Origin of the sequence: Leclercia sp. M50, from assembly GCF_037150775.1 — a bacterium.
In the GTDB taxonomy this organism is placed as follows: domain Bacteria; phylum Pseudomonadota; class Gammaproteobacteria; order Enterobacterales; family Enterobacteriaceae; genus Enterobacter.
Genome location: NZ_JBBCPK010000010.1, coordinates 1 through 56,850, shown reverse-complemented (window position 1 = coordinate 56,850; position 56,850 = coordinate 1). Strand labels below are relative to the sequence as shown.

Annotated in this window: 55 protein-coding genes and 3 pseudogenes (1 of these 58 only partly in view); 37 read left to right on the top strand and 21 right to left on the bottom strand. The window is 58.1% G+C overall.

Annotated features, from left to right (window positions below; translation table 11 throughout):
- A protein-coding gene (fadR, locus tag WFM46_RS04265; protein ID WP_103822336.1) for a fatty acid metabolism transcriptional regulator FadR crosses the window boundary here: on the top strand, positions 1 to 616 show its 3' portion. 104 nt of this gene lie to the left of the window's left edge; only the last 616 of its 720 coding nucleotides appear in the window; its start codon lies off the left edge, out of view; it ends in the stop codon at positions 614 to 616.
- Between the two features lie 126 nt (positions 617 to 742).
- Here fadR and WFM46_RS04260 read toward each other — a convergent pair whose 3' ends face one another.
- Complete coding sequence (locus WFM46_RS04260; protein ID WP_336997118.1) at positions 743 to 2,275, bottom strand: SpoVR family protein; 1,533 nt, start codon at positions 2,273 to 2,275, stop codon at positions 743 to 745.
- A gap of 323 nt (positions 2,276 to 2,598) precedes the next feature.
- Between WFM46_RS04260 and WFM46_RS04255 the strand changes: the two genes are divergently transcribed.
- Both WFM46_RS04255 and dadX read left to right on the top strand, forming a co-directional pair.
- Positions 2,599 to 3,897, top strand: a complete 1,299-nt coding sequence (locus tag WFM46_RS04255) for a D-amino acid dehydrogenase (RefSeq protein WP_156654699.1) — start codon at positions 2,599 to 2,601, stop codon at positions 3,895 to 3,897.
- A gap of 12 nt (positions 3,898 to 3,909) precedes the next feature.
- Positions 3,910 to 4,980 (top strand): annotated as a pseudogene (dadX, locus tag WFM46_RS04250) (catabolic alanine racemase DadX).
- Positions 4,981 to 5,061: 81 nt separating this feature from the next.
- Here the strand turns inward: dadX and WFM46_RS04245 are convergent.
- A complete protein-coding gene (locus WFM46_RS04245; protein ID WP_336997117.1) occupies positions 5,062 to 6,795 on the bottom strand; it encodes a potassium/proton antiporter in 1,734 nt (577 codons plus the stop codon).
- Between the two features lie 98 nt (positions 6,796 to 6,893).
- Positions 6,894 to 7,808, bottom strand: a complete 915-nt coding sequence (ldcA, locus tag WFM46_RS04240; RefSeq protein ID WP_103179999.1) for a muramoyltetrapeptide carboxypeptidase — start codon at positions 7,806 to 7,808, stop codon at positions 6,894 to 6,896.
- Between the two features lie 113 nt (positions 7,809 to 7,921).
- Between ldcA and emtA the strand changes: the two genes are divergently transcribed.
- Complete coding sequence (gene emtA, locus WFM46_RS04235; RefSeq protein WP_103179998.1) at positions 7,922 to 8,533, top strand: membrane-bound lytic murein transglycosylase EmtA; 612 nt, start codon at positions 7,922 to 7,924, stop codon at positions 8,531 to 8,533.
- Positions 8,534 to 8,569: 36 nt separating this feature from the next.
- On the opposite strand, the gene ycgR is transcribed toward emtA, so the two are convergent.
- On the bottom strand, positions 8,570 to 9,301 hold the full coding sequence (gene ycgR, locus WFM46_RS04230; RefSeq protein WP_336997116.1) for a flagellar brake protein YcgR: 732 nt from the start codon (positions 9,299 to 9,301) through the stop codon (positions 8,570 to 8,572).
- 207 nt (positions 9,302 to 9,508) lie between these two features.
- Between ycgR and WFM46_RS04225 the strand changes: the two genes are divergently transcribed.
- A complete protein-coding gene (locus tag WFM46_RS04225; RefSeq protein WP_103179996.1) occupies positions 9,509 to 9,763 on the top strand; it encodes a GlsB/YeaQ/YmgE family stress response membrane protein in 255 nt (84 codons plus the stop codon).
- A 94-nt stretch (positions 9,764 to 9,857) separates the two neighbouring features.
- Here WFM46_RS04225 and WFM46_RS04220 read toward each other — a convergent pair whose 3' ends face one another.
- Complete coding sequence (locus WFM46_RS04220; protein WP_214422117.1) at positions 9,858 to 11,702, bottom strand: alpha,alpha-trehalase; 1,845 nt, start codon at positions 11,700 to 11,702, stop codon at positions 9,858 to 9,860.
- Positions 11,703 to 12,034: 332 nt separating this feature from the next.
- On the opposite strand from WFM46_RS04220, the gene WFM46_RS04215 reads away from it, so the two are divergent.
- The 5 genes from WFM46_RS04215 (at position 12,035) to WFM46_RS04195 (ending at position 17,392) form a co-directional block, all read left to right on the top strand.
- Positions 12,035 to 13,393, top strand: a complete 1,359-nt coding sequence (locus WFM46_RS04215; RefSeq protein ID WP_336997115.1) for a glycoside-pentoside-hexuronide (GPH):cation symporter — start codon at positions 12,035 to 12,037, stop codon at positions 13,391 to 13,393.
- A gap of 41 nt (positions 13,394 to 13,434) precedes the next feature.
- Entirely contained in the window at positions 13,435 to 14,778 is a 1,344-nt protein-coding gene (locus WFM46_RS04210; RefSeq protein ID WP_336997114.1) for a carbohydrate porin, read from the top strand.
- An 89-nt stretch (positions 14,779 to 14,867) separates the two neighbouring features.
- Complete coding sequence (locus WFM46_RS04205) at positions 14,868 to 15,665, top strand: OBAP family protein (RefSeq protein WP_103179993.1); 798 nt, start codon at positions 14,868 to 14,870, stop codon at positions 15,663 to 15,665.
- A 12-nt stretch (positions 15,666 to 15,677) separates the two neighbouring features.
- Positions 15,678 to 16,514, top strand: coding sequence for an MBL fold metallo-hydrolase (locus WFM46_RS04200; protein WP_156654694.1), 837 nt, complete (start codon positions 15,678 to 15,680; stop codon positions 16,512 to 16,514).
- Positions 16,515 to 16,642: 128 nt separating this feature from the next.
- The gene (locus WFM46_RS04195; protein ID WP_336997113.1) at positions 16,643 to 17,392 is read left to right on the top strand and encodes a phage antirepressor KilAC domain-containing protein; all 750 of its coding nucleotides are present in this window, start codon (positions 16,643 to 16,645) and stop codon (positions 17,390 to 17,392) included.
- A 22-nt stretch (positions 17,393 to 17,414) separates the two neighbouring features.
- Here WFM46_RS04195 and WFM46_RS04190 read toward each other — a convergent pair.
- The 3 genes and pseudogenes from WFM46_RS04190 to hpaX form a co-directional block, all read right to left on the bottom strand.
- Positions 17,415 to 17,597 (bottom strand): annotated as a pseudogene (locus WFM46_RS04190) (helix-turn-helix domain-containing protein); the annotation flags it as partial.
- A gap of 192 nt (positions 17,598 to 17,789) precedes the next feature.
- Entirely contained in the window at positions 17,790 to 18,593 is an 804-nt protein-coding gene (locus WFM46_RS04185; protein ID WP_336997112.1) for a Zygote formation protein zyg1, read from the bottom strand.
- A 329-nt stretch (positions 18,594 to 18,922) separates the two neighbouring features.
- Positions 18,923 to 20,290 (bottom strand): 4-hydroxyphenylacetate permease, encoded by a 1,368-nt coding sequence (hpaX, locus tag WFM46_RS04180; protein ID WP_371816556.1) that lies wholly within the window; start codon positions 20,288 to 20,290, stop codon positions 18,923 to 18,925.
- A 388-nt stretch (positions 20,291 to 20,678) separates the two neighbouring features.
- Between hpaX and WFM46_RS04175 the strand changes: the two genes are divergently transcribed.
- The 17 genes from WFM46_RS04175 (at position 20,679) to catA (ending at position 34,594) form a co-directional block, all read left to right on the top strand.
- Entirely contained in the window at positions 20,679 to 21,143 is a 465-nt protein-coding gene (locus WFM46_RS04175; protein ID WP_336997111.1) for a MarR family winged helix-turn-helix transcriptional regulator, read from the top strand.
- 335 nt (positions 21,144 to 21,478) lie between these two features.
- The gene (locus WFM46_RS04170) at positions 21,479 to 22,603 is read left to right on the top strand and encodes an amidase (RefSeq protein WP_336997110.1); all 1,125 of its coding nucleotides are present in this window, start codon (positions 21,479 to 21,481) and stop codon (positions 22,601 to 22,603) included.
- A 102-nt stretch (positions 22,604 to 22,705) separates the two neighbouring features.
- Positions 22,706 to 23,833 (top strand): acyl-CoA dehydrogenase family protein, encoded by a 1,128-nt coding sequence (locus WFM46_RS04165; protein ID WP_336997109.1) that lies wholly within the window; start codon positions 22,706 to 22,708, stop codon positions 23,831 to 23,833.
- A gap of 21 nt (positions 23,834 to 23,854) precedes the next feature.
- Complete coding sequence (locus tag WFM46_RS04160; RefSeq protein ID WP_336997108.1) at positions 23,855 to 24,211, top strand: IacB protein; 357 nt, start codon at positions 23,855 to 23,857, stop codon at positions 24,209 to 24,211.
- A gap of 11 nt (positions 24,212 to 24,222) precedes the next feature.
- Positions 24,223 to 24,735, top strand: a complete 513-nt coding sequence (locus tag WFM46_RS04155; RefSeq protein ID WP_156654688.1) for a nuclear transport factor 2 family protein — start codon at positions 24,223 to 24,225, stop codon at positions 24,733 to 24,735.
- 28 nt (positions 24,736 to 24,763) lie between these two features.
- Positions 24,764 to 26,077 (top strand): aromatic ring-hydroxylating oxygenase subunit alpha, encoded by a 1,314-nt coding sequence (locus WFM46_RS04150; RefSeq protein ID WP_336997107.1) that lies wholly within the window; start codon positions 24,764 to 24,766, stop codon positions 26,075 to 26,077.
- On the top strand, positions 26,077 to 26,556 hold the full coding sequence (locus WFM46_RS04145) for an aromatic-ring-hydroxylating dioxygenase subunit beta (RefSeq protein WP_103181099.1): 480 nt from the start codon (positions 26,077 to 26,079) through the stop codon (positions 26,554 to 26,556). Before WFM46_RS04150 ends, WFM46_RS04145 begins: the two co-directional genes overlap by 1 nt.
- 10 nt (positions 26,557 to 26,566) lie before the next feature.
- Positions 26,567 to 27,307, top strand: coding sequence for an SDR family NAD(P)-dependent oxidoreductase (locus tag WFM46_RS04140; protein WP_336997106.1), 741 nt, complete (start codon positions 26,567 to 26,569; stop codon positions 27,305 to 27,307).
- A gap of 9 nt (positions 27,308 to 27,316) precedes the next feature.
- On the top strand, positions 27,317 to 28,249 hold the full coding sequence (locus WFM46_RS04135; RefSeq protein WP_336997105.1) for a PDR/VanB family oxidoreductase: 933 nt from the start codon (positions 27,317 to 27,319) through the stop codon (positions 28,247 to 28,249).
- 10 nt (positions 28,250 to 28,259) lie between these two features.
- Positions 28,260 to 28,754 carry a flavin reductase gene (locus tag WFM46_RS04130; protein WP_103179979.1) on the top strand — a complete coding sequence of 165 codons (495 nt, stop codon included), beginning with the start codon at positions 28,260 to 28,262 and terminating at the stop codon, positions 28,752 to 28,754.
- An 86-nt stretch (positions 28,755 to 28,840) separates the two neighbouring features.
- Positions 28,841 to 30,100 carry an MFS transporter gene (locus tag WFM46_RS04125; RefSeq protein WP_336997124.1) on the top strand — a complete coding sequence of 420 codons (1,260 nt, stop codon included), beginning with the start codon at positions 28,841 to 28,843 and terminating at the stop codon, positions 30,098 to 30,100.
- The gene (locus tag WFM46_RS04120; RefSeq protein WP_336997104.1) at positions 30,097 to 30,783 is read left to right on the top strand and encodes a 3-oxoacid CoA-transferase subunit A; all 687 of its coding nucleotides are present in this window, start codon (positions 30,097 to 30,099) and stop codon (positions 30,781 to 30,783) included. Before WFM46_RS04125 ends, WFM46_RS04120 begins: the two co-directional genes overlap by 4 nt.
- A 9-nt stretch (positions 30,784 to 30,792) precedes the next feature.
- The gene (locus tag WFM46_RS04115; protein ID WP_336997103.1) at positions 30,793 to 31,455 is read left to right on the top strand and encodes a 3-oxoacid CoA-transferase subunit B; all 663 of its coding nucleotides are present in this window, start codon (positions 30,793 to 30,795) and stop codon (positions 31,453 to 31,455) included.
- Complete coding sequence (gene pcaD / locus WFM46_RS04110) at positions 31,456 to 32,223, top strand: 3-oxoadipate enol-lactonase (protein WP_336997102.1); 768 nt, start codon at positions 31,456 to 31,458, stop codon at positions 32,221 to 32,223. It abuts the gene before it with no gap.
- Positions 32,220 to 33,335 (top strand): muconate cycloisomerase family protein, encoded by a 1,116-nt coding sequence (locus WFM46_RS04105; RefSeq protein ID WP_103179974.1) that lies wholly within the window; start codon positions 32,220 to 32,222, stop codon positions 33,333 to 33,335. The genes pcaD and WFM46_RS04105 overlap by 4 nt, the downstream gene beginning before the upstream one ends.
- A gap of 12 nt (positions 33,336 to 33,347) precedes the next feature.
- Complete coding sequence (gene catC, locus WFM46_RS04100) at positions 33,348 to 33,635, top strand: muconolactone Delta-isomerase (protein ID WP_103179973.1); 288 nt, start codon at positions 33,348 to 33,350, stop codon at positions 33,633 to 33,635.
- Between the two features lie 32 nt (positions 33,636 to 33,667).
- On the top strand, positions 33,668 to 34,594 hold the full coding sequence (catA, locus tag WFM46_RS04095; protein WP_336997101.1) for a catechol 1,2-dioxygenase: 927 nt from the start codon (positions 33,668 to 33,670) through the stop codon (positions 34,592 to 34,594).
- 101 nt (positions 34,595 to 34,695) lie between these two features.
- Here catA and WFM46_RS04090 read toward each other — a convergent pair whose 3' ends face one another.
- Complete coding sequence (locus tag WFM46_RS04090; protein WP_336997100.1) at positions 34,696 to 35,589, bottom strand: LysR family transcriptional regulator; 894 nt, start codon at positions 35,587 to 35,589, stop codon at positions 34,696 to 34,698.
- Between the two features lie 91 nt (positions 35,590 to 35,680).
- Here WFM46_RS04090 and WFM46_RS04085 point away from each other — a divergent pair, with 91 nt between their 5' ends.
- The 4 genes from WFM46_RS04085 to WFM46_RS04070 all read left to right on the top strand — a co-directional run bounded on the left by WFM46_RS04085 (position 35,681) and on the right by WFM46_RS04070 (position 39,328).
- Positions 35,681 to 36,664 (top strand): aldo/keto reductase, encoded by a 984-nt coding sequence (locus tag WFM46_RS04085; protein WP_336997099.1) that lies wholly within the window; start codon positions 35,681 to 35,683, stop codon positions 36,662 to 36,664.
- Positions 36,665 to 36,725: 61 nt separating this feature from the next.
- Positions 36,726 to 37,925 (top strand): MFS transporter, encoded by a 1,200-nt coding sequence (locus WFM46_RS04080; RefSeq protein WP_336997098.1) that lies wholly within the window; start codon positions 36,726 to 36,728, stop codon positions 37,923 to 37,925.
- 343 nt (positions 37,926 to 38,268) lie between these two features.
- The gene (locus tag WFM46_RS04075; protein ID WP_336997097.1) at positions 38,269 to 39,003 is read left to right on the top strand and encodes an AzlC family ABC transporter permease; all 735 of its coding nucleotides are present in this window, start codon (positions 38,269 to 38,271) and stop codon (positions 39,001 to 39,003) included.
- Position 39,004: 1 nt separating this feature from the next.
- On the top strand, positions 39,005 to 39,328 hold the full coding sequence (locus WFM46_RS04070; protein WP_103179964.1) for an AzlD domain-containing protein: 324 nt from the start codon (positions 39,005 to 39,007) through the stop codon (positions 39,326 to 39,328).
- A gap of 61 nt (positions 39,329 to 39,389) precedes the next feature.
- Here the strand turns inward: WFM46_RS04070 and WFM46_RS04065 are convergent, their stop codons facing one another.
- A complete protein-coding gene (locus WFM46_RS04065) occupies positions 39,390 to 39,608 on the bottom strand; it encodes a hypothetical protein (protein WP_139156348.1) in 219 nt (72 codons plus the stop codon).
- Entirely contained in the window at positions 39,592 to 40,161 is a 570-nt protein-coding gene (locus tag WFM46_RS04060) for a hypothetical protein (protein WP_156654677.1), read from the bottom strand. Before WFM46_RS04060 ends, WFM46_RS04065 begins: the two co-directional genes overlap by 17 nt.
- Positions 40,162 to 40,406: 245 nt before the next feature.
- On the opposite strand from WFM46_RS04060, the gene WFM46_RS04055 reads away from it, so the two are divergent.
- Complete coding sequence (locus WFM46_RS04055) at positions 40,407 to 40,808, top strand: YybH family protein (RefSeq protein ID WP_336997096.1); 402 nt, start codon at positions 40,407 to 40,409, stop codon at positions 40,806 to 40,808.
- Between the two features lie 6 nt (positions 40,809 to 40,814).
- Here WFM46_RS04055 and WFM46_RS04050 read toward each other — a convergent pair whose 3' ends face one another.
- From WFM46_RS04050 to WFM46_RS04040, 3 genes are all read right to left on the bottom strand, one after another.
- Positions 40,815 to 41,510, bottom strand: a complete 696-nt coding sequence (locus WFM46_RS04050) for an RES domain-containing protein (RefSeq protein WP_180210479.1) — start codon at positions 41,508 to 41,510, stop codon at positions 40,815 to 40,817.
- Entirely contained in the window at positions 41,507 to 41,914 is a 408-nt protein-coding gene (locus tag WFM46_RS04045) for an MbcA/ParS/Xre antitoxin family protein (RefSeq protein ID WP_336997095.1), read from the bottom strand. The genes WFM46_RS04050 and WFM46_RS04045 overlap by 4 nt, the downstream gene beginning before the upstream one ends.
- 125 nt (positions 41,915 to 42,039) lie before the next feature.
- Positions 42,040 to 44,313, bottom strand: coding sequence for an FdhF/YdeP family oxidoreductase (locus tag WFM46_RS04040; protein ID WP_336997094.1), 2,274 nt, complete (start codon positions 44,311 to 44,313; stop codon positions 42,040 to 42,042).
- A 296-nt stretch (positions 44,314 to 44,609) separates the two neighbouring features.
- Between WFM46_RS04040 and WFM46_RS04035 the strand changes: the two genes are divergently transcribed.
- Positions 44,610 to 45,995 carry a purine-cytosine permease family protein gene (locus tag WFM46_RS04035; RefSeq protein WP_336997123.1) on the top strand — a complete coding sequence of 462 codons (1,386 nt, stop codon included), beginning with the start codon at positions 44,610 to 44,612 and terminating at the stop codon, positions 45,993 to 45,995.
- A 45-nt stretch (positions 45,996 to 46,040) separates the two neighbouring features.
- Here WFM46_RS04035 and WFM46_RS04030 read toward each other — a convergent pair whose 3' ends face one another.
- Positions 46,041 to 46,436, bottom strand: coding sequence for a rhodanese-like domain-containing protein (locus WFM46_RS04030; protein ID WP_336997093.1), 396 nt, complete (start codon positions 46,434 to 46,436; stop codon positions 46,041 to 46,043).
- Between the two features lie 108 nt (positions 46,437 to 46,544).
- Between WFM46_RS04030 and ftrA the strand changes: the two genes are divergently transcribed.
- Positions 46,545 to 47,510, top strand: coding sequence for a transcriptional regulator FtrA (gene ftrA / locus WFM46_RS04025; RefSeq protein ID WP_336997092.1), 966 nt, complete (start codon positions 46,545 to 46,547; stop codon positions 47,508 to 47,510).
- A gap of 114 nt (positions 47,511 to 47,624) precedes the next feature.
- Here ftrA and ychF read toward each other — a convergent pair whose 3' ends face one another.
- Entirely contained in the window at positions 47,625 to 48,719 is a 1,095-nt protein-coding gene (gene ychF, locus WFM46_RS04020) for a redox-regulated ATPase YchF (protein WP_336997091.1), read from the bottom strand.
- 126 nt (positions 48,720 to 48,845) lie between these two features.
- Positions 48,846 to 49,430, bottom strand: a complete 585-nt coding sequence (pth, locus tag WFM46_RS04015; RefSeq protein WP_103179957.1) for an aminoacyl-tRNA hydrolase — start codon at positions 49,428 to 49,430, stop codon at positions 48,846 to 48,848.
- A gap of 274 nt (positions 49,431 to 49,704) precedes the next feature.
- On the opposite strand from pth, the gene ychH reads away from it, so the two are divergent.
- Complete coding sequence (gene ychH / locus WFM46_RS04010) at positions 49,705 to 49,980, top strand: stress-induced protein YchH (RefSeq protein ID WP_103179956.1); 276 nt, start codon at positions 49,705 to 49,707, stop codon at positions 49,978 to 49,980.
- A 117-nt stretch (positions 49,981 to 50,097) separates the two neighbouring features.
- Positions 50,098 to 51,141 (top strand): MerR family transcriptional regulator, encoded by a 1,044-nt coding sequence (locus WFM46_RS04005; RefSeq protein WP_336997090.1) that lies wholly within the window; start codon positions 50,098 to 50,100, stop codon positions 51,139 to 51,141.
- On the opposite strand, the gene dauA is transcribed toward WFM46_RS04005, so the two are convergent.
- From dauA to lolB, 4 genes are all read right to left on the bottom strand, one after another.
- Entirely contained in the window at positions 51,127 to 52,803 is a 1,677-nt protein-coding gene (gene dauA / locus WFM46_RS04000; RefSeq protein ID WP_168192026.1) for a C4-dicarboxylic acid transporter DauA, read from the bottom strand. The genes WFM46_RS04005 and dauA overlap by 15 nt on opposite strands.
- A 120-nt stretch (positions 52,804 to 52,923) precedes the next feature.
- Positions 52,924 to 53,871 (bottom strand): ribose-phosphate diphosphokinase, encoded by a 948-nt coding sequence (gene prs, locus WFM46_RS03995; protein WP_003856663.1) that lies wholly within the window; start codon positions 53,869 to 53,871, stop codon positions 52,924 to 52,926.
- 123 nt (positions 53,872 to 53,994) lie between these two features.
- Entirely contained in the window at positions 53,995 to 54,864 is an 870-nt protein-coding gene (ispE, locus tag WFM46_RS03990) for a 4-(cytidine 5'-diphospho)-2-C-methyl-D-erythritol kinase (RefSeq protein ID WP_103822291.1), read from the bottom strand.
- On the bottom strand, positions 54,861 to 55,472 hold the full coding sequence (gene lolB, locus WFM46_RS03985; protein WP_103179953.1) for a lipoprotein insertase outer membrane protein LolB: 612 nt from the start codon (positions 55,470 to 55,472) through the stop codon (positions 54,861 to 54,863). The genes ispE and lolB overlap by 4 nt, the downstream gene beginning before the upstream one ends.
- A 268-nt stretch (positions 55,473 to 55,740) precedes the next feature.
- Here lolB and hemA point away from each other — a divergent pair.
- Positions 55,741 to 56,850: pseudogene (gene hemA, locus WFM46_RS03980) on the top strand (glutamyl-tRNA reductase); the annotation flags it as partial.

Genomic DNA, 56,850 nt, shown 5'->3' with positions numbered 1-56,850 from the left:
CGAACTCTCTGAACTGATTGGCGTCACACGTACCACCTTACGTGAAGTGTTGCAGCGACTGGCACGCGACGGCTGGCTGACGATCCAACACGGCAAACCGACCAAAGTGAATAACTTCTGGGAAACGTCGGGTCTGAATATCCTTGAAACGCTTGCGCGCCTCGATCACGAGAGCGTGCCGCAGCTGATCGACAATCTGCTCTCCGTGCGCACCAACATCGCCACCATCTTTATCCGCACGGCGTTTCGCCAGCATCCGGATAAGGCGCAGGAGGTGCTCGCCCGCGCTACGGCGGTGGAAGATCACGCCGACGCCTTTGCGCTGCTGGATTACAACGTCTTCCGCGGGCTGGCGTTTGCCTCCGGCAACCCAATTTACGGCCTGATCCTCAACGGCATGAAAGGGCTCTATACCCGCATCGGTCGTCACTACTTCGCCAATCCGGAAGCCCGCAGCCTCGCGCTGGGCTTCTATCACAAGCTGAGCGAACTCTGCGCTGAAGGTCAGCACGATCAGGTGTATGACACCGTGCGTCGCTACGGTCGCGACAGCGGCGAGATCTGGCACCGGATGCAGAAGACCCTGCCGGGCGATCTCTCCATCCACGGCCGATAAAATAAAAAACCTCTCATCTGAGAGGTTTTTTTGCCGGGTGGCGGCTGCGCCTTACCCGGCCTACAAAATCCGCAATATATGTTTGCCGGATAAGCGAACGCCACCCGGCAAACAGGCGATACCGGCCTAAAGGATATTACCCTTAGGTGGGCAGCGCTCCAGCAACTCCACGCTGCCATCTTCGTTCTGCTGTTCAAGCAGAATGTCAAAGCCCCACAGACGATGTACGTGCTTCAGCACCTCTTTGCGTCCTTTATCCAGCGGCGCGCGGTTATGCGGGATATAGCGCAGCGTCAGGGAGCGATCCCCGCGCAGATCCACATTCCAGACCTGAATATTCGGCTCCAGATTGCTTAAGTTGTACTGGGCCGAGAGACGGGAGCGGATCTCACGGTATCCCTCTTCATTGTGGATAGCCGAAATTTCCAGAAAGTTGTTGTGATCGTCATCCAGCACCGTAAACAGGCGGAAATCACGCATCACCTTCGGCGACAGGAACTGGCTGATAAAGCTCTCATCTTTAAAGTCGCGCATCGCAAAATGGAGCGTCTCCAGCCAGTCGGAACCGGCGATATCCGGGAACCAGTATTTATCCTCGTCCGTCGGGTTCTGGCAGATACGCTTGATATCCTGGAACATGGCAAAGCCCAGCGCATAGGGGTTAATACCGCTGTACCACGGGCTGTTGTAAGGCGGCTGGAACACCACGTTGGTGTGGCTGTGCAGGAACTCCAGCATAAAGCGTTCGGTCACTTTGCCTTCGTCATAGAGGTGATTGAGGATAGTGTAGTGCCAGAAGGTGGCCCAGCCCTCGTTCATCACCTGGGTCTGCTTTTGCGGGTAGAAGTACTGGCTCACCTTGCGCACGATGCGCAGGATCTCACGCTGCCACGGCTCCAGCAGCGGGGCGTTCTTCTCCATAAAGTAGAGCAGGTTCTCCTGCGGCTCAGAGGGATAACGGCGTGCTTCGGGAACCGCTTTCTCCTCTTCCCGTTTCGGCAGGGTACGCCACAGGGTATTCACCTGGCTTTGCAGATACTCTTCACGGCTTTTCTGCCGGGCTTTCTCCTCCTGCAAGGAGATCTTCTGCGGACGTTTGTAGCGATCCACGCCGTAGTTCATCAGCGCATGGCAGGAGTCCAGCAGCTTCTCGACCTCTTCCACCCCGTAGCGCTCTTCACATTCGGTAATGTAGTTTCGGGCGAAGATCAGGTAATCGACAATCGAGCTGGCGTCGGTCCAGCTGCGGAACAGGTAGTTATTTTTGAAAAACGAGTTGTGCCCGTAGCAGGCGTGCGCCATCACCAGCGCCTGCATGGTGATGGTGTTCTCTTCCATCAGGTAGGCGATACAGGGGTTAGAGTTAATGACGATCTCATAGGCCAGCCCCTGCTGACCGTGCTTGTAGAGCCGTTCGGTCTCAATGAATTTTTTACCAAACGACCAGTGGGTATAGTTAATGGGCATCCCGACGCTGGAGTAAGCGTCCATCATCTGCTCGGAGGTGATCACTTCGATTTGATGGGGATAGGCGTCCAGACGGTAGAGTTTTGCCACCCGGTCAATTTCCGCCAGATAGGTGTCCAGCAGCTCGAATGTCCAGTCGGGTCCATCGCTCAGACGAGTGGTGTCCTTATTCATGGAATCAATAGTAGCCATTAGCGCGCCCTCGTTGTTGGTAGCTCTCTCTGTCTGGAGAACCTCTTTTCAAGCATAGAACACGCCATTCAAAAGCGTGCTGGTGCGCTATTTTTTTCTTTGCGATTTCCCGTCGCGGGCATGACGAAAAGGGGGTGGGTAACAGCATAATCTGCTGGTTAAAAATGCCGCGCAGCATGAGATGCCAAATACGTCACAGCCCCGTCATAGGGGGAAGGTGTGAGGTAAGTCACCATAAAAAATGCCTATGTTGAATAATATTTTCATCTGGGTTATCAATATGTAACCAGAAGATTGTTCTTTTGCTTATAAATGGAGTGGCTATGCGTGTTGTCATACTGGGAAGTGGCGTCGTTGGTGTGACCAGCGCCTGGTATTTGAGTCAGGCCGGGCATGATGTAACCGTCATCGATCGGGAACCGGGTCCGGCACTGGAGACCAGCGCGGCGAACGCCGGACAAATCTCTCCGGGCTACGCGGCGCCGTGGGCGGCACCGGGCGTACCGCTGAAGGCAATTAAGTGGATGTTCCAGCGCCATGCGCCGCTGGCGATCAGTCTCGACGGCACTCAGTTCCAGCTGAAGTGGATGTGGCAGATGCTGCGCAACTGCGACACTTCGCACTACATGGAAAACAAAGGACGGATGGTGCGTCTGGCAGAGTACAGCCGCGACTGCCTGAAAGCGCTGCGTGCCGCCACCGGTATCCAGTATGAAGGCCGTCAGGGAGGCACCCTGCAACTGTTCCGCACCGCCCAGCAGTACGAAAATGCCACCCGTGATATCGCTGTACTCAAGGATGCGGGCGTCCCGTATCAGCTGCTGGAAGCGAGCCAGCTGGCGCAGGTGGAACCGGCCCTGGCGGAGGTCGCGCATAAGCTGACCGGCGGTCTGCGTCTGCCTAATGACGAGACCGGCGACTGCCAGCTCTTTACCCAGAATCTGGCGCAGATGGCCGAGCAGGCCGGCGTCAAATTCCGCTACAACACCGGTGTCGATAAACTTCTCTACGAAGGGGATAACATCTATGGCGTGCTGTGTGGCGACGAGGTGGTGAAGGCCGACGCTTACGTGATGGCTTTTGGCTCTTACTCTACCGCCATGCTGAAAGGGATTGTGGACATTCCGGTCTACCCGCTGAAAGGTTATTCGCTCACCATTCCGGTCAAAGAGGAGAGCGGTGCCCCGGTTTCAACTATCCTTGATGAAACCTACAAAATCGCGATCACCCGTTTTGACAACCGGATCCGCGTGGGAGGAATGGCGGAAATCGTCGGCTTTAACACTGAGCTGCTGAAACCGCGTCGGGAAACGCTGGAGATGGTCGTTGGCGATCTCTTCCCGCGCGGCGGCTTTATCGAACAGGCGACCTTCTGGACCGGGCTGCGTCCAATGACCCCGGACGGTACCCCGGTGGTCGGGCGGACACCGTTTAAAAACCTGTGGCTAAACACCGGACACGGTACGCTGGGCTGGACAATGGCCTGCGGTTCAGGGCAGCTACTCAGTGATTTGATCTCCGGGCGCACACCCGCTATTCCGTTTGATGATTTAAGCGTTGCGCGCTACCGTCCGGGATTCACGCCGTCACGTCCACAACATTTACACGGCGCGCATAACTAACAAGGAGTCGTCATGTCCCGTCCTGTTCTGGCTCAGATGGATCTGCAGGCCCTGAAGGATAATCTGCAAATTGTCCGTCGCGCTGCGCCCGCTTCACGCGTCTGGACCGTGGTCAAAGCCAATGCTTACGGCCACGGTCTGGACCGCATCTGGAGCGCGTTAAGCGCCACGGATGGTTTTGCGCTGCTCAACCTTGAAGAGGCGATCCTGCTGCGCGAGCGCGGCTGGAAAGGGCCGATTCTGATGCTCGAAGGTTTCTTCCACAGCGATGAACTGCCGCTGTTCGATAAGTACCGCCTGACTACCAGCGTGCACAGCAACTGGCAGGTCAAGGCGCTACAGAATGCGAAGCTGCATGCCCCGCTCGATATCTACCTGAAAATGAACAGCGGTATGAACCGGCTCGGTTTCCAGCCGGAGCGTGTGCACAGCGTCTGGCAACAGCTGCGGGCGCTGAAGAACGTCGGCGAAATGACCCTGATGGCCCATTTTGCCGATGCGGAAAAGACGGAGGGCATTGTCGAACCGATGAAGCGCATCGAGCAGGCAGCAGAAGGTCTGGCCTGTCCGCGTTCGCTTTCCAACTCGGCGGCAACGCTCTGGCATCCGGAGGCGCATTTTGACTGGGTGCGTCCGGGGATCATCCTCTACGGCGCCTCGCCGTCGGGTCAGTGGCAGGATATCGCCAACAGCGGCCTGAAGCCGGTGATGACCCTGCGCAGTGAGATCATTGGCGTCCAGACCCTGAAAGCGGGGGATACCGTGGGTTACGGCAGCCGCTATCGTGCGTCGGGCGAACAGCGGATCGGCATCGTCGCCGGAGGATATGCCGACGGCTAACCGCGCGTTGCCCCTTCCGGTACCCCGGTATGGGTGGACGGCGTGCGCACCGGCACGGTCGGCACGGTGTCGATGGATATGCTGGCGATTGACCTGACGCCTAGCCCGCATGCGGGGATCGGTACGCCGGTTGAGCTGTGGGGCAACGAGGTGAAGGTGGACGACGTCGCTGCCGCCGCGGGCACCGTCGGGTATGAGCTGTTAACGGCGTTAGCGCCACGAGTACCGATCGTCGTTGTGTAACATCGCCCGGCGGCGCGACGCTTGCCGGGCCTACAAAACCCGTAGGCCGGGCAAGGCGTAGCCGCCACCCGGCAAACCGGCCTACTCTTCGGCATCCTCCGCCACGCGCACGCCCACCCTCAGCACCGCGTTATCCTCTTTCTCCGCCACCGTCCAGATCATCCCGGCAAACTCCACCTGGTCACCCACGACCGGCGCGGCACCGAGCTGCTTCTGCACAATCTCGCCCAGGGTCTGCTGGTTATCGCGATACTCCAGCCCGACATCCAGACCGTAAATCATCGCCACGTCGGCAAATTTGGCGTTGGCTTCCAGAATAAAGTCGCCGAAGAAGCGCTGATCCAGCGCCACCGGCGGCGACTGGCTGAAGAGCTTGCCAAGGGCAGGGAGGTCATGCTCGCGACCAATCACACAGAGAATATCTCCCTCGCGCAGCCGGGTGCTGCCGGTCGGGTGCAGCAGGGCATTATCGCGGAAGAGGGCGGCAATGCGCGTCTCGGCGGGCATATGGAGGTCGCGCAGCGAGGCGCCCACGCACCACTTATCGGCGCTGAGCTGGTACACAAACTGCTCCCAGGGGTTTTCAGGGTGAAGATCCAGCCCCACGCGGGAGACCGGCCAGCCTACCGGTGGGATCACCACCTTCGCTTTTTTCGCCGCCCACGACAGCGACGTGCCCTGGAACAGCAGCGACACCAGCACTACGAAGAACGCCACGTTGAAGAAGAGACGGGAATTATCGAGCCCAGCCATCATCGGGAACACTGCGAGGATGATCGGCACCGCACCGCGCAGTCCCACCCAGCTGATAAACACCCGCTCGCGCAGGTTAAAGCCTCTGAAAGGCAGCAGTCCGGCGAAGACCGACAGCGGACGGGCAAAGAAGATCATCCACAGTGACAGCATCAGCGCCGGAACGGCAATCGGCAGCAGATCCGACGGCGTCACCAGCAGCCCCAGCACCAGGAACATGCCAATCTGTGCCAGCCAGGCCAGGCCATCGAAGTTTTGCAGAATGCCAAAGCGGTTGCGGATTGGACGGTTGCCGAGCAGGAAACCGCAGAGATAGACCGCCAGAATGCCGCTGCCGTCCAGGGCCGTGGTAAGGGCGAAAATTAAAATCCCGCCGCTCAGCGCCAGCAGCGGATAGAGCCCGCCCGGGAGCGAGATGCGGTTGATCATCTGTTGCAGCAGATAGCCGCCGCCAAGGCCAAAGAGGATACCCAGACCAAACTGTTGAATGATGTGCCAGGCGAACATCCAGCTCAGGCCGGTTTCATGCTGCTGGATCATCTCAATCAGGGTGATGGTGAGAAACACCGCCATCGGATCGTTACTGCCGGATTCAATCTCCAGCGTCGAGCCGACACGTTCGTTCAGCCCTTTGCCACCCAGCAGGGAGAAGACCGCCGCGGCATCGGTAGAGCCGACAATCGCGCCAATCAGTAACCCTTCCATCAGGTCAAGGTGGAACAGCCACGCCGCCATCATCCCGGTGAGGCCGGAGGTGATTAGCACCCCGACCGTTGCCAGCGACAGGGCCGGGCCCAGCGCCACGCGAAACGAACTGGCCTGGGTGCGCATCCCGCCATCCAGCAGGATCACCGCCAGGGCGAGGTTACTGATCATGTACGCAAACGGGTAGTTGTCGAAGGGGATGCCCCCGATGCCATCAACCCCCGCCAGCATGCCGATGGCGAGGAAAATAACCAGAATGGGGATGCCGAGACGCGAAGAAAACGAACTCAATAAAATACTGCAGGTTACAAGAACTGAACCCAGGATAAAAAGACTGATTATTGCTGCGGCATCCAATGTGTGCGTACTCCCTGCCTGACGCGATGACTAGTAGTAAAACCCTATCATATTAACGCCCCTTACAGGGCGTTAATCCGCCGCTTAAGGGGCTTTTTTTATGCCCGGAGCACCGGATGCCCGCTCAGGGTTAAACGACTATTGCCGGGGGTGTGAACCAGCGTTGCCTGCGCACCGAGCGGCAGGGTAACGGTTCGTTGCTCGTGGCCGAAGTCGAGTCCGCTGATAACCGGCACCGATATCCGGGAACGCAGGTAATCGACCATGGTTGCCAGATCGTATCCGGCATCGTAATCGTTAGGGGTCGCGCCGCTGAAGCTGCCGAGCACAATCGCCTGCTGACGGTTGAGAATACCCGCGTGATGCAGCTGGAGCAGCATCCGTTCGACGCGGAACGGATGCTCATTAATATCCTCCAGCACCAGGATGCCGTTCTCAATGGCGGGCAGCCAGCGGGTGCCGATAAGTGACACGACCATCGCCAGATTGCCGCCCCACAGCTGGCCTTCGCAGACGCACGACGGGCCATCGCCCGGCCACTCAACGGAGTAGGTACTGTTGCTGAGCGCCCGCCAGAAATGGTCTACCGTAAAGGCGTTCAGCTCCGGGGCGCCAAAATTGCCCGCCAGCATCGGGCCGCTGAAGGTGATGACGTTGTGCAGCGCCAGCAGGCCGAGCTGGATCACGGTGAAATCACTGTGGCCGCAGATCAGCAAGGGATCCTGCTGCTGGCGTTTCGCCAGGCCCTCCCAGTCAATCTGTTCCAGCAGGCGGCTGGCGCCGTATCCACCGCGCACCGGCAGCACTATCTGGTCGGCGCCCGGCAGACGGGCGAGGGCGTTGATATCATTCAGCCGCTCCGCCTCGGTACCAGCAAATCGCTGCTGGCGGCGGGGTATAATCGTCTGATTTTGTACCTGATGACCCTCGTCCAGTAATCGCGCCACGCCCCGCTGCGCCGCCTCCTGATTAATGCAGTACCCTGATGGTGCAATGAGATGAAACTGAGACATGGCATTTCCTTGCTGACTTATAAAGCTGAATGTATATATCATGCCGCCTGAGCGCGTCCTTCATCAAGCGGAGGATAGGGTAACAGCGATGAATGACCATAAGGACAGATGACGTGAAATTAAGATGGTTTGCTTTTTTGATTGTGCTACTTGCAGGCTGTAGTTCAAAGCAGGATTACCAGAAGCCGGAATGGAACCCGGAAGTCCCGGTTAAACGGGCGATGCAGTGGATGCCGATCAGTGAAAAAGCCGGTGAGGCGTGGGGAGTCAGCCCACGGCTGATCACCGCCATCATTGCGGTGGAGTCGGGTGGGAACCCGAACCTGGTGAGTAAATCAAACGCGGTGGGGCTGATGCAACTGAAAGCCTCCACCGCCGGGCGTGAGGTCTACCGGCACATGGGCTGGAGCGGGCAACCCTCCACCAGCGAGCTGAAGAACCCGGAACGCAATATCTCTATGGGTACCGCCTACCTGAGCATTCTGGAGCACGGGATCCTGAACGGTATTGAGGACCCGGAAGTGATGCAGTATGCGCTGGTTGTCTCCTACGTGAACGGCGCGGGCGCGCTGCTGCGCACCTTCTCGTCGGATCGCAAAAAGGCGATCGCCGAAATCAATGACATGGATAAAGACGAGTTCTTTGATCATGTCGTCAATAACCATCCTGCCCCGCAGGCCCCACGCTATATCTGGAAAGTGCAGAAAGCGATGGACGCTATGTAATTGGTTGCCGGGCAGCCACGCGCTGCCCGGTGGCGATTAACGCACTTTGTTGGCACGTTCCCGCGCTTCACGCTCCAGCGAGTAGATGATTTTCTGCAGTTCTCGCTCAGGACCCGGCCCGACGTTAAGAAACCGGAAACTCAGACGCGGCGTGGTGATGGTCTCGTTTTTGCTGTCCACCACTTTACGTTCGCTGACGGTAATCAGCTGCGCATCGAAAAAGAAGCGGCCCCAGCCCCCCATATCCAGCTCGATCTGCGAAAAACGCATTCCCTCGACCAGGCCTTCGGGTTTCGCGGTATCCATCAGCGCGCCCATGCCGCCCAGCGACAGATCGTGCAGGCGGAAACGAATGATGCTCTTATCAGGCATTCGGGCTTTGCAGAAGTAGGCCGGATGTAGCGGGGCATTGATGCGGAAGTACTCCCGGCGCTGAATGCACCATACGGAGGTCGGCAGCGGCGAGATAAAAGCAGGCAGCGCCTGGTAGTCACCCTGTTCCACCTTCGGCAGGTCGAACTCGACTTTGGCCCCCTGGGTATCGGCGGCCACGGTGATATTCTCCGCACGTAACACCGAGCGGTTTTCAAACTCCTGACTGCCCAAATCCATGATCAGTCGTTCCGGGGTAGCATCCAGGATTTTGCTGATGAACTGGTTGTTCCCCCAGCTGATACGTACGGGAACGTCATTTTTTTGCAGATCGCGTAATACACCCAATACAGCCAGCGGATTAGTTTTCAGGAACTGCTCACTGTAATTACTCACGCCCCGGGGCTCCTCGTTAGATGACAGTCTGTGGATGCGTTATCGGCAGCGGGCCGCGGAACTTAATACAAACCGGCAATTATTTTTTTCGCCTGAGCCGCAATTAAGTCGGTGTAGTAAAACTGGTTTTCCGGTGATTGCCTATACTTACTATTACCTGCGCTGGGGGTGTCCTGCGCAAGCTTAACTCTGCAAGAGGGCAACACTATGGGTATCATCGCCTGGATTGTATTTGGTCTGATTGCTGGCGTTATCGCAAAGTTCATCATGCCGGGACGTGATGGCGGCGGCTTTATCGTGACCTGTATCCTTGGGATCATCGGTGCGGTTGTCGGCGGCTGGCTGGCGACGATGTTTGGCATCGGTGGCAGTGTATCCGGATTTAACCTGCAAAGTTTTCTGGTGGCTGTGGTGGGTGCCATTCTGGTACTGCTTATCTACAGGATGGTACGACGCGCCTGAAACCGATAAAACGGCTCTTGTTAAGAGCCGTTTTTTTATGGGCAGAGCCTGGACGGCATGCCGGGTGGCGGATACGCCTTACCCGGCCTGGAGGTTACTGCTGTCCGACACTTTTCTGCGTTTCTGTTTCATCGTTGGCCGCTGGCTGGTCGGTGGTAGCCGGTGGCGTTGTGGTGGTCGTTGACGGGTTAGTTGTCGACGGGGTGCTTGTCGCCGCTGGCTGGTCGCCGGTGGTGGATGTGCCATTCGCCGCAGGTTGTGCGCCGGTAGTCGATGGGGTGGTAGTTACCGAACCCTCATTGGCCGCGGGTCGCGTGGCGGGCACTTTGTCGCACGGGTTCGCCTGCGGACAGACCAGATCCAACATTTTCAGCGTCACGCCGTTAGTCCAGCCGAAGCCATCCTGCAACGGATATTCACCGCCGCCGCCGCCAGTGCCGGTGGTGGAGACATCATATTTCTCTACCAGCTTCTGCTCGCGATCGTAGGTGTGCTGCACGTTGGTGAGGAAGCGCCACGTCACATCCATCGCCACTTTATCCTGCCCGTAATTCTGCAATCCTTCGGTGGCGACCCACTGCAACGGCGCCCAGCCGTTAGGGGCATCCCACTGTTGGCCGCTGTTAACGGTGGTGGTCGAAATGCCCCCCGCTTTCAGCAACTGGGCTTCGGCAGCAGAGGCGGTTTTGTCCGCGCGTTCCTGCGAGGCGGCCTTGACGTAGAGCGGGAAGAGCGCCGCGGCGGTCAGCTGATTACGGACCTGTTTGGTTTTCAAATCGTAATCGGCGTACCAGCCCTCTTTTTCATTCCACAGATAGCGCTCCATCGCTTTCTGACGATCGGAGGCCAGGCCCTCGTAACGGCTGGCTGCGGCGCTGTCACCGCCCTCCTGGCTGGCCTTCGCCAGCAGTTTCTCCATCTTGAACATCAGGGCGTTCAGATCCACCGGCACGATACTGGTGGTGCGGATCGTTCCCAGCTGCTGCGGATCGTCCATCCAGCGCGAGCTGAAGTCCCAGCCGGAGGCGGCGGCGGAGCGCAGATCCCGGTAGATCTCGGTTGCCGGACGGCTGGGGTATTTTTTCGCGGTGTTGATATCATCCAGCCACGATTCCGGGCGCGGCGTATCACGATCGTCCCAGTAACGGTTAAGCACGGCGCCATCGTCGAGCTTAACCACCCGCTGGCTGGCCTGGCCCGGCTGAAGGGCATCTACCCCCTCCATCCAGTAGGCGTACTCTTTTTCCATCTGTGGACGGTATTTTTTCAGCGCCTCTTTATCGTGCGTCGCCAGCAGCTCCACCATCAGGGCAAAGAAGGGCGGCTGGGAGCGGCTCAGATAGTAGCTGCGGTTACCGTTAGGGATATGACCCCAGCTGTCCAGTTCGTACGCGAAGTTGTCCACCATACTGGCGACCTTGTCCCAGTGGCCGCTCTCGGCCAGTCCCAGCATGGTGAAGTAGCTGTCCCAGTAGTAGATCTCACGAAAACGTCCGCCCGGCACCACGTAAGGCTTCGGCAGCGGCAGCAGGGAATCCCACTTTCCGGCGCTGGAGGTAGTGCGCGTCAGCACCGGCCACAGACCATCAATGTGCGCCCGCAGGCTCTGCCCGGCAGGCGGCACATATTTTTCCTTCTCGGTCGGCAGGGTGAAGTTCACCTCTACAAAGTGGCGCAGGTCAAAGCCGGACTGTTTACGCTGCATGTGATAGTCGGCAAGGATCGTCTGGGGATCGTTTTTCGGTACTGCATCGGCGAAGGTCTTTTGATCCGGGAAGAGTTTGGCGGTTTGCACATCGTTAAACAGCGGGCCAAACAGAATATCGGGGGCTTGTTTCCGGGCGCCGGACGGTTCTTCCGCATAGCTAAAGGCAGTTATCCCAAGCAGGATGCCGCCAATCGCCAGCCGCAATGCTGTTTGCTGCTGAGGTCTCATCATGGTTGTTCTCCTGGGTTCTCTGGGCAGCGCGACCGCTACCATCAATCACCTGAAAACCTTAGACGAATATTTGTCACTTCGCGTGTCGGAGGTAACACTTTGCACAAAACCAGACTATTTACCGTTGCGTATTTAGCCCCCTGAATCACCGTCATAAATATAGTAGTGGCGCGATTTATTTATCGCATAAATAACCACTAATCACGCAGATCACATAAAGGGAAAATCATAACTTCTTAGCGAGAAATCATAATAGATTGCTCTGGAAGGGATATGGAAATTATGTCGGCAGCTACAACGAAAGGACTGAAAAATACAGGGAGAGACCTGAAATGTCGGCAACGGAAAAATTAACGGTAAAAGAAAAAATAGGCTACAGCCTCGGCGATGCGGCCAGCCATATCGTCTTTGACTCCTCAGTGGCGATCCTCGCCTATTTCTATACGGATATCTACGGGCTGCCGCCCGCAGTGATGGGGACAATGTTTTTACTGGTCAGGCTGCTGGATGCCATCACCGACCCGATAATGGGGGCGATTGCAGATGCTACCTCCTCACGCTGGGGACGCTTTCGTCCGTGGCTGCTGGCGATCTGCGGCCCGTTCGCGGTCAGCTGCGTACTGGTCTATACCATCCCGTCCTTTTCTGACAGCGGTAAAGTGGTCTATGCCGTGGCGGCCTATATCTTTATGACCCTGATGTATACCGCCATCAATATTCCTTACTGCTCGTTGGGCGCGGCACTTACTTCCGATCCGCGGGAAAACCTCTCTTTGCAATCCTGGCGTTTTGCCATCACCCCCTTGGGCGGCGCCCTGGGCACCGCCTGCATTCTGCCGCTGGCGGATTATCTCTATCCTCAGGATCGCGCGAGCGGCATTCAGATGGCGATGGCCATTTTCGGGGTGATTGGCTGCCTGATGTTTATCATCTGTTTCGCCACCACCAAAGAGCGCGTCCAGCCCATCAAAGAAGAAAATCTGAATGTCGTCCGTGACGTCAAAATTCTGTTTCGCAATGAGCAGTGGCGCATTCTGTCCATTTACAACTTCATGATGCTGGTGGCGGTGGTGATCCGCGGCGGCGCGGTGGTCTATTACGTCAATACCGTGCTGCGTCAGGGCTCCACTATTATCTCGCTGTTTATGCTGGGTGGGATGATCGCCTCAATGCTGGGCTCGGCGCTGGCGCAGCCGCTGGGTTCCCGGTTCTGCAAAATCAAACTCTCATTCTGGATAAACCTGCTCAACGCCGGCCTGGGCATCGTCTGCTTCTGGTTGCCGGTGCAATACTGGCTAATTCCGCTGGTGGCCCATTTTCTTATCCAGACGGTGCAGGGCGGAAACGGCGCGCTGCAGTGGTCCATGATCACCGACGCCAATAATTACGGCGAGTGGAAAACCCAGCGGCGAATTACCGGCATGAATGTCGCGGCCAATATTTTTGTCATTAAATTAGGCGTGGCTGTCGGCGGCGCTATTCTGGGCTGGGTTCTGGCCGGGTTTGAATATAAAGCCAGCGCAGCGGTGCAATCCCCTCAGGCGGTGCAGGGGGTTGTCTGGTTATTTACCCTTATCCCCTCGCTCTTTTATCTGTTGACCGCGCTGGCAATTAAATTCTACCGCCTCGATGAACAGGTAATGAATACCGTGGTGACGGATTTAAATAACGGAAAATTTGCAAGGCCCTAATGTACCAGTGGAATCAACAATAAACTCACAGGATGGAATCTATGCGTATTCATTATATTGCGCTGCTGATCAGCGCCTCTATTCCGGCGACCACGCTGGCGGCCACCCAAACGGACAGCATGGAGGCGAAAATCGCCCGGCTGGAAGCCAGTCTGGCAAAAGCCGAAGCCCAGATTGCGCGCTTAGCGCAGGCGCAACAGACTCCGGCGGTGAATGTTGTCTCAGCTGAACCCCCGACGTCGCCAGCGCCGACGTTAACCCTGTCAGGCTATGGCGATCTGCGCTTCTATGGCGATGTGGAGTTCAATATGGACGCCGCCAGCCGCAGCGGCAGCCTGACATCCATGCGCACCAGTGCCAATAAGGACTGGGCCCCGTCAAACAACGAGCGCTGGGATATCAATGGCCGTCTCCTGCTGGGGTTTGACGGCTATCGGCGAATGGACAACGGCCAGTTTGCCGGTTTCTCGGCGCAGCCGCTGGCGGATCTTACCGGCAAGATGAATCTGGATGACGCGGTCTTCTTCTTCGGCCAGGAGAACGACTGGAAAATCAAAGTCGGGCGCTTCGAAGCCTACGACATGTTTCCCCTCAACCAGGACACCTTTATCGAATACTCCGGCAACACGGCGAACGATCTCTACAGTGACGGTTATGGCTACATCTACATGATGAAAGAGGGGCGCGGGCGCAGCGACAGCGGCGGTAACTTCCTGCTGAGTAAAAACCTCGGTAATTGGTATTTTGAGGTCAACACCCTGCTGGAAAACGGCAGCTCGCTGTTTGTCGATAAGCAGTACCATGGCATGGACCTGGATAACGATAAAAACGTGGCCTACGTGCGCCCGGTTATCGCCTGGTCAGAGGGGCGCTTCACCACGGCGCTGGCTATGGAGAGCAACCTGGTGAACAACGCTTACGGTTATCGGGATGCAGAAGGTCACTGGATCGATCAGTCCGATCGCACCGGCTATGGCCTGACGATGAACTGGAACGGGCAAAAAACCGACCCGGATAACGGCGTGGTGGTCAACCTCAACACCGCGTACATGGATGCCAGCGACGAAACTGATTTCACCGCCGGGGTGAATGGTCTGTGGAAGAACATTGAGCTGGGCTACATCTACGCCCATAACGAGATCGACAGATTCAGCGCTGCCGGGCTGAATGACGACTGCGATGGCGACTGCTGGATCACCCATCCGGGCGATTACGATATCCATACGCTTCACGCGTCGTATCTGTTCCCTGACGTAATGAAAATGAAAAACTTCAATGTTTATCTCGGAGCCTATGCCTCGTGGATCGATGCTCACCCGAAAGAGGGTAACGGCGACACCGACGCCCGCTACGGTGGCCGCCTCCGTTTTAAATATTATTTCTGATCGTCTCCCAGCCAGACCTCCGGCACGGTCTGGCTGGCTTGCCACATCTGCACTACCTTCATAACGAGTTCAAATGAAAGGGAGTGCCAATGAAATCATTACCTCAGATCCTTCCAGCCATTCTGCTGCTTGTCGGCTGCGGAGCGAATAATACCCCGCCGCAGGTGCCTGTTCCCGGTAAAACCACCTCCACTACCCTCAGTACCCTGGAGACGGGGGCCCAGGTGATCCAGTCCCGACCGCCGGTGGAGGCTATCAGTGCCTATCTTGACGGTTTTCATTTTTACAACGGGGATAAAAACGGGCAGATGGAGGCGCATCACTACGTGACGGTACTCAATGAAGAGGTCATGCAGGCGGTCATCTATGACGGCAATACAAAGGATGCCCGGCTGATGGGGGTCGAGTACATCATCAGCGAACGCCTCTTTAACAGCCTGCCGCCGGAGGAGAAAAAGCTCTGGCACAGCCACCAGTATGAAGTGAAATCGGGCAGCCTGGTGGCACCCGGCCTGCCTGCGGTCGCTGACAAGGCGCTGATGAATAAAATCGTCAACACCTACGGCAAAACCTGGCATACCTGGCACACCGACAGGGATAAGACCCTGCCGCTCGGCATACCTGCGCTGATGATGGGCTTTACCGGCGAGGGACAGCTCGATCCCCGGCTGCTGGCGGATCGCGATCGTCGTCTGGGGATCGATACGCAGCAGATCAAAGCCCAGCGTGCCGACATCGTGGCCCATCCGGTAGCGGAAGGGGCAAATGCCTGGCAGCGCGGCGAGGTCATTCAGCTTAAACGCGTGCAGGGCAGCGGCGAACACGGGCATGGGGACACTACCCATTTCGGCACGTCCGAGCAGAGTCAGCAGAAACACCTACCCTGATGAGGAGGCGATATGAAGATTCATCATCTTAACTGTGGTTGTATGTGCCCGCTGGGCGGCGCGTTGTTCGACGGTTTCAGCAAGGGGCTACATGCGCACCTGGTCTGCCACTGCCTGCTTATCGAAACCGACCATGACGGACTGGTGCTGGTGGATACCGGTTTTGGGCAAGGGGATGTACGCGATCCCTCCCGGCTGTCGGGCTTTTTCCGGGCGCTAAACAATATCCAGCGTCGGGAGTCCCTTACGGCGCGCGCTCGCGTCGAGGCGCTGGGCTTTAGCGTGGCGGATGTCCGCCATATTGTGCTTACGCACCTCGATTTCGACCACGCAGGTGGGCTGAGCGATTTCCCTCACGCGCGCATCCATTTAATGCAGCAGGAGATCGACACGGCGCAACGGCGCCATAGCTGGCTGCAACGGGAGCGCTATCGTCCCGGGCAGTGGAGCGGTATCTCTGGCTGGGAGGGATACCAGGTGCAGGGCGAACGCTGGTTTGGCTTCGATGCGGTGACGGCGTTACGCGGTTTGCCGCCGGAAATTTTGCTGGTGCCGCTGGCCGGGCACACGCCGGGGCATGCAGGGATCGCCATCAGCCAGCCGTCCGGGTGGTTGCTGCACGGTGGCGACGCCTGGTTCTATCGGGATGAGATGCGCCAGCCGCAGCGCCATTGCACGCCGGGGCTGCGGTTTTACCAGTGGATGATGGCGATGGACAACGGTACCCGGCGGCACAACCAGCAGCGGCTGCGGGAGCTCTCCTGCGCGCATGCCCACGACATCACTTTTTTCTGTAGCCATGACGCACGGGAACTGGAGAGCCTGGTGACACAGGCAAAACAGCTCTAATTACCGCAACTTAGGCGTGGCCTGCTCTGGCAGAAGATCGTTTAAAAATCATACTGGATATTTGAACAGGTATTTGTATACTATTAGAGCAAATTACCCGAGTAATGTATGAGTGAGGGGTGAAACCTATGGTAATTCCTGTTGAAACTTTCCAGTCCAGTGGCCAGCTTGCCACCATCAGCAGTCGCGAAATCGCGAAGCTGACCGGTATTGCTCATACCGAGGTGAAGCGCATGGTAAAAAGCCTGGAAACGGCGCAGCGTCTTTCGCAGCCGGTAACGGCCAGCCTGTATGAGCGCGAAGGTGAAATGCGGCAGGAGTTTTTGCTGAACAAACGGGACTCCCTGCTGACGGTTTCGCGTATCTCCCCGGGCTTTACTGCCGCCATGCTCGATCGCTGGCAGGAGCAGGAGAGAAACGTCAATATTCCGGACTTCACCAACCCGGCAGCGGCGGCGCGCGCCTGGGCCGAGCAGTATGAAAAACGCCAGCGTGCTGAGGAGCAGCTAGCCCTCTGGGCACCAAAGGCGGCGTTCTTTGATCAGTTTGTTCAGGTCAAAGAGTCGCTGGGCTTCCGTCAGCTCTGTAAGATCCTCAAAGCGAAAGAGCCCCAGTTCCGGGAGTTCCTGCTTGAGCGGAATATCATGCAGCGCGTCGGCGGTAACCTGGTTCCGCCGCAGCACCACATCGATGCGGGCTATTTTACCCTGCACAGCGGCGTGGGCGAAAACGACCGCACCTGGTCTCAGGCACGCTTTACCGCCCGCGGCGTGAAATGGGTGGCTGACCTGTGGGCTAAACACCTGTCAACGCTGGCAATTGAAATGCCTCGCACGGAGCGCACCGAAGGCGCCCCTGTCCAGCAGAGCTGGCTTTAATCTCTCCTGTAAAGCGAACCGGTCAGATCTCCTCTGGGGTCTGACTGGCTTCACGCAATGCCCCCGGCGACTTACCGACAACCCGCTTAAACGCCCGGCTGAATGCCGCCAGCGAACTGTTGCCGAGACGTAACGCCACGGTTTCAATCGCCTGTTTCTCCTGCCCGATATAGTGGATCGCCAGCCGCATCCGCAGTTCGGATATTTTGCCAGCGTGCGGGTTAAGCCGGTAGCCGCGGACGCATAACGAAGCCGTAAACTGGCTAACCAGAGAGGCTTAGGGTTAGCCAGATTAATATTACTGGCACACTTCAGCTTCATTATCGTCACGCCGATGTTGTGCAAGCGTACAATAATATAAAAAATGGCTGGCTTAATTTTGTATAAGGGAGGGGTATTATTTTTCCTTAACCATTTTTTTAAAACGTTCAATAAGATTTTTATATCTGGCGGGTTGCGCTGTAAAAATAGTGGCATATTCCGCGATCGTATCAGGTGAAACAAACAGGAAGGTATGGGCTTCCTGTAATTGCTCAAACGTGGCGTTAACCGACTTATCGCACGGAGGCTGGAACAGGGCACAGTGAGATTTTTTCGAGGCGTAAAACAGACGAACCGTTACGCTCGGGGCCCCGTAAAGCTCTTCACAGATAAAAAGAAGGTGGCCTCGTTTCGCGTTTTCATCGCGTTCAGTTGCCTGAAATTCTCCCTTTACCGCACGCAACACCCCGTTGGCGATCGCCATCGCGCTGCCACTACTCAGGCCGGGGATGAGCTGCTGTATAATTTGTGTATCAACGTTAACCCCACTGTTTTTGATTGTTAGTATGTTCCTGTTTTTCTGCACTTCAACAAAAAAAGCAGACTTACCCATCAGGGAGCACCATGCCTCATAGTCAAAAAGTGATCTACCCGATTGATTCATCGCGCTGGACATGGCTGCAAACAACACCGCCACGCTGGCAAATAATTTTTTGGTGCGTATGGTTAATTCAGCAGAGGTTAAGACAAAGAGAATATTTCCACTCTGATTTATTCGCAGCAGGGCATGTTTTTCAGTATCGATGGCACAGTCCAGTACCATCAGACCCCGATGCTTTTCTTCCAGCTCCGGTGATACAAAGAGATAGTTATCCAGGGGCGCTTTTCCTGCGTCTACATATGTATCCAGATTGGTATCGATAATTGGTTCAATATTCATAAAATAACTCTCTTATACTTATTAAGTGTAGAAATAAAATACGCGCGAATGATTTAAATTTATGATGGGCGTTATATTTTTTGAGTAAAATCCTATGCTGTTAAATATGCGCTGAATAAAATAAGGAAAATGTGATGAATGTCGTCATTCCTGGGTTTATATAATTAAAAGTGATCAATTTTATATTCTTAATATCTTTTATCTATATTAATAGAACGATGTATCACGCAAAATGATCTTTTCCGCGCGGGCTGGGACGAGGCAAGGCCGGAGACAGAGAGGAAAAAGCCCGGAACAGGGCTGCTGTTCCGGGCTTTTTAGAGGAAGGGCTATCGCTGCGGTTCCGCCTGTTTCATCGGAATCAATGCAATCACTACCGCACCCAGCACCAGGAAACCGGCCACCATAAAAATACCGGCGTTAAAGTTCCCGGTGAGATCTTTCATCATCCCCATCAGCAGTGGGCCCAGCGCGGCGCCGGTCATCCCGGTGGCGTTGATCACTGCAATACCTAAGGCGCGGGCACGCAGAGAGATGGAACGATCCGGGGTGGTCCAGAAGATCACCATGGCGGCAAAGGCCCCGGCCGAGGCCATCACGATGCCAGTGAACTGCAGCATCGGATCGGTGCTGGTGGCGGTGAGGATCCAGCCTGCGGCGGCAAAGAGGTACGGCAGCAGGGTGTGGACTTTACGCTCGTTGCGCTTGTCGGAACGTTTACTCCACCAGACCATTGCCACAATGGTACAGACCTGTGGAATGGCGCTCAGGATACCGATAGTCACGTTACTGCTCTCCTCGCTGATGCTGCGCAGGATCAGCGGCGTCCAGACGCTCAGGGCGCTCAGGGTGTTGGTCAGGCAGAAGTAGGCGAGGGTGTAAAGCATGATAGTGGGCGTGAACAGCTCGCGCATCAGGCTACGCTGCTGCGGCGCCAGGGCGGCCTGCTCCCGCAGCTGCTTACTCTCGGCGTTCAGGCGATCCGCTTCCAGCATCTCCTTCAGGCAGGCTTTATCATCCTGGGTCAGCCAGCGCGCTTTATCCGGGCTGTCGTCCAGCCAGAACCAGACCACAAAGCCCAGAATGACCGACGGGAAGCCTTCGAGCAGGAACAGCCACTGCCAGCCCTTCAGGTTCATCACCCCATCGAGGTTGAGAATATAGCCGGAAGCCAGCGAACCCAGCGCCATGGTCACCGGCATGGCAATCATAAACAGGGCGTTAGCGCGGGCGCGGTAGTGCGCCGGGAACCAGAACGTTAAATAGAGTAACAGCCCCGGCAGGAAGCCCGCTTCGGCAATCCCCACCAGCATACGCAGCACGTACAGGCTGTTAGGGCCGGTAGCGAACATCGTGGCGGTGGAGGCGATCCCCCACACCACCATCAGAATCGCAATCCAGCGGCGCGCGCCCACTCTGCTCAGCATCACGTTGCTGGGGATCCCGCAGATGACATACATCACGTAAAACAGCGTGGTTGCCAGTCCAAACATGGTGCTGGTGAGGCCCAGATCTTTGCCCATCGTCAGACCGGCAAAGCCGATGTTGATGCGATCCAGATACGAAAAGACGAACAGAATGAACAAAAAAGTGATCAATCGCCGGAATAACTTTTTGATCACCCGCTGTTGACGCGGATCGAGCGTGTCGTCAGCAGATGCAGGCGGAGCCAGCACGCTAGCGCGTGTTTGCTCCATCGATGGGCTCTCATTCATGAAATGCTCCACATAACGGTTAGAGGTAGTGTTAGCCCCGTTTGACGCGGGGTGTTTTTATAATTAATTGATAAGCAGGTAAATTTTAAAATAAAAGCCGATAGCCAGCGGGCAAGAGGATTACCCGGTGCACGCGATGCAAACACGTGCGCTAACGTATAGGAAACCGCAGGCATGGACGTCAATATTCTGTTTAAAAAATGATACGTAATTGTTAATCTCGTAGCGTTTTCGAATCATAATGCGATATCGACGGCTTTTGCGGCGCAACGCGTTGTTAACAGCAGGGGGCAGGGTGCGATCGGGCTATAGCGGGGGATAAATAGCGGGTATAATTGCGGTCAATGCATTACTTCTGGAACGTCATTTCATGAGTCATACGAACACATCGTCAGACAGCGGCCCCACTTTTCACCGCGAAGAGTTCCCGTTCTACTGGATAGTTAACGTCTACGCGCGTTATACGCAAGTGATGGAAATCACACTGAAAAAGGTGCAGCTTGATGTGTCCCGCTTTCGGGTGCTGATGATTACCGAGCAGTACGGTAAGGCCAGCATTTCGCAGATCGCCGAATTCGCGATGGCCAAAATGCCCACCGTCACCAAAATCGTTGGTCGCCTGCGCGACGATGGCCTGGTGACCACCGCCAGCAGCGTGCAGGATGCCAGAGTGACCGAAGTGATGCTCACCGATGCCGGACGCGAAAAAGTGGCCGAGGCACACCGCCTTACCCGCAAGGTTTTCGAGAAGGGTTTTAAGGGCATGACCGTGGCCCAGCGGGAAAAAATGAACCTCTCACTGTCGAAGGTACTCGACAACCTCAACGCGCTCTGAATAGTTCCCGCAGAGAATTGCGGATTTGTGACAGCCTTAAAAATTTAAGGTAAGTCACTGTAAAGTATAATATTATAAAAGAGCCGCTCTGATGACCAGAGCGGCTCTTTTTTCATTTCCGCGCCGCGTTTATTGTTATTTATCATCATCCTAAGCCTCTCTCCATGGATTGTTAGAAAAATGTTTCAGTGTTATTTTTTCGTAAAATTAACGTGAAATATTACTTGAATATTCATCTAAATCTTCCATGATTGACCAGAACAAACGTGGGTCGAACCGCAGCGAAGAGTGCGTCACCCAAATATGATTCGTTTTTTCTGGTTAAGGTGCAAATTATGCAACCTGTTACTGAGAGCAATGGTTTTGTCACCCGATGTACCCTCGGCGAGGGCGATCTCCGCTTCGCGGTAAAAGACACCCTCGACATCGCAGGCTTTCCCACCCGTGCAGGCTGCCCGGCACTGGCCGCAAACCCGGCGGCGGAACAGCATGCCGACGTGGTCGCAACCCTTCTCGGGCAGAAGTGCATCCTGACCGGAAAAACCACCCTGCACGAGCTGGCGTTTGGCGTCACCGGGATCAACCCCTGGGCCGGCACGCCGGTTAACCCGCTGTTTCCTGACCTGATCCCCGGCGGCTCCTCCAGCGGCTCTGCCGCAGTGGTGGCTGCTGGTGAGGTGGATTTTGCGCTCGGCACCGATACCGGTGGCTCGGTGCGCATGCCTGCCGCCTGCTGCGGCATCCTCGGCTTAAAACCGACTTACGGCGCCGTGAGCCGGGCAGGGGTTATGCCCGCGCAAAGCTCACTGGACTGCGTGGGGATCTTCGCCCGAGAGCCGGGCGTCCTGCGTGACGTACTGACCCGACTGGGGCTGCCGGTTGACGCGCCGCTGCACAGGATGCCCGCCATCGGCTTTATCCCGTCGGCGCTCATCAGCATCGATTCCCTGCTGTTGAACTTCCTCGCCCAGGCCGACCTGCAACCGCGTCAGGCTGAATTACCGCTGCTGGGGGATGCCCATCGCGCCGGGTTGACCCTCATCAGCCATGAAAACTGGCAGGCTTTTAAAACGCTACTGCGTGACGACAGGGTCTCTGCCGACGTCGGCACCCGCATCCGTGCCGGGGCCGGGATCGATGCCCGTGCCCTTGAGGCCGCAGAGGCTATCCGCCGCACATTTACCGCCCAGGTGGATGACCAACTGGCGAAAACCCCGTTGCTGGCCCTGGCAACCCTGCCGGAACTGCCGCCCACGCTGGAAGAGGCAAAAGATCCGCTCAGCGTAGTGAACCTCACCCGGCTGGTGCGCCCGTTCAACCTCAGCGGCCACCCGGCGCTGACCCTGCCTGCGGGCACGCTTGATGGCCGTCCGGTGGCGCTACAGCTCGTTGCCGGCAATGGGCAGGAGGGGCTGCTGGTGCAGGCGGCTGAATGGCTCTCTGAGCGACGACGCCGCTAACAATCCCGCTTTACCGACAGTTTCAACACTAACTCAGTGAGTACCACTCATTGCGGCAGCACTCGTCTCTCTGCGGGCCGCACACTCTTTTGGGAGGAAGCTATGTCTGCCGTTCATGTTCGTGAGGAACTCGTTCCACTGCTGAATGAAGTCGCCACCCGCAGCGCCGATTTTGAGCAACAGCGTCATATCTCGGACGACATCATCGCCCGCTTTAAGCAGGTGGGCGTCTACCGCGCGTTAGTCCCCAAAATCTACGGCGGCGAGGAGTGTACCCCGGCACAGTTCTGTGAGCTGATCGAGCAGATTGCCACCGCTGATGGCTCCGCAGGCTGGGTCGCCAGCTTCGGCATGAGCCCCTTCTATCTTGGGGCGCTGCCGCCGGACACCCTGAAAGAACTCTACCGTGACGGCCCGGACGTGGTCTTCGCCGGCGGTATTTTCCCGCCGCAGAAAGCGGCGCTGGCGGATGGCGGCTACCGCGTCTCGGGTCGCTGGGGCTTTGCCAGCGGCAGCATGGGGGCCTCGGTCTTTGGCGTCGGCATTATGCCGGAAAGCGGCGAACCGCTGCCGCGCATGGCGGTGCTGCCCCGCGACAGCGTGCAGATCGATCCGGTCTGGAACACCGTCGGCCTGGCCGGAACCGGCAGCCACGATCTGTTGGTTAACGATGCGTTTGTGCCGCAGGAGTGGACCTTTGTGCGCGGCGGCGCCCTTAACCTGGAGGGGGCGCTCTATCGCTACCCGGTGCTCTCCCTGGCCACCCAGGTGCTCTCGGTGGTGGCGCTCGGCGTCGCCCGCGCGGCACTCCATGAAATCTATGCCATTGCCCATCGTCAGCAGTCGGTGACCGGCGCGCCGCGCCTCGCGGAACGGCCGCAGGCGCAGATGCAGATAGCCCGCTGCGAAGCGGAACTGCGCTCCGCCCGGTCCTGGTTTTATGAGGCCATCGACGAGGTGTGGCAGTGCATCCTTGCCGGGGATGATCCTGCCTGCGCGCAGATCAACGCCCTGCGGCTGTCATCCACCCACGCCACCCGCGTGGCCGCTGAGGTCACCCGCCAGGCGCTGGCACTGAACGGCATGGGCGGCATCACTATGAAAAGCCCGCTGCAACGCTACGTCCGCGACACCATGGTGATCACCCAGCACGCCTTTATGGGCGACCTCTCTTATCTCAACGCCGGTATGGTCTATTTCGGTGGCCAGCCTCTGCCGGGTTATTTGTAATTTTCACCAAAGGAGCAACAGATGAGCCAGACAACAACCTTACGCGTGCTGTTTTGCATCGGCGTGAACCAGAACTTCTTTGATGCCACCCCGGCAGAAGCCAAACAGGTGTGGGGTGCGTTCGGCGTGATGATGAAAGGTATCGACGAAACCCAGGGCATCCGCGTCATCGGCAACATGGATGATGACCGCCTGATGGTCGGGCCATCCACCACCTCGCCCTGGACCACCTACGTGCTGGCCGATGCCGACAGCCTCGACAGCGTGGTGGCCGCCTGCAACCTGTTCCGCACCACTCCGGTGGGCGACGGCGAGAGCAAGCTGTGGAAGTACTGCAAGATCGAAGCCCGCGTCGGGCGTGAGCTGATCATTCAGTAACGGAGCACACCATGAGCCCACAGGATGCGCTGCGTTTACAGCAGCTTGAGGATCAGCAGGCCGCCCGGGTCTGTATCAGCACCTACATGCGGCTGTGCGATCGCCTCGACAGCATGGAGACGGTACAGGCCATCGGCGCCCTGTTCAGCGCAGACGCCTGCTGGGAAGGGCTGGGTGAACCCTACGCCACCCGGCTGGGCAGACATCAGGGGCGCGAGGCGATTGTAGCGATGATGGCGGGCTACGTCCGCACGCCCGCGCACTTCGCCCTTAATGGCCACTTTTTATGCTCCGAGGCGCTCTGGCACGAGGCCGACGGCGAGCTGCATGGCCGCTGGCAGATGCTGCAAACCTCCGCCTTTACCGCCGGTGGCGCGCACCTGAATGCTGCCGAGCTGCAGATTATTTTCCGTCGCGAAGCCGGGGAGATGACCATGCACCATTTTACCACCCGCAACCTGTTCAGCAGGCCGGTAAGCCACTGGCATGCGGCGGATGCGCTACCTGTACCGGACAAAAACTAAAACGCCGACCACGCGCAGGAGAAAGATTATGCAGTGCGACCAGATCATCAATGTCAAAAATATCGATACCACGACGCCGACGGCCCCGAGCCGGGAAGCGATTGCGGCTCTGGTGAAGGCGGATCGTGTCCATACCTCGCTCTACACCTCTGACGAGCTGTTCCAGCTGGAGCTGGAGCGCATTTTCACCAAAACCTGGGTCTGGGTGGCGCACGTCAGCGAGATCCCGGAGTCCGGCAGCTTCAAAACCACCGAGATCGGCACCCAGCCGGTGATCGTGGTGCGCGACCGCAAAGGCGCCATCCACACCCTGCTGAACCGCTGCCGCCATCGCGCGGCCACCGTCTGCGAACACCGCAGCGGCAAAACCAACAGCTTCGTCTGCCCGTACCACGGCTGGGGCTATGCCCTCGACGGCAGCCTGCGCGGCGTGCCGCACCCGGAAAGCTATGCCGACAGGCTTGAGAAGAACGAGCTGGGGCTGGTGTCGCTGCGTACCGAGCAGTATGCGGGCATGGTTTTCGCCACCTTTAACGAGCAGATCGAACCGCTGGAGGATTTCCTCGGCGCGGCGAAGAAGTGGATGGATCTCTTTATGAAGCAGGGGGCGGGCTACCCGATCAAAACCGGGCCTGCGCACCGCTTCCGCTTCCCGGGCAACTGGAAAATTCAGCTGGAGAACACCACCGACGGCTATCACTTCCCGGTGGTGCACCGTTCTTTCCTGAGCTCCGTCGATAAGCAGACCGAAGAGATGCTCAACTTCGTGGACGGCAGCGGCTATGTCGAAGATCTCGGCAACGGCCACAGCGTCATGGTGATGATCCCGGAACTGGTGGATCTGGAGGCCAACCTCGATGCGCCCATCCCGGAGCGCTTTATCGGGCTGGCGGACGAACTGCGAAAAGATCACGACGAAGCGCAGGTCAGACGCATCGTGCGGGCGGTGGGCGGCTCCGGCTTCAACCTCAACCTGTTCCCGAACATCGCCTGTTCAATGGCCTTCTTCCGCGTCCTGCAACCCATCTCAGTGATGGAAACCGAAATTCATCACGCGGTGATCACCATGGACGGCGGGCCGGAGATCGCGAACCAGGCGCGGCTGCGTCTGCATGAGCACTTCCAGGGGCCGATGGGCTTTGGCACCCCGGACGACTCCGAGGCCTGGGAGCGCGTGCAGCGCGGAGCCACCGCGGGGGATGACCTGTGGATCATGCTCAACCGCGGCCTGGCGGGGGAGTACCGCACCGATGACGGCCTGCGCAGCGACGTCAGCGCCGAAACCGGGATGCGCGCGGCCTACCAGCAGTGGAAAAAATTGATGACGGAGAGCGAAAAATGATGACGCCAGATTCTGTGCTGTTTGCGGCGATGTCCGTAATCAACCTCGAAGGCGATCTGCTGGACCAGGGCGAGTTCAACGCCTGGCTGGATCTCTGGCAGCGCGACGGCCTGTACGTGGTGCCCATCGACCCGAACGAAACCGATTTTAAAAACACCCTTAACTACGCCTGCGACGATCACCACATGCGCGAGAAGCGGGTGAAGCGCCTCTACAGCGGAGAGTCCATCTCCACCACGCCGCGCGCCAGAACCCTGCGCACCCTGTCGCGCTTCCGCCTGCTGGAGTCCCGCGAGGATCTGATCGTGGTGCGCGGGGCGCAGTCCCTGTGGGAGCACCGCAAAGGCCACAGCCGCCACTACGCCGCGGACATCACCTGGCACCTGGCACCGCAGGAGGGCAGGTTGCTGATTACCCGGAAGGTGATCCGCCTGGTCAACAGCGACGATGTGCTGCACAGCATCGGCTACATCCTCTGAGGAACTCCCCATGACGCAAACCGTATTAGTGACCGGCGCGGCCGCCGGTCTGGGCAACGTGATTGCCGCTCACCTGCTGGCGCAGGGGTATCAGGTGGTGCTGACCGACGTTGATGTGGCCCGCGCCCGGGAAGCCGCGGATCGTCTCGATGACGGCCAGGGCAAGGTGCTGGCGCTGGGGCTGGATATCTGCCAGCCGCAGGATTTTGCGCAGGCGCTCGACGCGACCATTAAACGCTTCGGCAGCCTGGAGGTGCTGGTCAACAACGCTGCCCTGACCCTCGCCACCCCGGTGATGGAGATTACGGTGGAGGAGTTCGACCGGGTGATCGCCACCAACCTGCGCGGCACCTTTGTCGGCTGCCAGACCCTGGGGCGTTACTTCGCCAGTCGCGGCTACGGCCGCATCATCAACCTCGCCTCGTTAGCCGGGCAGAACGGCGGCACCGCCTCCGGCGCCCACTACGCCGCCTCGAAGGGCGGCATTCTGACCCTGACCAAAATCTTTGCCCGGGAGCTCGGCAAATCCGGCGTGACGGTGAACGCCATCGCCCCGGGTCCGCTGGATCTGCCGATGGTTCACGCCCTGGTGCCGGAAGAGAAGATGGCCGGTCTGCTGGGGATGATCCCGGTCGGCCAGTTAGGGGAAGCCGGGTTTGTTGCCCAGGCGGTGGCTTTGCTGGCATCAGAGCAGGCGTCGTTTGTCACCGGGGCGACCTGGGACATCAACGGCGGTCTGTTTATGCGTTAAGGAGCCAACATGCTGACATTACAGGTTATCAGGCGGGAGTTGCAGGGCGAGGTGCTCCTGCTGACGCTGGCGCATGCTGACGGGAACGATCTTCCGGCCTTCAGCGCGGGGGCGCATATCGATCTCCATCTGGCAGACGGCCTGGTGCGTCCGTACTCCCTCTGCGGCGACCCGCAGGATCGCCGTCACTACCAGCTCGGCATTCTGAAAGACAAAAAGTCTCAGGGCGGCTCCCTTGCCGCGCATGCGCTCAACGTTGGGGATTACATCCAGGTCAGCGATCCGCGCAACCTCTTTGCGCTGGAGGAGACCGCCAGCCATAGCCTGCTGATTGGCGGCGGGATCGGTATCACCCCGATGCTGGCGATGGCCGCCGAACTGCACGCCAGCGGCCGCTCCTTCAGCCTGCACTACTGCGCCCGCACCCGGGCCGGGGCGGCGTTTATTGCCCAGTTGGAGCAGGCGGCCTGGGCCGACCGCGTGCATCTGCACTTCAGCGACACGCAACGCCTGAATCTGAAGGCGGTGCTGAGCGACGTCCCGGCCAATACCCACGTCTACACCTGCGGTCCGACCCGGCTGATGGATGCGGTCACCGACGAGGCGGCCCGCCTCGGTTATCGCCCGGAGCAGGTGCATCAGGAGTGCTTCAGCGCCGAAGTCGTCACCGGTGGTGCGGCCTTTGAGGTGGTCGCGGCCGCAAGCGGCATTACCGTCCAGGTGCTGGAGAACCAGACCATCGTCGAGGCGCTGGCCCAGGCCGGGCTGAAGGTCTGCGTCTCCTGCAAACAGGGGATCTGCGGCAGCTGCCTGACCGACGTGCTGGAGGGAGAGCCGGACCATCGCGACAGCTACCTGACCGACGAAGAGAAAGCTGACGGCGATCAGATGTTGTTGTGCTGCTCCCGGGCCAAAAGCGCCCGTTTAGTCATCGATCTGTGAGGAAACCCTTATGACACTGCAAACCGAATTTCGTAACGCGATGGCACAGCTGGGGAGTGCGGTCTCGGTGATCACCACCGACGGCCCGGCGGGTAAATTTGGTTTTACCGCTTCCGCCGTCTGCAGCGTCACGGACTCGCCGCCGACGCTGCTGGTCTGTATGAACCGCAACTCCTATGCCAACGCGCACTTCAAGCAGAACGGAGCGCTGTGCGTCAACGTCCTCTCCAGCGACCACCAGGATCTCTGCGGGGTCTTCGCCAACGCCAGCCTGCGATCCGAGCAGCGTTTTGCGTATGACTCCTGGCAGGTGATGGCCAGCGGCGCGCCGGTGCTCAGCTCGTCGGTCGCCAGCTTCGACTGCCTGATCGACACCTGTCATGAAGTGGGCAGCCACTCCGTTTTCTACTGCCAGGTGCAGGCGATACGCATCAGCGAAGCGCCGCGCGGGCTGGTCTACTTTAACCGTCGCTACCATGCCATCGGGCATGATGTGGAAGCGTAAAACCAACCATAAGGGTAACGCTGATGAGCAATGTCGTGACTGAAAACCGCAACGCTGCGGCTGCCGTTCCACACGATGCCGGACAGATGCGCAAGCTGGTGTTCGCCTCGGTACTGGGTAATGCCCTGGAATGGTATGACTTCTTCCTCTACGGCACCGCCGCGGCGCTGGTGTTTGGCCCGCTCTTCTTCCCGGTGGGCGGCGACCCGATGCAGGGCACGCTGCTGGCCTTCTCCGGCTTTGCGGTGGGCTTTCTCGCCCGTCCGCTGGGCGGGATTGTCTTCGGTCATCTTGGGGATCGCTACAGTCGCAAGATGACGCTGATCATGACCCTGACCCTGATGGGGGCCACCACCTTTGTCATCGGCCTGCTGCCGACCTACGCGCAGATCGGCATCTGGGCGCCGCTCTCCCTGATCACGCTGCGCTTTTTACAAGGCGTTGCATCGGGCGGCGAGTGGGGCGGTGGGGTGCTGATGCTGAGCGAGAACGCGCCCGCGTCCCGTCGCGGCTACTTTACCGCCTGGAGCCAGATGGGGGTCTCCGGCGGGTTTGTCCTCTCCGCCTTCGCCTTTTACCTGGTGCAGAAGCTGCCGGAAGCGGAGCTGATGAGCTGGGGCTGGCGCGTGCCCTTCCTGCTGAGCATCGTCATCTTCCTGGTCGGGGTCTATATCCGCAAAAACATCCGCGAGAGCAAGGCCTTTACTCAGGCCAGACCGGAAGAAAAACACGAGAAGATCCCGCTGATGGTGCTGGTGCGCGAGCATCCTAAGGCGCTGATGCAGGCCATCGCCCTGCGCCTGCCGGAGAACGGCGCCTCCTATATCTTCTTCACCTTCTCGGTGGTCTACGCCAAACACATCGGCATCGGTACCGGGGAGATCATCAGCGCCGTAACCCTGGCGATGCTGGTGGAGTTCTTCTCGATCCTGTTCTGGGGGGCGCTCTCGGATCGCATCGGCCTGAAGCCGGTCTACTACATCGGCGTCATCGGCCTGCTGGTAATGGCGTTCCCGTTCTTCTGGCTGCTCTCCACCGGCGACTACGGCTGGATCATGCTGGCGATGCTGCTCGGCCTGCCGTTCTGCCACGGGGCGATGATCGGCACCCAGCCCTGCATCATGAGCGACCTGTTCCCGGTGCGTGTGCGCTACTCCGGCCTGGCGCTGGGGCATGAGGTGGGCTCGATCTTCTCCGGCGGCCTGGGGCCGATGCTGGCGGTGGCGCTGCTGATGCATTTTGACGCCTCCTGGCCTGTCTCCCTGCTGCTGATGGCCTATGCCCTGCTGGCGTGGATCGCCCTGCGTAGCCTGCCGTCCACGAATAATAACGAGGTAACGAAATGATTGATAAACGGATTGCCGCCACCGACGGTGCCGTGGCGGACATTTTCGACGGCGCGGTGGTGATGGTGGGTGGATTTGGCGCCGCCGGACAGCCCGCCGAACTGCTGGATGCCCTGATCCGCCGCAGGCCGCGGGATCTGACCCTGATCAGCAACAATGCCGGGAACGGCGACTACGGTCTGGCGGCGCTGCTGAAGGCTGGCTGCGTGAAGAAGGTGATCTGCTCCTTCCCACGCCAGACAGACTCCTGGGTCTTTGACGACCTCTACCGCCGCGGCGAGGTCGAGCTGGAGCTGGTCCCGCAGGGCAACCTCGCAGCGCGCATTCAGGCGGGCGGCAGCGGGCTGGGGGCGATCTTCACCCCCACCGGGTTTGGCACCGAACTGGCGGCGGGCAAAGAGACCCGCCATATCGATGGCAAAGATTATGTCCTTGAGTACCCGTTAAAAGCCGATTTCGCCCTGATCAAAGCCCTGAAGGCCGACCGCTGGGGCAACCTGGTCTACGACAAAACCGGGCGCAACTTCGGGCCGATCATGGCCGCCGCCGCCCGCTGCACTATTGCCCAGGTGAGCGAGATTGTCGCCCTCGGCGAGCTCGACCCGGAGGCGGTGGTGACGCCGGGGATTTTTGTCCAGCGTTTGGTGACGATCGCGCCGCAATGCCTGCGGCAGAGTGCATAAGGAGAGCCCGTGAATAAACTGACCCATCAACAGCTGGCCGAACGCATTGCCCGCGACATCCCGGAAGGGGCCTACGTCAACCTCGGCATCGGCCTGCCGACGCGGATTGCCAACTATCTGCCTGCGGACCGCGAGATCTTCCTGCACAGCGAAAACGGCATTCTCGGTATGGGGCCTGCGCCGGAACCGGGCTGTGAAGATCCAGAGCTGATTAACGCCGGGAAACAGCCGGTGACGCTGCTTGCGGGCGGCTGCTATTTCCATCATGGCGACTCCTTCACCATGATGCGCGGCGGCCACCTGGATATCTGCGTGCTGGGGGCCTATCAGGTCTCCGAACGCGGGGATCTGGCGAACTGGAGCACCGGCGAGCCCTCTTCGATTCCCGCCGTCGGCGGGGCGATGGACCTGGCGATTGGCGCGAAGCGCGTCTATGTGATGACCGAACATCTGACCCGTCAGGGCGACTGCAAGATTGTCAAAACCTGCACCTATCCGCTGACCGGCATGGCCTGTATCGACCGGATCTACACCGACATGGCGGTGATGGATATCACCGATCGGGGCATTGTGATACGGGAACTGTTTGGCGACGTGACGGCGGAATACCTCCAGTCCGTCACCCCGGTGGCGCTCACCTTTGCCCTGAACAGCGAAACCGAGGAGGCGTGAATGGAGCTTGAATATCGCCTCGACGGCCCGGAAGCGGCCCCGCTGCTGGTGCTCTCCAACTCCCTCGGCACCACCTGGCAGATGTGGCAGGGGCAGATGGCCGATTTTACCCGCCATTTTCGCGTGCTGCGCTACAACACCCGCGGGCATGGTCGCTCTCCGGTTTCGGCTGGGGGCATCACTCTCGACTCGCTGGGGCAGGACGTGATTGCCCTGCTGGATCGACTCGATGTTGAGCTGGCCTGTTTTTGCGGTATCTCGCTGGGCGGCATGACCGGGATGTGGCTCAACCGCCACGCCCCGTCGCGTTTTGATCGCATCGTGGTGGCGAACACCGCGGCAAAAATCGGCGAAGCGAAAGGTTGGCAGCAGCGCGCCGCAGCGGTGCGCCAGCAGGGGATGGCCCCGGTCGCCGGTACCGCGGCGGAACGCTGGTTCACCCCGGCATATCGCCAAAGCAATCCCGGCATGGTGAAGCTGCTGGTTGACGGTCTGGCCGACACCCCAGCCGAAGGTTACGCCGCCTGCTGCGAAGCGCTGGCAACGGCGGATCTCCGTGATGAGGTGGCGGCCATGCTGCGCCCAATGCTGGCTATCGCAGGGGATGATGATCCGGTCACCACGGTGCAGGACGCCCAGTGGATCGCGGCCCAGGCGAAGCAGACAGAATATGTGGCGTTACCCGCCTCGCACCTGTCGAACGTCGCCTGCCCGGACGCATTTAATCAGCAGGTGCTGACCTTTTTAACCCGCAGGAGCATGACATGACCCTCACTATAGAATCCCTGGCCTGCTGGCTGGTGGACATTCCCACCATCCGCCCGCACAAGCTGTCGATGGCCACCATGGGTTGCCAGACGCTCACCATCGTCCGGATGCAATGCGCGAACGGCGTTACCGGCTGGGGCGAAGCCACCACCATCGGCGGCATGAGCTACGGCCCGGAAAGCCCGGAGGCGATCAAATCCGCCATTGAAACCTATCTCGCCCCGCTGCTGTGCGGCCAGTCGTTCAGCGGCGTGGCGCAGCTCGCCGACAGGATGAACGCCCACGTAAAGGGTAACACTTTTGCCAAATCCGCCCTCGAAACCGCCTTCCTCGATGCCCAGGGCAAAGCGCTGGGGCTGCCGGTGAGTTCACTCCTGGGCGGGGCGCTCACCACGCGTCTGCCGGTGCTCTGGACCCTGGCGAGTGGCGACACCCAGAAAGATATCGAAGAGGGTAAACGCCTGCTGGCAGAGGGGCGACACAACACCTTCAAGCTGAAAATCGGCGCCCGCGGGCTGGAGGTGGATGTCCGCCACGCCCTGGCGATCAAGGCCGCGCTGGGCGACGAGGTGAGCGTGCGGGTGGACGTCAACCAGGCCTGGGATCTGACCACCGCTATTAAAGGGATGACGCAGCTACAGGCGGGCGGGATCGACCTGGTGGAGCAGCCGATCCCGCTGTGGGATCGGCAAGGGCTTATCACCCTCAGCCAGCGTTTTGCGGTGCCGATCCTCGCCGACGAAGCGGTGGCCACCAGCCATGATGGCTACGCCCTCGCGAGCGGCGGCTTTACCGGGGCGTATGCCCTGAAGATCGCCAAAGCGGGCGGCCCGGCGCAGGCCCTGAAGCTGGCGCACGTGGCGCAGGCGGCGGGCGTGGCGCTGTACGGCGGCACCATGCTGGAAGGGACACTCGGCACCGTCGCCTCGCTGCACGCCTGGTCCACGGTGAGGATGCAGTGGGGCACCGAGATGTTCGGCCCGCTGCTGCTGAAGGATGACATCGTGGTCCGTCCGCTGGATTTCAGCCAGGGAGAGGTGACGTTACCGCAGGGGCCGGGGTTAGGCATTGAGATCGACGAAGACAAGCTGCGTCATTACGCCCGTCAATAAAAGGAAAACGCGATGCTTTTTAAAGTGGAAATGACCGTCAACATCCCGTCGTCGCTGCCGGCGGCAGAGGTGGAAGCGATCAAGGCGAAAGAGAAAGCCTACTCCCAGCGCTTACAGCGTGAAGGCAAGTGGCCGCACATCTGGCGCGTGGTCGGGCAGTACGCCAACGTCAGCATTTTTGACGTGGCGGACAACCAGGAGCTGCACGACATCCTGACCGCGCTGCCGCTCTACCCGTGGATGGAGATCAGCGTGCAACCTCTGTGTACGCATCCCTCATCCATTCATCACTCGCAATAACAACAAACGTACCCTACAAAGAGGAATATGCAATGTCTGTGAATCCCGTACATCAAACCGAACTGGATACCTTACTCGCGATCAGCAGCGGCTTAAATTCCACCGGCGGTAACGAACGTTTAAAGAACATCATGCACCAGCTGCTGAGCGACCTGTGCAAGACCATCAAGCAGTTCGACGTGACGGATGAAGAGTTCTGGATTGCGGTGAACTACCTTAACGCGCTGGGCGGACGCCAGGAGGCGGCGCTGCTGGCGGCGGGACTGGGTCTGGAGCACTATCTCGATATGCGCGCCGACGAGAAGGAAGCCGCATTCGGTAATGACGTGGGCACTCCGCGCACCATCGAGGGGCCGCTGTACGTCGCCAACGCCCCGCTGAGCGAAGGCTTTGCCCGTATGGACGACGGGAAAGAGCAGGGCGAAACCCTATGGTTGCAGGGCCAGGTGACCGATCTGAACGGTAAGCCGGTGGCGGGCGCGATCGTGGATATCTGGCACGCCAACACCCTTGGCGGCTACTCGTTCTTCGACCCGTCCCAGAGCGAATACAACCTGCGCCGCCGCGTGCGCACCGGGGAAGATGGCCGCTACGCCGTGCGCAGCATCGTGCCGTGCGGCTACGGCTGCCCACCGGATGGGCCGACACAGAAGCTACTGACTGCGCTTGGCCGCCACGGCAACCGCCCGGCCCACGTACACTTCTTTGTATCCGCGCCGGGGTACAAGCATCTGACCACCCAGATCAACCTCAACGGGGATGAATATCTGTGGGATGACTTTGCCTTCGCGACCCGCGCGGAGCTGATTGCGGACCCGGTGAAGGTGACGGACGCGGCTGTGGCGCAGGCGCGGGATCTCGCAGGGGAGCATACGGAGGTGAACTTTAACTTTACGCTGGTGGAAGCGGCGGAGAGTGGGGAAGAGCAGCGAGGGAAGCGGGCGCGGGTGATGGAGTAGGTCCGAAAGGTTAGAGGGCCGGGCCGCACTAAGCGGGCCCGGTTTCTGTATATGTTCAGGGGAGAGACTTGCGCGCCTCCTGAGATATACAGTGCACAAGGTCAGGGCATCGCGAGACGATCGTTCATCTCTTCAAATAACGCGATCAACTGATCTGCAACGACTCTGACTCGCCGGGAGTGTGCCAGGTCTGAGTGCATAACTAACCATAATGTCTGATCCACACCGATATCTGAATTAACGCAGTGCAGCGCGTTTTTCCTCGCCATAAAATGCGGCAAAATCCCAAGCCCCAGACCCGCTGAAACGGCTGATAATTGTGCCGCCAGCGTATTCGCCTCTACCCGGCAGGGCCTGCCCCGCAGCATCCGTGTTACCCACCGCGCAGCGGGCAGGTGCTGATGAGATTCCGACCAGCCAATATACTGCCCATGACTGAGCAGTAACTCAGTGGCCTTACCCTGCCATTGTTTTAAATATGTCCGGTCGGCGTAAAGCCCAAATCCCACGGTGCCAAGCCGCTTCAGCGTCAGATTTCCGCTGTCGGGTTTAACCATACGTATCGCTAAATCGGCATCCCTGCGGTGCAAATTGACCGACGACACGCCGCTGAGTACTTCAACCCGCAGATCGGGATAGCTATCCAGCAGCCCTGTCAGCGAAGGAAGAATAAAATGCGTGGCCAGGTTGTCGGATGTCGCCAGCCGAACAAGCCCGGCGACGTTAACCTGTAATTTTGCAGACTCTCCGAAGGCGAGCCCTGCACTTTCAAGCGCCTCCGCCCGCTCCAGAAGCGCTTCCCCGTCATCCGTTAACCGATAGCCGCTCTGATGTCTGCTGAATAGCGGTACTGCCAGCGCGCTTTCAAGCCGATCCAGTCTTCTTGAGAGCGTGGCGATACCCATATTCATGGCCTCCGCTGCGCCACTCAGCGTCCCCGCGCGGGCAATGGCCAGAAATACCCGCGTATCGTCCCAGTTAAAATCTGCTTTCATATTTTCCGATTATGGAAAACGGCTCTCCGTTTTCAGCTCTGTTTTATCACTTATCGCAGGATGATACTGCAATCCTCACAAGGAGATAAACATGCAAAAACGTAATCTGACTTCCTCCCTCACGGTCTCTGCGCTCGGTCTGGGTTGTATGGGTATGAGCGAATTCTATGGGCCACGTGACGACGAAGCATCCCTGGCAGTGCTGGATAAGGCGCTGGACCTGGGGATAAATTTCCTCGACACGTCTGATACCTACGGCCCCTGGCACAACGAGGAATTACTGGGGAAATTCATTAAAACACGTCGGCCCGCCCTGAAGCTGGCAACAAAATTTGGCATTGTGCGACAGCCTGGCGAATACAACAGAGAGCTCTGCAACAGACCTGACTACGCGCGCAAAAGCTGCGAAGCGTCGCTTAAACGCCTTGGCGTGGAGCATATTGATCTCTACTACGTGCACCGTATTGACAGCAAAACCGCCATTGAAGAGACGATGGCCAGTCTGGCGGAGCTGGTTCAGGAGGGGAAAATTGGCCACATCGGGTTATGTGAGGTTAGTGCAGAGACGCTCCGGCGCGCTCACGCGGTTCATCCTGTCGCGGCGGTTCAGACAGAGTATTCCCTCTGGAGTCGTGAGGCCGAGGCCAGTGTTATTCCACTGTGTAAAACGCTTGGGATAGGGTTTGTGGCCTATTCGCCCCTTGGGCGGGGCTTTCTGACGGGCAGATTTCAACATGAGCCGGTACCTCAGAATGGCGATTTTCGCAGTACGCTTCCTCGCTTCCAGGCAGAGAACCTGGCAAAAAATCACTCACTGGTGGAGGTAATAACCGCCCTTGCCCTCAGTAAAGGCTGCACCCCCTCACAGATTGCGCTGGCCTGGTTACTTGCTCAGGGAGACAACATTGTGCCCATCCCGGGCACCTGCAATCTCCAGCACCTTAGCGAAAACGCCGCGGCGCTTGATCTCCAGCTCAGCGGTGACGAGCTGGACGCGTTGCGGATCGCGCTATCCACTCTCCCGGTTGTCGGAGAACGCTATACGCCAGAAGGGATGAAGGGGGTAGGAGCCTGATTTTGCTCCTACCCGTACCGCTTCAGATATTTCCCCGCTTTCTTTGAAGAGTATTTATGAGATGAACGATACTGTATTACAGGTAAATCCGGTGCCAGCGCGCACCTGGTTAGCAGTAGCTGCGCTCGGGATAAGCGCGTTTTCGATTGTCACCAGCGAACTTGCACCCGTAGGTATGCTCAGCGCGCTGGCGGAGGATTTTAATCAGCCTGAATCCGGGGCGGGGCTTGCGGTGACAGCTTATGGCTGGGTAGCCGCACTGGCCGCCCTGTTATCCGGCGCGATGCCGTCGCGCATATCGCGTAAGGCTCTGCTCGTTGGACTGATGCTTTTTCTGGCGCTCTCTTGCCTGGCCGTGACCCAGGTTCACACGATGAGTCTCTTTATGACGGCACGTATGGCGGGGGCGCTGGCACACGGTGTTTTCTGGGCGTTGATCGGCACAGTGGCTGTACAGCTTGTTCCGCAAGAGAGGCTTGGTGTGGCTACCTCCGTGATATTTGGCGGCGTTTCGGCGGCCAGCGTGATGGGCGTTCCATTGGCCAGTTTTGTTGCAAACATGACCGGTTGGCGCCATGCATTTACGATGATTTCCCTGCTGTCATTGGCTGCCGCCTCTCTCTTATTCTGGACGCTCCCGCCTATAAAGGCGCCCCAACCACTGAGGCTGAATGTGTATCGTGGGCTGGTTAAAAATCCGGTGCTTCTCACTCTCTATGGCGCGACTGCCTCTGTAATTTCGGCGCACTTTGCGGCATTCACCTATCTTGAGCCTCTGCTGACCCAAACCCGGGATGTACCAACGTCTTCTGTTTCTGGGCTGTTACTGATTTCAGGCCTCTCCGGACTGCTGGGGAATATCATTGCCGGTAAACTGATCGATAGACACATTAAGCTGCTGATTTTGATCGCTTTGCTCCTCAGCGCAGGTGCGTTGGGGATGCTTGGTATGAAGATTGTTGCCGCACCTCCGCTCTGGCTCACAGGCATGCTCCTGGCCATCTGGGGCGCCGCTATGGCAATTGTGTTTGTCGGGTTGCAGACCCGGCTGCTCCGTTGCGCGAAAGATGCCGCCCAGCCTGCATCAGCCATCTATGTTGCCATTTTCAATGCGGCCATCGGTACGGGGGCACTTGCCGGTGGGCAGGTATCGGCAAGGGTTGGTCTTCAGGAGATGGTGTTACTGGCTGCGGTTGTTATCCTGGGCAGCGTAGCGCTGGTTGTAATGTTAAAAAGCTCAGAAGGAGAACCTTCATTCTGAAGCAGCGTTATCGGGTTTTAACCCAAGGAGAGACGCGTCAGAGGACGCGTCGATAATCTGAAGTAAAGGTGCGCATAGAATAGAATTCACCTGCACAATCTCCTTTATGGTCAGGGCCTGGGCAAAGTGGCAGTGTAAAAAATCTATTGCCTGACGGATATCGGCCCGCAAAAAGAGTTGATGCGAGCCTTTCACGGTGCGCTCGCCGTAATGCCGTTTTGTCGTGCCACCTTCGCGTCTCCCACAACCTGAAGAAATTTCACGGCTAAGCAGTATTTTACTATAGCGTTTGCTGTTGATTCTTAAGATAGTTATTGAGCTAAGTAATATAAGGGAAGAAACGATGTTGACGAAGATAAATACCGGGCACCCCGCGTCCGCCACGGACGAATTTCGGGCCGGTATTACTGCCTGTCTCCCTACCATTGCAGGCTACTGGAGCATTGGCTTTGCGGCGGGGGCGATAGGCACGCTCTCCGGGTTTACCACCGGGCAAATCGCGCTGTTGGCGAGCGCCCTCTACGCCGGTTCGGCGCAGTTCCTGTTTTACTCACTCTGGGCCGCAGGGGCGGAAATGGCCTCCGTGGTGCTGAGCGTGCTGCTGGTCAACCTGCGCTACCTGCTGATGAGCTCCTCCATGAGCGTTTTTTTTCGTGACTACACCACATTGCAGAAAGTGGTCAGCGGGCTGTTGCTGACCGACGAAACCTTTGGCGTGGCGGTGCAGCGCGCCAGCCCGCAGGGCAAAATCAGCTACCCCTGGATGCTGGGGCTGAATATTACCGCCTGGCTGAACTGGATCATCGCCTGTGTGGCCGGAGCATGGCTGGCAACCACGCTGCCCGCCTCGCTGATGGAGGGGCTGGGCTTCAGCCTGGTGTCGATGTTTATCGGCCTGATCCTGATGATGTGGTTTGCCAGCCGCAGGAAGATCCTCGAAACCATCAATATTGTTATCGCGGTGGCGATCACGCTGCTGACTGCCGGGAGTAGCTCGCTCAGTCTGGTGGTCATTCTGGCCGCATCCCTGGCCGCCACGCTGGCGACGCTGCTGTTACGCGCCCGGAAAGGAAAATAAGATGGAAAGAAATATTCTGCTGGCGATCCTCGCCTCGGCGCTGGTCACTGCCCTGATGCGTACCGTGCCGGTTTTGTTGTTATCCCGTTTTCGGCTGCCGGAGGTGTTGCTGCAGTGGCTGAGCTTTATCCCCACCGCCATCATGGCCGCCCTGGTTGCCGCCGAACTGATGAGTAAACCTGCAATGACCGATTCGGGGATCAGCATCTCGCTGCTGGCGGCAGCGTTTGCCACTCTGGTGGGCATTCTTACCCGCGGACTCTTTGCCACGGTAATTGCGGGAGTGGTGGCGTTTTGCGCGGCGGGGTATTTTTTAGGCACTTAATCTGCAAAAAATAAGGCCCGATTGTTGGGCCTGTTGCTGGAAGCTACGCTCAGATGTCGGGTTATTCTCGCCCAGATGATGCATTTAGTTTTTTGCGAAGCAGGGTGGCAGAAGATCGTTTTTTAACTGCAGCCAGTTCGGCTTTAAGATCGTGAATATATGCCTCTGCACTGATGCCGTGAGTGTGCAACTCCGCAGATGCTAATGCCTGAAATACTCTCTTTTCCCTGTCACCAGGGGCAAGAAGCGCGGAATGTTCGTGCTTATTGCAATACGACATAGCAGGCTCTCCCTTCTGTAACTCTCTTGTAGGCATGGACATCTCCCTGTATCAGTGGTCGCGGCGTTCTTTTTGGCAACCCTGTGTGCGGATTGTAGCGCGGTACATTTTTTAACCCAAGCAGAACGTCATAGATCTCTTCCAGAGAGGTGCGGCGCCCCTTATCCACCACGCCTCCAGAAGCCGCCTGAAAAACAAATCCCCCGATGTGAAGTTTCTCTGCGTGAGCGATTAAGGCCAGGGAAACTGATTGCAAAACAACAGCGCTGCCTAATCCTTTGAATTTAATATGACGAAAATCAGCCAGGCCCCCCATACCGTCGAAAGTATCAAAACAGACTTCTGCCATTCCATTGATCGGGAATGGAATGGCTGGCGGCATTTCATATCCGATCCGAGTAAATGTCGCTTCATCTAACAGACTGCCCACAATCACGGTATATACCTCGTGACCAGCAACAAAGACGTAGCTGTGATGAACCCGATGATCGTAGACGAATCTTTTTCTCCTCATACCATAATCGTCAAGAAAAACCTCTTCTTCTATACGCACTTATTGCTCCCTGCATACAACGCCTGATAGTTCCCTGGCACAATGGCAAATGTGCCGCAATGCGGTCACTTTATGACCGTGATTGAAGTATGAAAACCCACAATCGGGTATTACATGGATTTACTTTTGGCTTTGCGAGACCTCTTCCAGAAAGGCCAGCCGGGCACTTTCGCTTGCCCGGCCTACACTTTGCGCCGACGGGTGATACAGTGAATAGAGGCAATCACTGAACAGGGAGTATGCACATGTACGAACACCCGCTTCGCAATATCATTAAGGCGTGTGACAGGGCGATCTTAGCCAAAGATTTTGATTCGCTGATGGAGCACTACGCCGACGACGCCGCGCTGGTGGTTAAGCCCGGTATGATCGTTAAAGGTAAAGACAATATCCGCAGCGCCTTTATTTCCATTTCTGATTATTTCCAGGATCAGCTCGTTGTGAAGCAGGGCGATATCCAGATCATTGAAGGCGGAGGAGATGCGCTGGTGATCATGGAATCCCAGCTTTTTTACCCGGATGAACAGGGCGCTACAACAGAGATCACCCGGCGTGCAACCTATGTATTCCGTCTGGAAAATGACCGCTGGCTGTGCACCATCGACAATTCCTACGGAACGTCAGTGTTAGATGCTGAATCCACCTGATGGTTTTTATTTACTGACCGGCGTGACCAGGCCAACGCTGACGATGCCTTTATCCCAGATAATCTGATGCAGGGAGGTCTGGATAATGCTGACGATGGGTTTAGGCGTGAGCAGCGCCCAGCAGATGCCGCCTGGCTTGCGTACCGAGCGGTAGGTCACGCCCGTCTCACCTGCGACGCGCAGCCGGGCGCCAAACTTCTGCGGTTCGCTGTAGTCGGTGGGATGGTACCAGGGATGGGAATCCGGCAGGCCGGTAATGTCGGCAAAAGTGCAGCCGCTAAGCTCGGTCTCCAGACAGCGGTACTCGAAGCGCTCGAACTTTAACGCCGGTACGTTCTGCCAGTAGCGTTGGCAGTGATAGACGATTTCGGCCAGCGCCGTCTCCTTGCTCTCCCCGAGGTAATAGACACCATAATCGCCGTTAGAAAAGCGGCTGCCGTCCGGGTTAACGTGGGTGAAGGCGGCCATCGCATAGTGCGCCCCGCGGATCCCCAGCACCCACTCTTCACGCGGTAACAGACTGAGATTGCCCACCTCCTGCGACAGGCGCGGGTTGGTGAGCTTCTGGATCTCATACAGTACATCGAACGCCTCGGGCGTGGCGACATCTTCAAACACATAAATGGCAGGGTACTTGGTGTGCAGCAGACGGTAGCCCCTGACAGGCATGACTGCGGTACGGGGAATGTCAGGATGGATCATCCGGCCAGGCCCCCGCGCAACACGTCCACCCGTTTCGCCACTTCATGCAGGTTGCCAAACTCACCGCCTTCAATCAGCGACAGCGGCGTGGCGCCGTTGAAATAAGCATTGTGGTTGGCCATGGTCATAAAGCCGTACACGTTCTCGGGGTTACTGAAAACAATACGCAGCGCCGAGTGCATATTCAGCAGATAGCTGATGCGGGTTAGCTGGTCATGGCTCAGGGAGGCGGATTTAGTCTCGCCGTGACGATACTTATACAGCGCCGCCCGGGAGAGTTGCAGGATGTTTTGCTGCTGTTCCGGCGTGCAGCCCCACTTATCAAGAATGTTCATTGCGGCCCGGATGGCGATCAGGTCGCGATCGCCGCGTGTGTCAGAGGCCGCATTCAGGTGTCTGGTCATAGAATGCTCCCGCTACGGGTAAGGTGATTTTGTCTCAGTGTGGACTAAAAATATCATTTTGTCTATGCAGAGACAGAATCACCGAGCCGGGCAACCCACCGGATCGGTGACGGTGTGAGAAGAGATTAGAGGGCGCGGATCTCTTTTGAGCGCAGACTCAGGCGGACGGGCACTGATTTGTACGACGGCGTACCGCTCTCTTTATCGAGATAATCCAGCGGTACCAGCACGTTCGCTTCCGGGTAGTAGCCAGCAACCGTGCCAGGGGCAATGCTGTAGGCCACCACGGTGATGTCGTCCAGACGCTGCTGTGAGCCGGGGAGGGCGGTATGAATATCTACCCGATCGCCATGCTCCAGCCCCAACTGCTGCATATCCTCTTCGTTCATAAACAGCACGTCGCGCCGGCCGAACACGCCGCGATAGCGGTCATCCAGGGCATAGATGGTAGTGTTGTACTGGTCGTGACTACGCAGTGTAACCAGACGCAGCACGCGCTCGCCTTCGCCCGGGCTGTTCTCGCTCACACCCTCAAACAGCGAAAACATCGCCTTGCCGCTGGCGGTGGGCCAGACGCGCTCCGTGGGCGGCAGCGGCATACGAAATCCGCCCGGCACCCGGATGCGGGCGTTGAAGTTCTCAAAGCCCGGCAGCGTCTGCTCGATAGCGTCGCGAATGCGGTCGTAATCCTCCACCAGACCCAGCCAGTCGGTTTTGCTGTGGGGCAGGGTGGCGTGGGCGATCCCGGCGACAATGGCGGGTTCCGAGCGTAGCCAGGGAGAGGCCGGTTTGAGCTTGCCGCGGGAGGCATGCACCATCGACATCGAGTCTTCCACGGTGATTGACTGCTGGCCGCTCTGCTGCATATCCAGTTCGGTGCGCCCCAGACAGGGGAGAAGATATGTCTCTTTCCCGACCAGCAGGTGGGTGCGGTTCAGCTTGGTGGCGACATGTATGCTGAGATCGAGACGTTTCAGCGCCGCAAACGCCCTGTCGTGATCGGGCATCGCCACCGCAAAATTTCCCCCGAGGCAGAGGAGCACTTTGGCCTCGCCGTTGATCATCGCCTGCGCCGCCTGTACCGCATCGTGGCCGTGGGTGGCTGGTGGGGTAAAGCCGAACACCGTGCCCAGCCGGTCCAGAAAGGCCGCGGTCGGTTTTTCGGTGATCCCCACGGTGCGGTTGCCCTGCACGTTGGAGTGACCGCGTAACGGACAGATGCCCGCGCCGGGTTTGCCAAAATTGCCGCGCAGCAGCAGGAGATCGGCGATCAAACGCACATTGGCGGTACCCTTGTTATGCTGGGTGATCCCCATGCCGTAGGTGATGATGGTGGCGCTGGACTTAGCGTAGAGGCGCGCCACGTTCTCCAGATCGGCGCGCTTCAGGCCAGACTCGCGCTCGATGGCCTCCCAGCTCGTGGCGGCGATATCGGCGGCAAAATCGGCAAACCCCTGGGTGTGGGTGGCGATAAAGTCATGATCCAGCGCATCCAGCACCAGCAGATGTTTTGCGATACCTTTTAACGCCGCGGCGTCGCCCCCGGCTTTAACCTGATAGTACGTCGAGGCGATATCGGTGGCGCTGTATGTCGCCATCTCTCTGACATTTTGCGGATCGGCGAAGCGCTCCAGCGCCGTTTCGCGCAGCGGGTTAAAAACGATAATCGGCACGCCCCGGCGGGAGAGCTCGTGCAGGGTGCCCATCATCCGTGGATGGTTGGTGCCCGGGTTATGGCCGATGGAGATCACCAGCTCAGTATGGTCGAAATCCTCCAGCGAGACGGTGCCTTTGCCAATCCCGATGGAGCGGGGCAGGCCGACGCTGGTGGCCTGGTGGCACATATTAGAGCAGTCGGGGAAATTATTGGTGCCCAGCTGGCGGGCAAACAGCTGATACAGGAAGGCGGCTTCGTTTGACGCGCGCCCGGAGGTGTAAAACTCCACCTCATCCGGGGGGAGCCCGCGCAGCACCTCGCCGATACGGGCAAAGGCTTCATCCCACGCCACCGGAAGAAAAGTATCGCTCTGCGGATCGTATTTCATGGGATGGGTCAGGCGCCCATAGCCTTCCAGCTCAAAATCGCTTTTTGACCACAGGGCGCTGACGGTGTGCTCAGCGAAAAATTCAGGGGTGACACGCTTTGTGGTCGCTTCCCAGGTCACCGCCTTGGCGCCGTTCTCGCAAAACTGAAAGGTGGATTTGTGTTCTTTGTCGGGCCAGGCGCAGCCCGGGCAGTCGAAGCCGTCAGGCTGGTTGGTGCGCAGCAGCGTGGCGGGAGCGTCAAAGGTGTCCATCTGCGTACGCACGGCAATCGCCGTGGCTTTTAAGGCTCCCCAGCCCCCCGCAGGGCCGGCGTAATGGCGAATGCCGGGTACCGCTCGTCTGTTATTGCTCATCAGCGCTCCTGTCTTAAGCGGGTATATGTGATGGCGATGCCTGATTTGACTGTCGATCGAAACCCATCTCAATTACATATAGTTTTCATCTTAATTACAAATTATTCACAGTTCAGTTCACAAATCCATCATCAGATGCGTGTGGGTGGATGTCAATGGTTGTATATACATGTTCTGTCATATGGCGTTGCATGGGTATAGCAGGGTCTCTGACGGGCATTAATCATCCACTCTGAGAGGAAACTATGTCGTCTTTTTCATCTTCAGAAGCGCAGTCAAAGCGCGGCGGGACGCGAATATCGGAAACACGATCCATCGATTATATCCCGGATAATGAACGGCACGGCCACCCCTTCAGTCAGTTTACGCTGTGGTTTGGCGGCAATCTGCAGATCACCGCCATTGTGACCGGGGCGTTGGCAGTGGTGCTGGGCGGGGATGTGGTGTGGTCCATCATTGGCCTGCTGGTGGGGCAGGTGCTGGGCGCGGTGGTAATGTCATTTCATGCCCTGCAGGGGCCGCGCCTCGGTCTGCCGCAGATGATCATCAGTCGCGCCCAGTTTGGTGTGCTGGGTGCGGTGATCCCGCTGGCGCTGGTCTGCGTGATGTATGTCGGCTTCTCCGCCAGCGGGACGGTACTGGCCGGACAGGCGATGGCCAGGCTGCTGTCGATCTCGAACGTGGCCGGTATGATCCTGTTCAGCGCGATCATTATCGTGATTGCGGTGCTGGGATATAAGGTGATCCACAAGCTCGGCAAGGTAGCGAGCGTGGTGGGAGTGCTGGCGTTTGTCTATCTGTTTATCGCTCTGCTGATCGCCAGCGATGTGGGTGCTGTGATGCAGAATAACCACTTCTCGATGCCGATGTTCCTGCTGGCGGTATCGCTCTCCTCCTCATGGCAGATCGCCTTTTGTCCCTACGTCTCCGACTATTCCCGCTATCTGCCGCGCGACGTCTCAGGGGTGAAGACCTTCCTCTCCGTCTTCAGCGGTACGGTGCTGGGCACCCAGGCGTCCATGACGCTCGGGGTGATCACCGCGGCAATTGCCGGCAGCGCCTTCAAGGGGCATGAGGTGAGTTACATCGTCGGGCTGGGTAAAAGCGAGGCGATGGCGATGGTGATCTACTTTGCGATCTGCTTTGGCAAAATCACCTTTACCACCCTCAACGCCTATGGCAGTTTTATGTCCCTGACCACCATTGTCTCGGGCTTTCGCCGGCAGACGACGCTGAGCCAGAAAAGCCGTGTGACCTTTGTGGTACTGATGGTGGCCCTCTCGTGCGTGATTGCGCTGCTGAGCGAACCGGCGTTCCTGAAGCACTTCACCCATTTCCTGCTGTTCCTGTTGGCCTTTTTCGTACCGTGGAGCGCCATCAGCCTGACCGATTACTTTATTATCTCCCGTAAAGCGGTAGATATTCCGGCGCTGTTCGATTCCCGTGGTCGCTACGGGCACTGGAACATGTTTGCCATCAGCGTCTATGTTGTTGGCGTGTTGATCCAGCTGCCGTTTATTGAAAACCCGCTCTACCACGGCTCGCTGACCTGGCTGTTTGCGGGCAACGATGTCTCGTGGGTGATTGGCTGGTTCTGCACCGCAGCGCTCTATTATAGCTTGCGGCGTTTTGATCGGCGGGTGCTGCCGACAGAGACGATCTATCCGGCGTCGGGCAGGTGAAAGAGGTGTCAGCGATCCCGCAGGTCAGACGGGATCGCGGCTCTTTTACTGGGGGTTAAAAGCAAAACCTTCGTCGGCCCAGCCGGTCATTCCGCCAATCATAATTTTCACCGGGCGGCCCATCTGCGCCAGCTTCAGCGCGGCGCGATCCGCTCCGTTGCAGTGCGGCCCGGCGCAATAGACCACAAACACTGTATCGGAGGGCCACTCCGCCATTCTTTGCTCGGTCATATCGCGATGTCGCAGGTGCAGCGCCCCAGGAATATGACGGCGGGCGAACGCCTCCGGGCTACCGACCACATGCAGCAACACAAAATCGACATCACCCTCTTTAAACGCGGTATGCACATCGTCACAGTCTGTTTCCACGCTCAGTCGCTGTAAAAAATGGTTTGCTGCGACATCTGGCGACGCAGCAGGATAATCAGTTACATAGCTCATAAACACCTCCAGGAATGAGCCTTTACTCTACGGCGGAGACGCGGCTTTGACAGCTGGCAGAAATGCCAGATAACATCAAGATCATGACAAAACCCATTGAGTGCGGTGATGAATAATCCTCTGGTGGTTGTACTGGCCTATGACGGCCTCTGTACCTTTGAATTCGGTATTGCCGTCGAAATTTTCGCGCTGCCCCGCCCCGAGATGGGCGAGGAGTGGTATCGCTTTGCGGTGGCGGGCGTTGATCCGGGTGAGTTACGCGCAACGGGCGGCTTCAGGCTGGTGGTGGATGGCGGGCTGGAGCTGCTGAGTGAGGCCGGAACGATCATCGTGCCCGGCTGGCGGGGGGCCGATGTTCCGGTGCCCGCCGCGCTGTGCGAGCAGCTTGTCGCGGCACATCAACGTGGGGCGAGGATCCTCTCTATCTGTTCCGGGGTCTTTGTGCTGGCCGCCGCAGGGTTACTCGACAACCGGCAGGCGACCACCCACTGGCGTTATACCGACCTGCTGCAACAGCGTTATCCCGCCATTCAGGTAACCCCTGACGTGCTCTATATCGATAACGGTGATGTGTTGACCTCCGCAGGCAGCGCAGCGGGTATCGATCTTTGTCTGCACCTGGTGCGCCGGGATTATGGCAGCGTGGCGGCCAACCGCGTCGCGCGTCGGCTGGTGGTGTCGCCCCATCGCGACGGCGGCCAGGCCCAGTTTATTCAGCAGGCGGTGCCTGTCGCCTATGAAGGCCATCGCCTTGGGGCACTCTTTGACTACCTGCACGCCAGACTTGCCGAGCCGCATACCGTTGAGTCGCTGGCAAAATTTGTCGGGATGAGCCCGCGTACCTTTTTGCGCCGTTTCACCGCCACCACCGGCAAGACGCCCGCCCAGTGGTTGCTCCATGCCCGCCTGAGCCGCAGCCAGGATCTGCTGGAGAATAGCCAGTTGTCGATTGAGCGTATCGCGGAGGAGGTGGGATTTGGCAGCGTGGCGACGATGCGTCATCACTTCAAAAATCAGCTGTCGACGACGCCTGCGGCATACAGGAGGGGGTTTTACACTTCAGCAGAGCAATAATGGGCAAGGTTGTTTAATGATTATCCAGGCGAGACAACGTGCCTTTGATAAAAAAATCCACGCCATGGCGTGGATTTTTTCAGGTCAGTTAACGCATCCGCAGATGCATGACCCTTAAACGTTAAACAGGAAGTTCATCACATCGCCATCTTTAACGATGTAGTCTTTCCCTTCTGCACGCATCTTGCCGGCTTCTTTCGCCCCTTGCTCACCCTTGTAGGTGATAAAGTCTTCAAAGGCGATGGTCTGGGCACGGATAAAGCCTTTCTCAAAATCGGTGTGGATCTTACCCGCCGCCTGTGGCGCCGTCGCGCCGACAGGGATAGTCCAGGCGCGCACTTCTTTCACGCCAGCGGTGAAGTAGGTCTGCAGGTTCAGCAGCTGGTAACCGGCGCGGATCACGCGGTTCAGACCTGGCTCTTCCAGACCCAGCTCAGCCATGAACTCTTCACGGTCGGCATCGTCCAGCTCGGCGATATCAGACTCAACAGCCGCACACACGGCCACGACCACAGAACCTTCCGTTGCTGCGATTTCACGCACTTTGTCGAGGTATGGGTTGTTTTCAAAACCGTCTTCATTGACGTTGGCAATGTACATGGTCGGCTTCAGGGTCAGGAAGCTCAGGTATTTGATCGCCGCTTTGTCTTCGTCAGTCAGGTTTTTCAGCGCGCGCAGCATGCCCGCGTTTTCGAGCTGTGGCAGACATTTTTCCAGCGCAGCCTGTTCCGCTTTCGCGTCTTTGTCGCCGCCTTTGGCTTTCTTCTGCACGCGCTGCAGGGCGCGCTCGCAGGTATCCAGGTCCGCCAGTGCCAGCTCGGTGTTGATCACCTCGATATCGTCAGCCGGGTCCACTTTGTTGTTCACGTGGATGATGTTGTCGTTCTCAAAGCAACGCACAACGTGGCCGATCGCTTCGGTTTCACGGATGTTGGTCAGGAACTGGTTACCCAGGCCTTCACCTTTCGAGGCGCCTTTTACCAGGCCCGCGATGTCCACGAACTCCATGGTGGTGGGCAGAATGCGCTGCGGTTTTACGATCTCCGCAAGCTGATCCAGACGCGGATCGGGCATAGGTACAACACCGGTGTTTGGCTCGATGGTACAGAACGGGAAGTTAGCCGCTTCGATGCCCGCCTTAGTCAGCGCGTTAAACAGGGTGGATTTGCCAACGTTAGGCAGACCAACGATACCGCATTTGAATCCCATTTCTGAATCACCTTAATATCTTGATATTCAACACGTTAACATTAACGAGTCGAAGAAAAGTAAATAACTACGCCTATTATACACGTAACCCGCAGTCTGCGGGGCAAAAAAGCCGTTTCGCGCCGGTTATTGCGCTTTGAAAGCGTGAAGGCGGTTGGTGGCTTTAGTTAAACCATCCTGGAGCCAGATTTCGGTGCAACGCGCCGCTTCGTCTACCGCCTCGTCGATCAGTTTCTGCTCGGAAACCGGTGGCTTACCCAGGACAAAACCAACAACTTTGTTTTTATCGCCCGGATGACCAATCCCCACGCGTAAGCGATGGAAGTTAGGGTTATTGCCCAGTTTGCTGATGATGTCTTTTAAGCCGTTGTGCCCGCCGTGGCCGCCACCAAGTTTGAATTTTGCCACGCCCGGCGGCAGATCCAGTTCGTCGTGCGCCACCAGGATCTCATCCGGATTGATGCGATAGAAGGTCGCCATCGCGGCCACCGCTTTACCGCTTAAATTCATAAACGTCGTGGGCACCAGCAGACGCACATCGGCGCCAGCCAGGTTAACGCGAGAGGTAAACCCGTAGAATTTAGGTTCTTCACGCAGAGGGGCGCGTAACCGCTCGGCCAGCAGATCAACATACCAGGCGCCAGCATTATGGCGGGTGGCAGCATATTCCGCGCCGGGGTTAGCCAGGCCGACAATCAGTTTAATCGTCACGTTTTTATTCCTGAAAGTGCTAAGTCTGGCGCGTAGTGTACTGTCTGCCGCGTCGGTTGACAAAATTCTGCTAAGCGACACGTAGAAACTGAATAATCCCGGCGTTGAACCATTAGAATTTCATGCTACTCAAAGGCTTATTTGTAAAGTTTTGTTGCACCGAAGTAGATATTTGTGATCGTTGACGCAATCCGCAAAACGGGTGGTGTCTATACTTTACACACAAGGAATAGGGAGATTATTCCCTTACAACCCAAAGTTCCGGAGGTGCTATATGAAACGCAAAAACGCTTCGCTACTCGGTAACGTGTTGATGGGGTTGGGATTAGTCGTCATGGTTGTCGGCGTCGGTTATTCCATTTTAAACCAGCTTCCGCAACTTGACCTGCCACAATACTTCGCCCATGGCGCAGTGCTGAGCATCTTCCTGGGAGCGGTGCTCTGGCTGGCCGGGGCGCGCGTCAGCGGCCACGAACAGGTCTGCGACCGCTACTGGTGGGTGCGCCATTATGATAAACGCTGCCGTCGCGAACAGCATAAGCACAGCTAACCTGTGACAGCGCGAAAAGCGGTTTCTTCGGAAGCCGTTTTTTTTTGCCTTTTTTCTTGACCCTCACGTAACGTAAGGCACCAGAGTGACCGTGATGGCGAGATAAAAGGAGCAGCGATGTTAATTCAGGTTGGCCTGTTGGCGAAGAGAGCGGGGATCACCGTTCGGACATTACACCATTATGAGCAAACCGGCTTGCTGCTGCCCTCTGCCAGAAGTGCGGCAGGTTACCGTCTTTATACCCTCGCGGATGTACAGCGGCTACACCGTATCCAGGTGTTAGCCAGAGCGGGGCTGGAGCTTGCCGAAATTAAAGAGGTTCTCGATCGGGATCCGCGCTCCATGGTGGATCTCCTGGGCGCGCAAATCGCTCTGCTGGATAAACAGATGCGCAGCATTCAGACGCTGCGCGAGCAGCTCGTGAGTTTGCATAGCACGCTGGCCGCAGGCACCGAGCCCGATCTGGAATCCTGGTTACAGACGCTGGAGTTAATGACGATGTACGATCGCTGGTTCAGTAAAGAAGAGTTACAGGTATTACCGTTTGCGCAGCAGAGTGACGCCCTGGCAGAGATCTGGGCCGGGCTGGTGGCCGAAGCCCGCCGCATGCTGGCGGAAAAGGTGGACGTTGCCGACCCACGCGCTACCGGGCTGGCTACGCGCTGGATGACGCAGCTTGAGCAGGATACCGCAGGCAACCCCGACTTCCTGACCCGCCTGAATGAGATGCACAGCGTGGAGCCGCAAATGCGTGAGCAGACAGGAATCGACGCTGATATCCTCGATTTCATCACCCGGGCCTTCGCCGAGAGCAAGCTGGCTATCTGGCAGCGCTATCTGACGCCCGAGGAGATGGCGTTTACCCGTGCGCACTATTTTGATCGCATGATGGAGTGGCCGGCACTGGTGGCAAAACTGCATCAGGCAAGCCGGGAAGGGGTGCCGGCAGAGAGTCCGGAAGCACAGCGGCTGGCGGAAAACTGGCTGGCGCTGTTCCAGTCTTACGCAGGGAATAATCCTGCAACTCAGCAAAAATTCCGCGAGGCGATGCAGCAGGAGCCGCATCTGATGAAAGGGACCTGGATGACGCCTGCTGTGCTCGAGTGGCTTCAGCAGGCGATCGGCATCATGATGCAGCGCCGGATGTCACAGATCCGCTAACGCGGCCTCACGGTCAGGATAGAACGCCAGACGGCCCGCAATGGGCTGAACCCCTGCGCGCGCCATCGTGCGCAGGGGCTGGAATTCGAGATTGGTCACCCGCAGTTCACAGCCTTCCGGCAGACGTTGGACAAAACGCTGGAAGGCGTCCAGCCCGCCGGCATCCAGCACCGGGACCGCATCCCATTTCAGCACCACGACACGTTTCCCCGCAATGCGCGACTCCAGTTCGCTAAACAATCCTTCTGCGGCGGCAAAAAACAGCGGACCGATGACTCGCAGCACCAGCACGTCGTCCGGCGTGGCGACATTGACGCTGGCCAGACGGGTCATACGGGCAATGCGCCGCATAAACAGTAATGATGCCAGCACAATCCCGACGCTTATCGCAATGACCATGTCAAACAGCACCGTCAGCGACATGCAGATCAGCATTACGATGATGTCGTCTTTGGGGGCGCGGCGCAGCAGGTTGATGACTTTATGCGCCTCGCTCATGTTCCATGCCACCATCAGCAGCAGGGCGGCCATGGCCGAGAGCGGCAGCCAGGAGAGCAAGGGCGCCAGCACCAGCAGGGCGAGGATCACCAGCACCGAATGGACCACCGCCGAGACCGGCGACGTAGCGCCCGCGCGCACGTTGGCCGCGGAACGGGCGATGGCCGCTGTGGCGGTAATGCCGCCGAAGAACGGGGCGATAATATTCCCCAGCCCCTGGCCGACCAGCTCGCTGTTGGCTTTATGTTTGGTGCCGGTCATGCCGTCCAGCACCACGGCGCAGAGCAGCGACTCAATCGCCCCTAACATCGCCATCGAAAAAGCGGCTGGCAGCAGGGCGCGCAGGGAGTCCCAGCTTAAGGTAAAGCTGGAGCCGGGCAGATCCCACGGCAGCACCAGCTGGGGCAGAAGCTGCGGAATACCGTTACCCTGGGAGCCATCCGCCAGCACGTAGTGGAACTGCGAGCCGATAGTGGCGACATGGCCGCCCAGCAGATTGACTATCCCCATTACCGCGCAGCCCAGCAGCAGGGCGGGCAGGTGTCCTGGCAGGCGGATGCCCAGCCGTGGCCAGAGGATCAGCGTGCCCAGGGTCACCACGCCAATCGCCGCATCGCCCAGGTTTGTTGTCGGCAGCGCCATCGCCAGCGCCCCCACTTTTTGCAGGTAATGCTCCGGCACGTGGGCCATCTGTAAGCCCAGGAAGTCCTTAATCTGCATGGTGCCGATGGTGATGCCGATCCCGGAGGTGAAGCCCAGCGTGACGGAGAGGGGAATATACTCAATCAGCCGGCCAAAGCGCGCCAGACCGAACAGAATCAAAAATACCCCGGACATCAGGGTCGCCACCAGCAATCCGCCCAGACCAAACTGCTGAGAAACCGGATAGAGGATCACCACAAAGGCTGCGGTGGGCCCGGAGACGCTAAAGCGCGACCCACCGGTCAGGGCAATCACAATCCCGGCAACGGCGGCGGTGTAGAGGCCATACTGCGGCGCCACGCCGCTGCCAATGGCCAGCGCCATCGCCAATGGAATGGCAATAATGCCGACCGTAATGCCGGCGATAAGATCGCGGGTAAACCGCGACAGGGTATATTTCTCTTTCCAGCAGGCGTCGATGAGGGCGCGGAAGGGAAGAACATGAGAGGAAGCGTTTTTCACAATCATCATCCGTGTGCGCATCATCTGTCATATCAATGGCAGGTGAAGGAGGCATTAATCATACAAATACATCTTACAGACAAAAAAACCCGCCGTAGCGGGTTTTCTGACTGCGTCCGATTAGTGTTCGAACATGGCAGAGATAGACTCTTCGTTGCTGATACGACGAATCGCTTCTGCCAGCATCCCGGAAAGGGTCAAAGTACGCACGTTTGGCAGCGCTTTGATCTCGTCGCTCAGTGGGATGGTGTCGCACACCACAACTTCATCAATAACGGAGTTGCGCAGGTTGTTCACGGCATTGCCGGAGAAGATCGGGTGAGTCGCGTAGGCGAACACGCGTTTAGCACCACGCTCTTTCAGCGCTTCGGCGGCTTTGCACAGAGTGCCGCCGGTGTCGATCATGTCGTCAACCAGCACGCAGTCACGGCCAGCAACGTCACCGATGATATGCATCACCTGAGAAACGTTAGCGCGCGGACGACGTTTATCGATGATCGCCATGTCGGTGTCATTCAGCAGTTTGGCGATAGCGCGAGCGCGAACCACGCCGCCGATGTCCGGAGAAACCACAATCGGGTTGTCCAGGTTCAGCTGCAGCATATCTTCCAGCAGGATTGGGCTGCCGAATACGTTATCAACCGGAACATCAAAGAAGCCCTGGATCTGCTCGGCATGCAGGTCAACCGTCAGAACGCGGTCAACACCCACGCTTGAGAGGAAGTCAGCAACAACTTTTGCGGTAATTGGCACACGTGCGGAACGGACGCGACGGTCCTGACGGGCATAGCCAAAGTAAGGAATGACAGCAGTGATACGGCCAGCGGAAGCACGGCGCAGGGCATCGACCATAACAACCAGTTCCATCAGGTTGTCGTTAGTTGGAGCACAGGTGGACTGGATGATGAAAATATCACCACCGCGTACATTTTCGTTAATTTGTACGCTGACTTCGCCATCGCTAAAGCGACCTACGGCGGCGTCGCCAAGAGAAGTGTACAGGCGGTTGGCAATACGTTGTGCTAGTTCCGGGGTGGCGTTACCAGCAAAAAGCTTCATATCAGGCACGAGAAGAACCTCAGGCATGCGTCCAGTGGTGGATAGTTCGCCGTAAACTGTGCGGGCCAGGCGAATGCTATCCAGGCGGTGTATTAAAGAGCGCGATGCAACGTCTGGAACAGGGTGACGTTGTCACCGAAACTCAGATTGCGCCAGAATGGCCTGCTGTAGCGGGGAGATATTCATACCGCGCGCCACGAAACCATGCAGCCACTCTGGAGCCAGCTCGAGCACCTGACGTGCAGCGGATTCCGTATCAAATTCAGCAAAGACACAGGCTCCTGTGCCAGTCAGGCGCGACGGCGCGTATTCTAACAGCCAGGAAAGCGCTTCATCAACCTCGCGAAAACGTTTTCTTGCGATATCCTCGCAATCGTTGCTGAATTCACATTTTAATAACGTTTCTATTGACCGGACGGGGGTATCGCGTGGAAGGTCCGGATCTTTAAAGATAACCGGGGTAGGGATGCTGACGCCCGGGTGGGCGACCAGGTACCATTTTTCCGCGGGTTCGGCCGGGGAGAGGATCTCGCCCACCCCTTCGGCAAAGGCCGCATGCCCCCGGACAAACACCGGCACGTCGGCCCCGAGCGTTAACCCGAGCGCGGCCAGTTCATCCACCGAGAGATCGCAGCCCCAGAGGTGATTGAGCACCACCAGTACGGTAGCGGCATTTGACGAGCCACCGCCAAGCCCGCCGCCCATCGGCAACCTTTTCTCCACGCGGATATCCGCGCCGCTGCCCGCCGGCAGGCGTCCGCTTTGCTGCGCCGCCGCCATCAGCAGCCGGGCAGCACGGACGATCAGGTTATCTTCATCGGCCACGCCCTCCACCGGGGTGAGCAGACGAAGCTGCCCATCCTGACGCGGTTCAATCGAAATGGTGTCGCCGTAGTCGATAAACTGAAACAGCGTCTGCAGGGTGTGATAGCCGTCCGCACGCTGGCCGGTGATGTATAAAAACAGGTTAAGTTTTGCGGGTGAAGGCCAGTGGGTCATCATTTGACAATCCAGTTATCCATCTTCAGCTTGATGCGCTGGCCGCCTTCGGTCAGTTCCAGGCTGGTTGGCAGGGCCGGTTTGGTATTGCTGTCGTAGCCGCCATAGACCACGTGCCAGTTTTTACCGTTCTGGCTGTAGTTCACTTCACTCAGACGATACTGGTCGTCGAGTTTGTAATCGGTGGCGTCGCCCGGCAGGCCGAGGATCCACTGGCGCAGGCTGGTAATCGGAATCGGCATCCCGGTCAGCTTGCCGATCATCTCTTCGGCATCGGTACCGGTATATTTCTGCCCTTTATTATCGGTGATTTGCGCGCTGCCTGGCTGGGCAATCAGCTCCATTTCGGTGCTCCCCACCGGGTTGAGCAACAGCAGGCGATAGCGATCCTGGCCGGTCTGCTGCCAGAAGAAACGGGCATACACTTTCTGCTGATCCGACAGATACGCAAAGGCACCGCGGGTCTGGTACTGGCTTAAACCACGCACCTCCTGCTGGTGCTGACGCCACTGCGGTGAGTCAGGGCTTTTGCCTGGCCCTTTGGGCGGCGTAATGGAACATGCGGTAAGTACCAGCGCGGCGAGGGGCAGGAGGCGAATCAGTCTGGTCATAATAATGACAAATCCTTGAGATACGTGGCGGTTATAGTTCTTAATGCTAGCGCCCGTATGCCGCAGCGTCTACGCTCAAGTTATCCTAAATCATAGAATTAACCATGCTACTTCAGGTTCAGAGGCGTTGGCTGCATCGCGAACTTTTTTGGTTAATATGAACTGGTAACCTATTACTCCGAAAGGGGGCAGTCTCTTTTATTGATCTCGCGCATCCTGTATGATGCGCCCTGCTAACCCTATTAACGCTGGTACTACTCCCGCTCATATGACCCTTTTAGCACTCGGTATTAACCACAAAACGGCCCCGGTTTCACTGCGAGAACGCGTCACGTTTTCGCCGGATACGCTCGACCAGGCGCTGGAAAGTCTGCTTGCCCAGCCGATGGTGCAGGGGGGCGTGGTGCTGTCGACGTGCAACCGTACTGAGCTCTATCTCAGCGTGGAAGAGCAGGACAACCTGCACGAAGCGTTGATCCGCTGGTTATGCGAATACCACAACCTGAACGAAGAAGAGCTGCGTAACAGCCTCTACTGGCATCAGGATAACGATGCGGTCAGCCATCTGATGCGTGTGGCCAGCGGCCTTGATTCGCTGGTGCTCGGCGAGCCGCAGATCCTCGGACAGGTTAAAAGCGTTTGCCGACTCGCAAAAAGGCCACCTTAAGGCCAGCGAGCTGGAGCGCATGTTCCAGAAATCCTTCTCTGTCGCTAAGCGAGTGCGAACCGAAACCGACATTGGCGCCAGTGCCGTTTCCGTTGCGTTTGCCGCCTGTACGCTGGCGCGCCAGATCTTTGAATCCCTCTCGACGGTCTCTGTGCTGCTGGTTGGCGCAGGCGAAACCATCGAGCTGGTCGCGCGTCATCTGCGCGAACACAAAGTGAAGAAGATGATTATCGCCAACCGCACCCGCGAACGCGCCCAGGCGCTGACGGATGAGGTCGGCGCGGAAGTGATTGCCCTCAGCGACATCGACGCCCGTCTCAACGAGGCGGATATCATCATCAGCTCCACCGCCAGCCCGCTGCCGATTATCGGCAAAGGTATGGTCGAGCGCGCCCTTAAGTCCCGCCGGAATCAGCCGATGCTGCTGGTGGACATCGCCGTTCCGCGTGATGTCGAACCGGAAGTGGGCAAGCTGGCGAACGCCTATCTCTACAGCGTGGACGATCTGCAAAGCATCATTTCCCACAATCTCGCCCAGCGTAAAGCGGCGGCGGTGCAGGCCGAAACGATTGTCGAGCAGGAAACCAGCGAATTTATGGCCTGGCTGCGCGCGCAAAGCGTCAGCGAGACGATTCGCGAATACCGCGGTCAGGCGGAACAGGTACGTAATGAACTGACTGCCAAAGCGATGGCGGCCCTGGAGCAGGGCGG

Bases quoted from the DNA above. Each gene is read 5' to 3' on its own strand.
- WFM46_RS04260 (WP_336997118.1), bottom strand. From the start codon at position 2,275: ATGGCTACTATTGATTCCATGAATAAGGACACCACTCGTCTGAGCGAT.
- WFM46_RS04255 (WP_156654699.1), top strand. From the start codon at position 2,599: ATGCGTGTTGTCATACTGGGAAGTGGCGTCGTTGGTGTGACCAGCGCC.
- ldcA (WP_103179999.1), bottom strand. From the start codon at position 7,808: ATGTCTCAGTTTCATCTCATTGCACCATCAGGGTACTGCATTAATCAG.
- WFM46_RS04225 (WP_103179996.1), top strand. From the start codon at position 9,509: ATGGGTATCATCGCCTGGATTGTATTTGGTCTGATTGCTGGCGTTATC.
- WFM46_RS04220 (WP_214422117.1), bottom strand. From the start codon at position 11,702: ATGATGAGACCTCAGCAGCAAACAGCATTGCGGCTGGCGATTGGCGGC.
- WFM46_RS04215 (WP_336997115.1), top strand. From the start codon at position 12,035: ATGTCGGCAACGGAAAAATTAACGGTAAAAGAAAAAATAGGCTACAGC.
- WFM46_RS04210 (WP_336997114.1), top strand. From the start codon at position 13,435: ATGCGTATTCATTATATTGCGCTGCTGATCAGCGCCTCTATTCCGGCG.
- WFM46_RS04205 (WP_103179993.1), top strand. From the start codon at position 14,868: ATGAAATCATTACCTCAGATCCTTCCAGCCATTCTGCTGCTTGTCGGC.
- WFM46_RS04200 (WP_156654694.1), top strand. From the start codon at position 15,678: ATGAAGATTCATCATCTTAACTGTGGTTGTATGTGCCCGCTGGGCGGC.
- WFM46_RS04195 (WP_336997113.1), top strand. From the start codon at position 16,643: ATGGTAATTCCTGTTGAAACTTTCCAGTCCAGTGGCCAGCTTGCCACC.
- WFM46_RS04185 (WP_336997112.1), bottom strand. From the start codon at position 18,593: ATGAATATTGAACCAATTATCGATACCAATCTGGATACATATGTAGAC.
- hpaX (WP_371816556.1), bottom strand. From the start codon at position 20,290: ATGGAGCAAACACGCGCTAGCGTGCTGGCTCCGCCTGCATCTGCTGAC.
- WFM46_RS04175 (WP_336997111.1), top strand. From the start codon at position 20,679: ATGAGTCATACGAACACATCGTCAGACAGCGGCCCCACTTTTCACCGC.
- WFM46_RS04170 (WP_336997110.1), top strand. From the start codon at position 21,479: ATGCAACCTGTTACTGAGAGCAATGGTTTTGTCACCCGATGTACCCTC.
- WFM46_RS04165 (WP_336997109.1), top strand. From the start codon at position 22,706: ATGTCTGCCGTTCATGTTCGTGAGGAACTCGTTCCACTGCTGAATGAA.
- WFM46_RS04160 (WP_336997108.1), top strand. From the start codon at position 23,855: ATGAGCCAGACAACAACCTTACGCGTGCTGTTTTGCATCGGCGTGAAC.
- WFM46_RS04155 (WP_156654688.1), top strand. From the start codon at position 24,223: ATGAGCCCACAGGATGCGCTGCGTTTACAGCAGCTTGAGGATCAGCAG.
- WFM46_RS04150 (WP_336997107.1), top strand. From the start codon at position 24,764: ATGCAGTGCGACCAGATCATCAATGTCAAAAATATCGATACCACGACG.
- WFM46_RS04145 (WP_103181099.1), top strand. From the start codon at position 26,077: ATGACGCCAGATTCTGTGCTGTTTGCGGCGATGTCCGTAATCAACCTC.
- WFM46_RS04140 (WP_336997106.1), top strand. From the start codon at position 26,567: ATGACGCAAACCGTATTAGTGACCGGCGCGGCCGCCGGTCTGGGCAAC.
- WFM46_RS04135 (WP_336997105.1), top strand. From the start codon at position 27,317: ATGCTGACATTACAGGTTATCAGGCGGGAGTTGCAGGGCGAGGTGCTC.
- WFM46_RS04130 (WP_103179979.1), top strand. From the start codon at position 28,260: ATGACACTGCAAACCGAATTTCGTAACGCGATGGCACAGCTGGGGAGT.
- WFM46_RS04125 (WP_336997124.1), top strand. From the start codon at position 28,841: ATGCGCAAGCTGGTGTTCGCCTCGGTACTGGGTAATGCCCTGGAATGG.
- WFM46_RS04120 (WP_336997104.1), top strand. From the start codon at position 30,097: ATGATTGATAAACGGATTGCCGCCACCGACGGTGCCGTGGCGGACATT.
- pcaD (WP_336997102.1), top strand. From the start codon at position 31,456: ATGGAGCTTGAATATCGCCTCGACGGCCCGGAAGCGGCCCCGCTGCTG.
- WFM46_RS04105 (WP_103179974.1), top strand. From the start codon at position 32,220: ATGACCCTCACTATAGAATCCCTGGCCTGCTGGCTGGTGGACATTCCC.
- catC (WP_103179973.1), top strand. From the start codon at position 33,348: ATGCTTTTTAAAGTGGAAATGACCGTCAACATCCCGTCGTCGCTGCCG.
- catA (WP_336997101.1), top strand. From the start codon at position 33,668: ATGTCTGTGAATCCCGTACATCAAACCGAACTGGATACCTTACTCGCG.
- WFM46_RS04090 (WP_336997100.1), bottom strand. From the start codon at position 35,589: ATGAAAGCAGATTTTAACTGGGACGATACGCGGGTATTTCTGGCCATT.
- WFM46_RS04085 (WP_336997099.1), top strand. From the start codon at position 35,681: ATGCAAAAACGTAATCTGACTTCCTCCCTCACGGTCTCTGCGCTCGGT.
- WFM46_RS04080 (WP_336997098.1), top strand. From the start codon at position 36,726: ATGAACGATACTGTATTACAGGTAAATCCGGTGCCAGCGCGCACCTGG.
- WFM46_RS04075 (WP_336997097.1), top strand. From the start codon at position 38,269: ATGTTGACGAAGATAAATACCGGGCACCCCGCGTCCGCCACGGACGAA.
- WFM46_RS04070 (WP_103179964.1), top strand. From the start codon at position 39,005: ATGGAAAGAAATATTCTGCTGGCGATCCTCGCCTCGGCGCTGGTCACT.
- WFM46_RS04065 (WP_139156348.1), bottom strand. From the start codon at position 39,608: ATGTCGTATTGCAATAAGCACGAACATTCCGCGCTTCTTGCCCCTGGT.
- WFM46_RS04055 (WP_336997096.1), top strand. From the start codon at position 40,407: ATGTACGAACACCCGCTTCGCAATATCATTAAGGCGTGTGACAGGGCG.
- WFM46_RS04050 (WP_180210479.1), bottom strand. From the start codon at position 41,510: ATGATCCATCCTGACATTCCCCGTACCGCAGTCATGCCTGTCAGGGGC.
- WFM46_RS04045 (WP_336997095.1), bottom strand. From the start codon at position 41,914: ATGACCAGACACCTGAATGCGGCCTCTGACACACGCGGCGATCGCGAC.
- WFM46_RS04040 (WP_336997094.1), bottom strand. From the start codon at position 44,313: ATGAGCAATAACAGACGAGCGGTACCCGGCATTCGCCATTACGCCGGC.
- WFM46_RS04030 (WP_336997093.1), bottom strand. From the start codon at position 46,436: ATGAGCTATGTAACTGATTATCCTGCTGCGTCGCCAGATGTCGCAGCA.
- ftrA (WP_336997092.1), top strand. From the start codon at position 46,545: ATGAATAATCCTCTGGTGGTTGTACTGGCCTATGACGGCCTCTGTACC.
- ychF (WP_336997091.1), bottom strand. From the start codon at position 48,719: ATGGGATTCAAATGCGGTATCGTTGGTCTGCCTAACGTTGGCAAATCC.
- ychH (WP_103179956.1), top strand. From the start codon at position 49,705: ATGAAACGCAAAAACGCTTCGCTACTCGGTAACGTGTTGATGGGGTTG.
- WFM46_RS04005 (WP_336997090.1), top strand. From the start codon at position 50,098: ATGTTAATTCAGGTTGGCCTGTTGGCGAAGAGAGCGGGGATCACCGTT.
- ispE (WP_103822291.1), bottom strand. From the start codon at position 54,864: ATGATGACCCACTGGCCTTCACCCGCAAAACTTAACCTGTTTTTATAC.
- lolB (WP_103179953.1), bottom strand. From the start codon at position 55,472: ATGACCAGACTGATTCGCCTCCTGCCCCTCGCCGCGCTGGTACTTACC.